55 protein-coding genes, 3 pseudogenes and 1 riboswitch (1 of these 59 cut by a window edge) are annotated in these 55,267 nt (G+C 73.8%); of the genes and pseudogenes, 31 read left to right on the forward strand and 27 right to left on the reverse strand.

The window, feature by feature from the left end; genetic code table 11:
* A pseudogene (locus tag AB0M46_RS25145) lies at nt 1–250 on the reverse strand (Hsp70 family protein); the annotation flags it as partial.
* A 298-nt stretch (nt 251–548) separates the two neighbouring features.
* Between AB0M46_RS25145 and AB0M46_RS25150 the strand changes: the two are divergent.
* The 4 genes from AB0M46_RS25150 to AB0M46_RS25165 are packed head-to-tail and all read left to right on the forward strand — an operon-like array spanning nt 549 to nt 3,106.
* On the forward strand, nt 549–1,112 hold the full coding sequence (locus AB0M46_RS25150) for a hypothetical protein (protein WP_363339537.1): 564 nt from the start codon (nt 549–551) through the stop codon (nt 1,110–1,112).
* A 36-nt stretch (nt 1,113–1,148) separates the two neighbouring features.
* On the forward strand, nt 1,149–1,541 hold the full coding sequence (locus AB0M46_RS25155) for a hypothetical protein (RefSeq protein ID WP_363339539.1): 393 nt from the start codon (nt 1,149–1,151) through the stop codon (nt 1,539–1,541).
* Between the two features lie 10 nt (nt 1,542–1,551).
* On the forward strand, nt 1,552–2,436 hold the full coding sequence (locus AB0M46_RS25160; RefSeq protein WP_363339541.1) for a phosphotransferase: 885 nt from the start codon (nt 1,552–1,554) through the stop codon (nt 2,434–2,436).
* 55 nt (nt 2,437–2,491) lie between these two features.
* Nucleotides 2,492–3,106 carry a hypothetical protein gene (locus AB0M46_RS25165; RefSeq protein WP_363339543.1) on the forward strand — a complete coding sequence of 205 codons (615 nt, stop codon included), beginning with the start codon at nt 2,492–2,494 and terminating at the stop codon, nt 3,104–3,106.
* A gap of 10 nt (nt 3,107–3,116) precedes the next feature.
* Here the strand turns inward: AB0M46_RS25165 and AB0M46_RS25170 are convergent, their stop codons facing one another.
* Nucleotides 3,117–3,341 (reverse strand): hypothetical protein, encoded by a 225-nt coding sequence (locus AB0M46_RS25170; protein WP_363339545.1) that lies wholly within the window; start codon nt 3,339–3,341, stop codon nt 3,117–3,119.
* Nucleotides 3,342–3,542: 201 nt separating this feature from the next.
* Here AB0M46_RS25170 and AB0M46_RS25175 point away from each other — a divergent pair, with 201 nt between their 5' ends.
* The 5 genes from AB0M46_RS25175 to AB0M46_RS25195 all read left to right on the forward strand — a co-directional run bounded on the left by AB0M46_RS25175 (nt 3,543) and on the right by AB0M46_RS25195 (nt 6,739).
* Nucleotides 3,543–4,019 (forward strand): hypothetical protein, encoded by a 477-nt coding sequence (locus tag AB0M46_RS25175; RefSeq protein WP_363339547.1) that lies wholly within the window; start codon nt 3,543–3,545, stop codon nt 4,017–4,019.
* Between the two features lie 201 nt (nt 4,020–4,220).
* Nucleotides 4,221–4,730, forward strand: coding sequence for a helix-turn-helix transcriptional regulator (locus AB0M46_RS25180; protein WP_363339549.1), 510 nt, complete (start codon nt 4,221–4,223; stop codon nt 4,728–4,730).
* Between the two features lie 116 nt (nt 4,731–4,846).
* Entirely contained in the window at nt 4,847–5,362 is a 516-nt protein-coding gene (locus AB0M46_RS25185; RefSeq protein WP_363339551.1) for a hypothetical protein, read from the forward strand.
* The gene (locus AB0M46_RS25190) at nt 5,359–6,549 is read left to right on the forward strand and encodes an MAB_1171c family putative transporter (protein ID WP_363339553.1); all 1,191 of its coding nucleotides are present in this window, start codon (nt 5,359–5,361) and stop codon (nt 6,547–6,549) included. Before AB0M46_RS25185 ends, AB0M46_RS25190 begins: the two co-directional genes overlap by 4 nt.
* Nucleotides 6,550–6,595: 46 nt before the next feature.
* A complete protein-coding gene (locus AB0M46_RS25195) occupies nt 6,596–6,739 on the forward strand; it encodes a hypothetical protein (protein WP_363339555.1) in 144 nt (47 codons plus the stop codon).
* 133 nt (nt 6,740–6,872) lie between these two features.
* On the opposite strand, the gene AB0M46_RS25200 is transcribed toward AB0M46_RS25195, so the two are convergent.
* Complete coding sequence (locus tag AB0M46_RS25200; RefSeq protein ID WP_363339557.1) at nt 6,873–9,710, reverse strand: FAD-linked oxidase C-terminal domain-containing protein; 2,838 nt, start codon at nt 9,708–9,710, stop codon at nt 6,873–6,875.
* A 154-nt stretch (nt 9,711–9,864) separates the two neighbouring features.
* Nucleotides 9,865–10,479 (reverse strand): DUF4386 domain-containing protein, encoded by a 615-nt coding sequence (locus tag AB0M46_RS25205; protein ID WP_363339559.1) that lies wholly within the window; start codon nt 10,477–10,479, stop codon nt 9,865–9,867.
* Nucleotides 10,480–10,565: 86 nt separating this feature from the next.
* Here AB0M46_RS25205 and AB0M46_RS25210 point away from each other — a divergent pair, with 86 nt between their 5' ends.
* Nucleotides 10,566–11,240 (forward strand): TetR/AcrR family transcriptional regulator C-terminal domain-containing protein, encoded by a 675-nt coding sequence (locus tag AB0M46_RS25210; protein ID WP_363339561.1) that lies wholly within the window; start codon nt 10,566–10,568, stop codon nt 11,238–11,240.
* Between the two features lie 414 nt (nt 11,241–11,654).
* Nucleotides 11,655–13,040 carry a condensation domain-containing protein gene (locus AB0M46_RS25215; protein ID WP_363339563.1) on the forward strand — a complete coding sequence of 462 codons (1,386 nt, stop codon included), beginning with the start codon at nt 11,655–11,657 and terminating at the stop codon, nt 13,038–13,040.
* A 33-nt stretch (nt 13,041–13,073) separates the two neighbouring features.
* On the opposite strand, the gene AB0M46_RS25220 is transcribed toward AB0M46_RS25215, so the two are convergent.
* A complete protein-coding gene (locus AB0M46_RS25220; protein WP_363339565.1) occupies nt 13,074–13,817 on the reverse strand; it encodes a MerR family DNA-binding transcriptional regulator in 744 nt (247 codons plus the stop codon).
* Nucleotides 13,818–13,876: 59 nt separating this feature from the next.
* Here AB0M46_RS25220 and AB0M46_RS25225 point away from each other — a divergent pair, with 59 nt between their 5' ends.
* Together AB0M46_RS25225 and AB0M46_RS25230 are read left to right on the forward strand one after the other, a co-directional pair.
* Nucleotides 13,877–14,758, forward strand: a complete 882-nt coding sequence (locus tag AB0M46_RS25225) for an alpha/beta hydrolase (protein WP_363339567.1) — start codon at nt 13,877–13,879, stop codon at nt 14,756–14,758.
* A gap of 34 nt (nt 14,759–14,792) precedes the next feature.
* Entirely contained in the window at nt 14,793–15,539 is a 747-nt protein-coding gene (locus tag AB0M46_RS25230; RefSeq protein WP_363339569.1) for an SDR family oxidoreductase, read from the forward strand.
* 12 nt (nt 15,540–15,551) lie between these two features.
* Here the strand turns inward: AB0M46_RS25230 and AB0M46_RS25235 are convergent, their stop codons facing one another.
* A complete protein-coding gene (locus AB0M46_RS25235) occupies nt 15,552–16,394 on the reverse strand; it encodes an alpha/beta hydrolase (protein WP_363339571.1) in 843 nt (280 codons plus the stop codon).
* Nucleotides 16,395–16,490: 96 nt separating this feature from the next.
* On the opposite strand from AB0M46_RS25235, the gene AB0M46_RS25240 reads away from it, so the two are divergent.
* Nucleotides 16,491–18,353 (forward strand): M48 family metallopeptidase, encoded by a 1,863-nt coding sequence (locus AB0M46_RS25240; protein WP_363339573.1) that lies wholly within the window; start codon nt 16,491–16,493, stop codon nt 18,351–18,353.
* A 56-nt stretch (nt 18,354–18,409) separates the two neighbouring features.
* Here AB0M46_RS25240 and AB0M46_RS25245 read toward each other — a convergent pair whose 3' ends face one another.
* The 3 genes from AB0M46_RS25245 to AB0M46_RS25255 are packed head-to-tail and all read right to left on the reverse strand — an operon-like array spanning nt 18,410 to nt 20,921.
* Nucleotides 18,410–19,114, reverse strand: coding sequence for a glycosyltransferase family 2 protein (locus AB0M46_RS25245; RefSeq protein WP_363339575.1), 705 nt, complete (start codon nt 19,112–19,114; stop codon nt 18,410–18,412).
* Nucleotides 19,111–20,484 carry a hypothetical protein gene (locus AB0M46_RS25250; RefSeq protein WP_363339577.1) on the reverse strand — a complete coding sequence of 458 codons (1,374 nt, stop codon included), beginning with the start codon at nt 20,482–20,484 and terminating at the stop codon, nt 19,111–19,113. The genes AB0M46_RS25245 and AB0M46_RS25250 overlap by 4 nt, the downstream gene beginning before the upstream one ends.
* A complete protein-coding gene (locus tag AB0M46_RS25255) occupies nt 20,481–20,921 on the reverse strand; it encodes a hypothetical protein (protein ID WP_363339579.1) in 441 nt (146 codons plus the stop codon). The genes AB0M46_RS25250 and AB0M46_RS25255 overlap by 4 nt, the downstream gene beginning before the upstream one ends.
* 379 nt (nt 20,922–21,300) lie before the next feature.
* Between AB0M46_RS25255 and AB0M46_RS25260 the strand changes: the two genes are divergently transcribed.
* Nucleotides 21,301–21,978, forward strand: coding sequence for a Crp/Fnr family transcriptional regulator (locus AB0M46_RS25260; protein ID WP_363339683.1), 678 nt, complete (start codon nt 21,301–21,303; stop codon nt 21,976–21,978).
* Between the two features lie 202 nt (nt 21,979–22,180).
* Here the strand turns inward: AB0M46_RS25260 and AB0M46_RS25265 are convergent, their stop codons facing one another.
* The gene (locus AB0M46_RS25265) at nt 22,181–23,770 is read right to left on the reverse strand and encodes an ROK family protein (protein WP_363339581.1); all 1,590 of its coding nucleotides are present in this window, start codon (nt 23,768–23,770) and stop codon (nt 22,181–22,183) included.
* Between the two features lie 98 nt (nt 23,771–23,868).
* On the opposite strand from AB0M46_RS25265, the gene AB0M46_RS25270 reads away from it, so the two are divergent.
* Both AB0M46_RS25270 and AB0M46_RS25275 read left to right on the forward strand, forming a co-directional pair.
* Nucleotides 23,869–25,146, forward strand: coding sequence for a YbiU family protein (locus AB0M46_RS25270; protein ID WP_363339583.1), 1,278 nt, complete (start codon nt 23,869–23,871; stop codon nt 25,144–25,146).
* Between the two features lie 102 nt (nt 25,147–25,248).
* Nucleotides 25,249–25,393: riboswitch (cyclic di-AMP (ydaO/yuaA leader) on the forward strand.
* Nucleotides 25,394–25,398: 5 nt separating this feature from the next.
* A complete protein-coding gene (locus tag AB0M46_RS25275; RefSeq protein ID WP_363339585.1) occupies nt 25,399–26,130 on the forward strand; it encodes a C39 family peptidase in 732 nt (243 codons plus the stop codon).
* Between the two features lie 15 nt (nt 26,131–26,145).
* On the opposite strand, the gene AB0M46_RS25280 is transcribed toward AB0M46_RS25275, so the two are convergent.
* On the reverse strand, nt 26,146–27,957 hold the full coding sequence (locus AB0M46_RS25280) for a methyl-accepting chemotaxis protein (RefSeq protein WP_363339587.1): 1,812 nt from the start codon (nt 27,955–27,957) through the stop codon (nt 26,146–26,148).
* Nucleotides 27,958–28,028: 71 nt separating this feature from the next.
* Between AB0M46_RS25280 and AB0M46_RS25285 the strand changes: the two genes are divergently transcribed.
* From AB0M46_RS25285 to AB0M46_RS25310, 6 genes are all read left to right on the forward strand, one after another.
* Complete coding sequence (locus AB0M46_RS25285) at nt 28,029–28,157, forward strand: hypothetical protein (RefSeq protein ID WP_363339589.1); 129 nt, start codon at nt 28,029–28,031, stop codon at nt 28,155–28,157.
* Nucleotides 28,158–28,248: 91 nt separating this feature from the next.
* Nucleotides 28,249–28,551, forward strand: coding sequence for a hypothetical protein (locus AB0M46_RS25290; protein ID WP_363339591.1), 303 nt, complete (start codon nt 28,249–28,251; stop codon nt 28,549–28,551).
* Between the two features lie 76 nt (nt 28,552–28,627).
* Nucleotides 28,628–29,170, forward strand: coding sequence for a TetR/AcrR family transcriptional regulator (locus tag AB0M46_RS25295; RefSeq protein ID WP_363339593.1), 543 nt, complete (start codon nt 28,628–28,630; stop codon nt 29,168–29,170).
* Between the two features lie 57 nt (nt 29,171–29,227).
* Nucleotides 29,228–30,250, forward strand: coding sequence for a medium chain dehydrogenase/reductase family protein (locus AB0M46_RS25300; protein WP_363339595.1), 1,023 nt, complete (start codon nt 29,228–29,230; stop codon nt 30,248–30,250).
* Nucleotides 30,251–30,408: 158 nt separating this feature from the next.
* The gene (locus AB0M46_RS25305; RefSeq protein WP_363339597.1) at nt 30,409–30,579 is read left to right on the forward strand and encodes a hypothetical protein; all 171 of its coding nucleotides are present in this window, start codon (nt 30,409–30,411) and stop codon (nt 30,577–30,579) included.
* Between the two features lie 235 nt (nt 30,580–30,814).
* The gene (locus tag AB0M46_RS25310; protein WP_363339599.1) at nt 30,815–31,555 is read left to right on the forward strand and encodes a polyprenol monophosphomannose synthase; all 741 of its coding nucleotides are present in this window, start codon (nt 30,815–30,817) and stop codon (nt 31,553–31,555) included.
* 4 nt (nt 31,556–31,559) lie between these two features.
* On the opposite strand, the pseudogene AB0M46_RS25315 reads toward AB0M46_RS25310, so the two are convergent.
* A pseudogene (locus AB0M46_RS25315) lies at nt 31,560–31,727 on the reverse strand (LuxR C-terminal-related transcriptional regulator); the annotation flags it as partial.
* A 55-nt stretch (nt 31,728–31,782) separates the two neighbouring features.
* Here AB0M46_RS25315 and AB0M46_RS25320 point away from each other — a divergent pair.
* Nucleotides 31,783–32,244 carry a PPOX class F420-dependent oxidoreductase gene (locus tag AB0M46_RS25320; RefSeq protein ID WP_363339601.1) on the forward strand — a complete coding sequence of 154 codons (462 nt, stop codon included), beginning with the start codon at nt 31,783–31,785 and terminating at the stop codon, nt 32,242–32,244.
* 73 nt (nt 32,245–32,317) lie between these two features.
* Complete coding sequence (locus tag AB0M46_RS25325) at nt 32,318–33,550, forward strand: condensation domain-containing protein (protein ID WP_363339603.1); 1,233 nt, start codon at nt 32,318–32,320, stop codon at nt 33,548–33,550.
* A gap of 13 nt (nt 33,551–33,563) precedes the next feature.
* Here the strand turns inward: AB0M46_RS25325 and AB0M46_RS25330 are convergent, their stop codons facing one another.
* Nucleotides 33,564–34,439, reverse strand: a complete 876-nt coding sequence (locus AB0M46_RS25330) for an ADP-ribosylglycohydrolase family protein (protein WP_363339605.1) — start codon at nt 34,437–34,439, stop codon at nt 33,564–33,566.
* A 132-nt stretch (nt 34,440–34,571) separates the two neighbouring features.
* On the opposite strand from AB0M46_RS25330, the gene AB0M46_RS25335 reads away from it, so the two are divergent.
* Both AB0M46_RS25335 and AB0M46_RS25340 read left to right on the forward strand, forming a co-directional pair.
* The gene (locus tag AB0M46_RS25335; RefSeq protein ID WP_363339607.1) at nt 34,572–35,975 is read left to right on the forward strand and encodes a GAF domain-containing protein; all 1,404 of its coding nucleotides are present in this window, start codon (nt 34,572–34,574) and stop codon (nt 35,973–35,975) included.
* Nucleotides 35,976–36,008: 33 nt separating this feature from the next.
* The gene (locus tag AB0M46_RS25340) at nt 36,009–37,361 is read left to right on the forward strand and encodes an SWIM zinc finger family protein (protein WP_363339609.1); all 1,353 of its coding nucleotides are present in this window, start codon (nt 36,009–36,011) and stop codon (nt 37,359–37,361) included.
* A gap of 220 nt (nt 37,362–37,581) precedes the next feature.
* On the opposite strand, the gene AB0M46_RS25345 is transcribed toward AB0M46_RS25340, so the two are convergent.
* The 4 genes and pseudogenes from AB0M46_RS25345 to AB0M46_RS25360 form a co-directional block, all read right to left on the reverse strand.
* Nucleotides 37,582–37,989 carry a hypothetical protein gene (locus AB0M46_RS25345; RefSeq protein WP_363339611.1) on the reverse strand — a complete coding sequence of 136 codons (408 nt, stop codon included), beginning with the start codon at nt 37,987–37,989 and terminating at the stop codon, nt 37,582–37,584.
* 735 nt (nt 37,990–38,724) lie between these two features.
* On the reverse strand, nt 38,725–39,468 hold the full coding sequence (locus AB0M46_RS25350) for a hypothetical protein (protein WP_363339613.1): 744 nt from the start codon (nt 39,466–39,468) through the stop codon (nt 38,725–38,727).
* A gap of 1 nt (nt 39,469) precedes the next feature.
* Nucleotides 39,470–39,616, reverse strand: a pseudogene (locus AB0M46_RS25355) (sigma factor-like helix-turn-helix DNA-binding protein); the annotation flags it as partial.
* Nucleotides 39,617–39,774: 158 nt separating this feature from the next.
* Nucleotides 39,775–40,659, reverse strand: a complete 885-nt coding sequence (locus AB0M46_RS25360; protein ID WP_363339615.1) for an ABC transporter substrate-binding protein — start codon at nt 40,657–40,659, stop codon at nt 39,775–39,777.
* Nucleotides 40,660–40,870: 211 nt separating this feature from the next.
* On the opposite strand from AB0M46_RS25360, the gene AB0M46_RS25365 reads away from it, so the two are divergent.
* On the forward strand, nt 40,871–41,296 hold the full coding sequence (locus AB0M46_RS25365; RefSeq protein ID WP_363339617.1) for a hypothetical protein: 426 nt from the start codon (nt 40,871–40,873) through the stop codon (nt 41,294–41,296).
* A 49-nt stretch (nt 41,297–41,345) separates the two neighbouring features.
* Here the strand turns inward: AB0M46_RS25365 and AB0M46_RS25370 are convergent, their stop codons facing one another.
* The 7 genes from AB0M46_RS25370 to katG all read right to left on the reverse strand — a co-directional run bounded on the left by AB0M46_RS25370 (nt 41,346) and on the right by katG (nt 47,622).
* Nucleotides 41,346–41,744, reverse strand: a complete 399-nt coding sequence (locus AB0M46_RS25370) for a hypothetical protein (RefSeq protein WP_363339619.1) — start codon at nt 41,742–41,744, stop codon at nt 41,346–41,348.
* 266 nt (nt 41,745–42,010) lie between these two features.
* The gene (locus AB0M46_RS25375) at nt 42,011–42,526 is read right to left on the reverse strand and encodes a GtrA family protein (RefSeq protein ID WP_363339621.1); all 516 of its coding nucleotides are present in this window, start codon (nt 42,524–42,526) and stop codon (nt 42,011–42,013) included.
* Nucleotides 42,527–42,610: 84 nt separating this feature from the next.
* A complete protein-coding gene (locus AB0M46_RS25380) occupies nt 42,611–43,228 on the reverse strand; it encodes a DUF6518 family protein (protein ID WP_363339623.1) in 618 nt (205 codons plus the stop codon).
* A gap of 196 nt (nt 43,229–43,424) precedes the next feature.
* Nucleotides 43,425–44,066 carry an SRPBCC family protein gene (locus AB0M46_RS25385; protein ID WP_363339625.1) on the reverse strand — a complete coding sequence of 214 codons (642 nt, stop codon included), beginning with the start codon at nt 44,064–44,066 and terminating at the stop codon, nt 43,425–43,427.
* Nucleotides 44,063–44,416 (reverse strand): metalloregulator ArsR/SmtB family transcription factor, encoded by a 354-nt coding sequence (locus AB0M46_RS25390; protein ID WP_363339628.1) that lies wholly within the window; start codon nt 44,414–44,416, stop codon nt 44,063–44,065. Before AB0M46_RS25390 ends, AB0M46_RS25385 begins: the two co-directional genes overlap by 4 nt.
* Before the next feature lie 48 nt (nt 44,417–44,464).
* Nucleotides 44,465–45,250, reverse strand: a complete 786-nt coding sequence (locus tag AB0M46_RS25395) for a UbiA prenyltransferase family protein (protein ID WP_363339630.1) — start codon at nt 45,248–45,250, stop codon at nt 44,465–44,467.
* A 218-nt stretch (nt 45,251–45,468) separates the two neighbouring features.
* Nucleotides 45,469–47,622, reverse strand: a complete 2,154-nt coding sequence (gene katG, locus AB0M46_RS25400; RefSeq protein WP_363339633.1) for a catalase/peroxidase HPI — start codon at nt 47,620–47,622, stop codon at nt 45,469–45,471.
* 356 nt (nt 47,623–47,978) lie between these two features.
* Between katG and AB0M46_RS25405 the strand changes: the two genes are divergently transcribed.
* The gene (locus tag AB0M46_RS25405; protein ID WP_363339635.1) at nt 47,979–49,286 is read left to right on the forward strand and encodes an MFS transporter; all 1,308 of its coding nucleotides are present in this window, start codon (nt 47,979–47,981) and stop codon (nt 49,284–49,286) included.
* Here the strand turns inward: AB0M46_RS25405 and AB0M46_RS25410 are convergent.
* Nucleotides 49,201–50,310, reverse strand: coding sequence for a hypothetical protein (locus tag AB0M46_RS25410; RefSeq protein WP_363339637.1), 1,110 nt, complete (start codon nt 50,308–50,310; stop codon nt 49,201–49,203). The genes AB0M46_RS25405 and AB0M46_RS25410 overlap by 86 nt on opposite strands.
* A gap of 550 nt (nt 50,311–50,860) precedes the next feature.
* Nucleotides 50,861–52,519, reverse strand: a complete 1,659-nt coding sequence (locus tag AB0M46_RS25415; RefSeq protein WP_363339639.1) for a glycoside hydrolase family 71/99-like protein — start codon at nt 52,517–52,519, stop codon at nt 50,861–50,863.
* Between the two features lie 315 nt (nt 52,520–52,834).
* On the opposite strand from AB0M46_RS25415, the gene AB0M46_RS25420 reads away from it, so the two are divergent.
* Nucleotides 52,835–53,293: a potassium channel family protein gene (locus AB0M46_RS25420; protein ID WP_363339641.1), complete on the forward strand. Its 459-nt coding sequence runs from the start codon at nt 52,835–52,837 to the stop codon at nt 53,291–53,293.
* Between the two features lie 33 nt (nt 53,294–53,326).
* Here the strand turns inward: AB0M46_RS25420 and AB0M46_RS25425 are convergent, their stop codons facing one another.
* Entirely contained in the window at nt 53,327–53,569 is a 243-nt protein-coding gene (locus AB0M46_RS25425) for a DUF6158 family protein (protein ID WP_363339685.1), read from the reverse strand.
* A 303-nt stretch (nt 53,570–53,872) separates the two neighbouring features.
* Between AB0M46_RS25425 and AB0M46_RS25430 the strand changes: the two genes are divergently transcribed.
* Nucleotides 53,873–55,267, forward strand: partial view of a hypothetical protein gene (locus AB0M46_RS25430; RefSeq protein ID WP_363339643.1) — the 5' portion only. It continues 33 nt past the right edge of the window; only the first 1,395 of its 1,428 coding nucleotides appear in the window; its start codon is at nt 53,873–53,875; its stop codon lies off the right edge, out of view.

Below are 55,267 nucleotides of genomic sequence, written 5' to 3' on the forward strand. Positions count from 1 at the left end.
GCACCTCCCGGCCGCCGAGCAGCAGCGCGCCCTCGTCGATGCGCCGCTTCGGGTGCGGCTCGAACGCGGACGGGTCCAGCCGGGCGCTGCGCTCGGCGTCGCGGCCGGTGAGCAGGGCGCCGGAGCGGTCGGCGTACACCGCGGAGGGCAGCAGCGGCGACGAGTCGAACAGCAGCGCGTCGACCCGAGCGCCGGGCCGGGCCAGCACCGCGACCGTGTGGGATGTGCCGAGATCGACCCCAAGCCTCATGGCCCGCACGGTACGGGGCCGGGTTCCGGATCAGCAGCGGCCGTTCGTCCCTGATGCGATCTGCCGATCAACCGACCCGTCCGGTTCCGGGCGGTTCGGCCGTGCCCGCGCGGGGTGAGGGCGCCCTCCCGCGGGCCGGACTAGCGTTCCGGACATGTCCGAGCGGTTCGGCCGTGCCCGCGCGGGGTGAGGGCGCCCTCCCGCGGGCCGGCCTAGCGTTCCAGACATGTCCGAGCGGTTCGGCCGTGCCCGCGCGGGGTGAGGGCGCCCTCCCGCGGGCCGGGCTAGCGTTCCAGACATGTCCGACGGAACCTGGCTCGCCGTCATCGTGCTGGCCCTGATCGTCATCGCGTTCGCCATGATGGCTGTCGGTCGGTACCGTCGCTCCCGCGCGCTGCGGGAGCGCTTCGGCCCGGAGTACGACCGGGCGATCGCCGAGCAGCCCAGCCGGCGCGCGGCGGAGCGCGACCTGCGGGCCCGGGAGCGCCGCCACGCCGGGCTGGAGCTGCACGAGCTCGAGCCGCACAAGCGGGAGTGGTACGCCGAGCAGTGGGCACGCACCCAGGCGCACTTCGTCGAGGAGCCCGAGGTGGCCACCCGCGAGGCCGACCACCTCGTGACCGAGGTGATGACCGAGAAGGGCTACCCGATGGGCGACTTCGGCTCGCGGGCCGAGGACCTGAGCGTGGAGCACGCGCAGACCCTCGGCCACTACCGCGACGCCCACGAGATCAACCAGGTGAACGAGCGCGGCCAGGCCTCGACCGAGCAGCTGCGCCAGGCCCTGATGCACTACCGCGTCCTCTTCGCCGACCTGCTCGGCGAGCAGCGCGGCGGCGGCCCGGCACCGCGGCCCGGATGACCCCCTGGCAACCATCGTCCGGAAGGCGGGATCGCCATGCGCGAGGACCCCATCGAGACCACGGCGGCCGGCGGCGCGGGGGCGCAGCCGCGGCCGTACACTCCGCCCGAGCCCACCCCGTCGGCCCCCACCGGGTCGGCGTCGCCCACGACGACGCCCGCCGAGGCGCCCCTCTGGACCGACGTGCGGGCCGACGGGTTCCGGCGGCGGTGGCACGAGCTGCAGACCCAGTTCGTCGAGGATCCGAAGGCCACCGTGGCCGAGGCCCGGCAGATCATCGACGACGCCGTGCAGGCCTTGGCGGACAGCGTCCACGACCGCGAGGAGGAGCTCGCCCGGGCCGGCGCCCGCACCTCCGACAGCACCGAGGGCATGCGCGGCACCGTGCTGCAGTACCACAAGCTCCTCGACCGCGTGCTGTCCGTGTAGCCTGCGGTGAATGCCACCAACGCCACCGGCGACCGGGACCCGCCGCATCGCGTGGGAGGCTTTGCCGGCCCACGTGCGCTCCGCCTTGGAGGCGCAGCTCGGCGCCCCGGTCGCCGAAGCCACGAGCCTGCCCGGCGGCTTCTCCGAGGGCGTGGCCGCCCGCCTGCGCCTGGCCACCGGCCGCGATGTGTTCCTCAAGGCGGTCAGCGCCGCCACCGCCCCGGCCGTCGCCGGCTTCCACCGCCGCGAGCAGGCCGTCACGAGCCGCCTCCCGGCCGCCGCCCCGGTCCCGCGGCTGCTCGGCGCGTACGACGACGGCACCTGGGTCGCCCTGCTGTTCGAGCACGTCACCGGCGCCCTGCCGGCCCAGCCCTGGCGCCCGGCGGATCTCGGCCTGGTCCTGGCCACGGCGACCGGCCTGGCCACGACCCTCACGCCGTCGCCGGTCCCCCGGGCCGAGACCGCCCGCCCGCGCCTCGGCGGCTGGTCGGACCTGACGGGCGCGCCCGGCCTGGCCCGCGTGTCCCCGTGGGCCGCCGAGCACCTGGACGAGCTGGTCGCCCTCGAGGCGGCGGCCGCGGAGACGCTGGCCGGCGACACCCTGCTGCACGGCGACCTGTACCCGTTCAACGTCCTGCTCGACCCCGACCGGCCGGGCCCCGGCGGTGTGCACGTCGTCGACTGGCCGCACGCCTGGGTCGGCGCCGCCCACGCCGACGTGCTCACCCTGATGGCGAACGCCGTGCTCAGCGGCCTGGACCCCGAGCCCTGCGCCGGGCCAACCCGCTCACGGCGGACCTGCCGGCCGAGACCGTCGACGCGTTCCTGGCCGCCCACGCCGGCTTCCTGGTCCGGCTCGCCGTCACCGCCGGGCCGGGGGCGGACCCCAACCTGATCGCCATGGCGACCGGGCTGGGCCGCGCGTCCCTCGAGTGGCTGGCGGCGCGGCGATGACGATGCCGGGCCTGGACGCCTGGGCCGCGTGGCCGCCGCAGACGCTCGCCGCGCGGCTGGCCGGCGTCGACACCCCGTGGTACGTGGCCGGCGGCTGGGCCATCGACCTCTTCCTGGGCACCACGACCCGCTCGCACGAGGACCTGGAGATCGCCGTGCCCGCCGCCCGCTTCGACGCCGTGGCGGCCCGCTTCCCCGACTGCGACTTCTACGTCGCCCACGACGGCGGCCTGCAGGAGCCGACCCCGCAGGCCATGCGGACCGGCCACCAGACCTGGGCCTGCGAGCGCTCGGCGATGCTCTGGCGCTTCGACGTGTTCCGCGAGCCGCACGACGGCGACACCTGGATCAGCCGCCGCGACCCGCGCATCCACCTGCCCTACCGCGAGATCATCGAGCACTCCGCCGACGGGGTGCCGTATCTCGCCCCTCAGGTCGCCCTGCTGTTCAAGGCCAAGGCCGTGCGCCCCAAGGACGAGGCCGACTTCACCGCGGCCCTGCCCCACCTGAGCCCGGCCCGCCGCCGATGGCTGGCCGGGACCCTGGCGATGGTCCACCCCGACCACCCGTGGCAGCCCCGCCTCGCCGCGGGGCCGCCGCCCGCCGGCTGAACCGGCTGGATCAGACCGCCGGGGCTCGGTTCGGCTCCGCGGCCGGGCCGACCGGCGCGGTCGGTTGCTGCGGCGCGTTCGCGACCTCCCGGACGGTGCGCTGCACCTGCTCCAGGCTCGGGTTGGCCCGCACCTGCCGCATGCCGTCCACGATCTGCTCGTATTTCGCCCGCCCGGCCCGCGTGCCGAGCACATATCCCACGGCCACGCCGGCCGCCAGGGTCATCAATCGCATGCGGGTGGTGATGCCCGGCCCGAGGCGGCCCGAAACCCTCCGGCCGGGCGGCCGTTGCCCCGCCCCTGGGGACTTCTGGTCGTGCGATGGCGACACGGCGGCCGGTTCCCGGGGTTGGCGGCCCGCGCCGGTCCGTGAACCGTCGATCTCCCTGTCCGATCGACGACGGCGGCGGACGGTCGCGTCCATCATGATCTGGGCGTGACGCAGCGCCTCTACGACCGGACCAGCCGGAGCATCTCCTACGACGACCTCGACCCGGCCCTGCGCGCCGCCATCGAGCAGCACGCCGACGAGCGGTTGCTCGGCCCGGTGCGGCCGGTCGCGGCGGTGGACACGCACTCGGTGAACCTGAAGCGCAAGGGCGGGCTGTTCGGGCGGCTGGCCGGGCGCTCGGAGAAGGAGCACCGCACCGTGGCGCTGCTGCTGCCGCAGGCCCTCGTCGTGGTCACCACCGGGGCCGAGCGCGGGGTCGTGGTGATGTCGACGCGGCTGGCCGACATCTCGCGGATCGGCGCCGACGACCCGCGGCTGGTCGTCGACAGCGGCATGCGGGTCGAGTCGCGCTGGAACGTCGGCAATGACGTCGCGTCGTACTACGTCGGCCTCGGCGACGACCCGGCCGGCCACGAGTTCCGCGAGAGGCTCCGCGCCGCCGTGGTGGCCGCCCGCCAGTAGGGCGAGATGTGAACGCCGGACGCGCGCGGACGCGCCCGGCATTCCCCCGTTGCCCGCCTCGGGCGGTAACTGCAGTTGCCACCCCGGTGCGGAATGACAAGCGGCCCGACTATATGTGACCGGTCGGCCGCGCTGTCAACCGCTTGAGCCGGTCGACATCGACGTGCGAAGCTGCATGCCACGCCGTTTGGAGGATGCCGCATGTCGACTGGCGAGGACCGCGCCGCGCAGCCGGGGCGGACCCTGGCGAGCCGGCTGGACTACCTGTTTCGCACGATCCGCAACGGCGACGAGGAGTTCACGCACCGGGCTGTGGCCCGGGCGATCACCGAGCGTGGCGACACGTCGATCTCGCACACCGCGATCGCCAACATCCGCAACGGCACGGAGACCAACCCGAAGCTCGGCACCCTCACCGCGCTGGCCCGGTTCTTCGGCGTCGACGTGGCGTACCTCACGCGCGACGCGGCCGCCGAGGACGTGGCGGCCGAGGTCGAACTGGCCGCGGCGCTGGCCCGCATCCGCGAGAGCGACGAGGCCCGCACGCTCGTGGTGCGCACCCGCGGCCTGTCCGACAACGGCCTGCGCTCGGTGCTGCAGATCGTGAACACGATCCTGGAGATGGAGCAGTCCGGCCGGGCCGCGCAGCGTGGCACCTCCGGCCAGGCGCAGCGCGGCGGTCCCGCCGGGCCGGACCTCGGCGAGCCATGAAGCGGACCGCGCCGACCCCCGCGGCAGGCCAACCGTAAGCAGCGGCAGGCCGGCCGCGAGCATCGGCATCGAGCAGTGGCAGCGAACCCCCGCCGGACCCGAAGGACGCCCCCGACGTGACCCTCCGAAGCCTGCGCGGCCGGCTCGAGCGCACGCTCGACGCGATGGCGCTGCCCGAGCCACTCACCGTCGAACGCCTCTGCGCGTCGCTCAGCACGACCAGGCAACGCCCCCTGACCATGCTGGCCATGCCGCTGCCGTCCGGCGGCCCGTGCGGGCTGTGGGTGGCCACCGGCACCGCCGACTACATCGTCTACGAGGCGACCACCTCGCCGACCCACCGCACCCACATCGTGCTGCACGAGCTGGCCCACGTGCTGCTCGAGCACTCCTCGACCAAGGTGCTGACCGACGACGCGACCAGCGCGCTCATGCCGCACCTGGAGCCGGCCACGGTACAGCGGCTGATGGCCCGCACCTGGTTCGACGAGGACGCCGAGCGCGAGGCCGAGGTCGCCGCCGACATCCTCTCCAAGCGCATCCAGCGCCCGCTGCGCGGCGCCGGGCAGGCGCCCCCGTCCGAGGTCGCCGACGTCGTCGACCGCCTGCGCCGCTCGCTCGAGCGCCGATGATCGCGTTCTTCAACGTCGCGTACTCGCTGTGCGCGCTCGCGGGCTACGCCACGGCCGTCTACAAGGTGCGCGACCTGCGCCGCGACCCGGCCAACCCGGCGCTCATCGCGCTCACCGTGGCCCGCCTCTTCCCCGCGCTGTCGTTCACCTTCGCCATCCCGGCGGTCTACCTGGCCTTCGACCGGCTCACGGGCGTCGACAATCTCGCGAGCCTCATGGTGTACGTCCTGATGGTCGCCAACAGCGTCACCGCCCAGGTGCTGTTGCTGCTGTGGTCCCGCCCCGCCGCGACGGCCCGCGCCGCGGTCCGGTGGCGCCTGACCGGGTTCGGCGTCGTGATGGCCGCGACGGTCGCCCTGTTCCTCGCCGCCTCCCACCAGGGCGAGCACGCCATCGACTTCGACGTGACCTTCGCGCGGCAGTGGAGCACCGCCGCGTTCCTGGTCCTCTACCTGACCGCGTTCGCCGTCGGCCTGGCCCTGTCGGCCCGGATGACGTGGCGGTTCTCCCGGGTCGTGACGCAACGCTGGCTGCGCCGCGGCCTGGTCCTCAACGCCGTCGGCGCCGGCCTCGGCCTCGCCTACGCGGCCGGCAAGATGGTCTCGATCGTGGCCCGCTGGCTGGGCAGCGACGCGCTGGACCTGGTCAACATCCTGTGGGCGCCGGCGATCGCCTGCGTGGGCGCGATCCTCATCGCGGTGAGCTCCAGCCTGCCCGCCTGGGCGCCGGACGTCGAGGCGGCGGTGGTCCGGTGGCGCCGGTACCGCCGCCTGGAGCCGCTGTGGCGGGCGGTCCGCGACGCCAAGCCCGCGGTCGTGCTGGACCCGCGGACCGGCCGCCTCGACCGCTGGGACCCGCGGCGGCTGGACGAGCGGCTGTATCGCCGGGTCATCGAGATCCGCGACGGCCTGCTGGCCGCCCGCCCCGGGTTCAGCGAGCCCGCCGCCGCGCGGGCCCGCGCCCGGGCCGCGGCCGCCGGCCTGCCGCCCGAGGAACTGGCCGCCGTCGCCGAGGCCGCCCGCATCGCCCCCGCCCTGCACCTCGCTCCACGGTGGACAGCCGAGCCCGACGGGGCGGACCCCTCGGCGCAGGCGCCCGAGCCGCCGGTGGCCGACGACGCCGACGCCGAGGCGGAGTGGCTGTGCCGGGTGGCGTACGCCCTGGACCGTTCCCCGTACGTCGGCTGAGCCGGTCCGGCTCGCCGGTCCGGCCACGATCCACGCCGGGCAGACCGTGCCGTACTCGCTGCGCGACTTCCCGTTCGGCCACGGCCCGCACCGCTGCCCCGGCGAGCCGGTCGACGCCTCCGGCGTGCGCTGGACCACCGGGCTGCGCACCGACGGCCCCCGTCACCTGCCCGGCCGGATCCCCGCGTAGCGGCCAGCCCCGTCCGCCGCAGGATGTCGGAAATCAGCCCTGGCGCAAACCCGCGCCGAGCCACTATCGTTACGTGCGAGACCGGCATCTTCCCCCGTGGATGCCGGTCTCCATACGTTCCGGGGAGTGCCGGTCAGGCGCGCTCGGCGCGCAGGGCCTCGGCGAGCACCTGGACCAGGTGACGGCCGTCCACCTGGGCGAGGTCGGCCGCCTGGGTGCGGCACGAGAACCCGTCGGCCAGGAACACGTCCCCCTCCTGCGCGCCCCGCAGCGCCGGCAGCAGCTGCTGCTCGGCCACCTGCACCGACACCTCGTAGTGCCCGCGCTCGACGCCGAAGTTGCCGGCCAGCCCGCAGCAGCCGCCGAGGCGCTGCACGGTGGCGCCGGCCGCCTTCAGCAGCTTCGCGTCGGCCTCCCAGCCCATGACGGCGTGGTGGTGGCAGTGCGGCTGGGCGACCACCTTCACCCCTTCGAGGGACGGCGGGGACCAGTCCGGGGTCCGCGCGAGCAGCTCGGCGACGGTGACGGTGGCCCGGCTGACCGCCCGGGCGTCGTCGGAGTCGAGCAGCTCGAGCAGGTCGCTGCGCAGCACGCCGGTGCAGGACGGCTCCAGGCCCACGATCGGCACCCCGCGGGCGGCGGCGTCGCGCAGCCGCTCGACCGTGGTGGCGAGGATGCGCTTGGCGGCGTCCAGCTGGCCGGTGCTGATCCAGGTGAGGCCGCAGCAGACCGGGTCGCTGGTGACCTCCACCGCGTAGCCGGCCGCGGCGAGCACCTCGACGGCCGCCTTGGCGACGTCGGGCGCGAAATGGTCCGTGAAGCTGTCGACGAAGAGCATGACGGGCTTGCCGGAGGTCTTCGCGGTACCGCGGAACCACCGCCGGAACGTCTGCGGCGCGAACGCGGGGACGGCCCGGCGGGCGTCGACCCCGGCGAACCAGAGCGCGACCCGGCGCATCCCCGGCGCGGCGGTGAGCCGGTTGGCCAGCCGCGGCAGCCGGGAGGCCAGCCGGGACCAGCGGGGCAGCCAGCCCAGCGAGTAGTGCGAGCGGGGCCGCAGCCGGCGGCGGTAGCTCTGGTGCAGCACCTCGGACTTGTAGGCGGCCATGTCGATGCCGGTCGGGCAGTCCGACGCGCAGCCCTTGCAGGACAGGCACAGGTCGAGGGCGTCGTGCACGGCCGGGGCCCGCCAGTCGGGGGCGAGGTCGCCGTCGAGCATCTCCTGCAGCACCCGGGCCCGGCCCCGGGTGGAGTCCTTCTCGGCCCGGGTGGCCAGGAACGACGGGCACATGACGCCGCCGAGGACCCTGGTGTCGGCGCGGCACTTGCCCACGCCCGTGCAGCGGTGCACCGCCTGGTTGAAGTCGCCGTGGTCGGAGTGGTAGGCCAGCGCCAGCTTCGCCTTCACCGGGCGGGCGGCGGCGACCCGGATGGACGCGTCGACCGGGTCGGGGTCGACGAGCACGCCCGGGTTGAGCAGGTTGGCGGGGTCGAAGGCGTGCTTGATCCCGCGGAACAGCTCGATCGCCTCCGGGGAGTACATCCGCGCCAGCAGCTCGCTGCGGGCCCGCCCGTCGCCGTGCTCCCCCGACAGCGACCCGCCGTAGCTGACCACCAGGTCGGCGGCGTCCTCGAGGAACGCCCGGAACTTCCCGGTGCCGCCCGGCTTGTCCAGCGGGAAGTCGAGGCGGACGTGCACGCAGCCGTCGCCCAGGTGGCCGTACGGCATGTTGCTCAGCCCGTGCTGCTCGCACAGGGCGTCGAAGTCGCGCAGGTAGTCGCCGATGCGCGCGGGCGGGACGGCGGCGTCCTCCCAGCCGCCGTGCGCGGGCAGCCCCGAGGGGGCGCGGCCGGCCAGCCCGGCGCCGTCCTCGCGGATGCGCCACAGCGGCGCCGCCTTCGCCGGGTCCTCGACGATCAGGGAGTCGATCGCGCCGGCCGCGGCGGCGAGGCGCTCGGCCCGCTCCCGGGCGGCGCCGAGGTCGTCGTCGGCGATCTCGACGAACAGCCACGAGCGGCCGCCGGGCAGCGGGGGCACGGCGTCGGGGCCGCGCCGGGAGCGCACGACGTCGACGATGCGCGAGTCGATGCCCTCGCAGGCGGTCGGGGCGAAGGTGAGGATGGTGGGCACGGCGTCGCCCGCGGTACCGAAGTCGGGATAGCCCAGCACCACCAGCAGCCGGTGCGCCGGGTCGACGACGAGCCGGACGGTGGCCTCGGTCACCACGGCGAGGGTGCCCTCGCTGCCGACGAGCAGGCCGGTGAGGTCGAAGCCGCGCTCGGGCAGCAGGTGCTCGACCGCGTAGCCGGAGACCTGCCGCGGGAAGGTGGCGAACTCGGTCCGGGCGACGGCCAGGCCGGCCCCCACGAGGCCCTGCAGGGCGTCGGCGATGCCCTTGGCGCCCTCCAGGGTGGGGCGGTCCCGCTCGTCCCGGCCGGTGGACAGCCGCTCGCCGCCGATGGTGAGCGCGTCGACGCCGACGACGTTGTCCGAGGTGCGGCCGTAGCCGAGGGTCCGCGACCCGCACGAGTTGTTGCCGATCATCCCGCCGATCGTGCAGCGGGTGTGGGTCGACGGGTCGGGGCCGAAGCGCAGCCCGTGCGGCCGGGCGGCGGCCTGCAGGGTGGCGTGCACGGTGCCGGCCTGCACCCGGGCGGTGCGGCTCGCCGGGTCGACGTCGAGGACCTTGTCCAGGTGCCGGCTGAAGTCGAGGATCACGCCGGGGCCGATGGCGTTGCCGGCCACGGAGGTGCCCGCCCCGCGGGCGGTGATCGGCACCCCGAGCGTCCGGCACACCTCGAGCGTGGCCGCCACGTCGTCCTCGGAGCGGGGCCGCACCACGGCCCGGGGCACCACCCGGTAGAGCGAGGCGTCGCTGCCGTAGGCGGCGCGGTGGGCCGCATCGGTGAGCACATCGCTCACGCCGGCGTGGCTCAAGCGGGCAACGAGATCGTCACGAACGTGTGGCACCGCTGCCATGTTAGTCGTCCCATCAGGCGGACCACACGGGCAGCCGCACCTCGTGGCTGTCGTACGCCCGGCCGGCCGGCAACAGGGGTTTGTCGATGGTGCCCTCGACCTGCCCGAACAGCCGCCCGCGCCCGGCGGCGGACTTGCCGGCCGCTCAGGCGTACGCCGCGGCGACCCCGGCCCGGCCCGGTGCGGCCGCGCGGAACCCGCGCGCCAGCAGCAGCACGCCCAGCGTCACCTCGAACAGGCCACCGGGGACGCTGAAGGCGACGCCCAGGTGCCGGCCGAAGAGCTCGCAGACGGCGCCGGCCTGCAGCAGCGGATAGCCGGCCAGGCCCCACCCGGCGAGCCAGCGCGGGACGAGGCCGGTGCGCAGCAGCGCGCGGCAGAACACGATGCCGGCCGAGCCCGCCGCGAGCATGCCGATCTGGTACGCGGAGTCGTTGCCGGCCCGCAGCAGTTCGCGCACCTCGGGCGCGGCCGTCGCCGACTGGGTCAGCAGCAGCGCCACGCCCACGGCGCACAGGGCCGACTCGACCGTGCGGCCGGCGAGGTAGCCGGCGGCGGCGCCCTCGCCGCGCGGGCGCAGCAGCGGGAACACGAGGACGGCGGTGGCCACGACGATGACCGAGTTGAGCAGCATCAGGACCGCGCCGGCGGACAGCCGCGGCCCGTGGGCGTCGATGGCGAGCGCGCCTCCCCCGCCGTACGCCAGGAAGGCCAGCAGGTAGAGCGCGCCGACGATGCGGCCGGTCGTCTTCGGTGACATGGTGTCGTCCCTCCCCAGGGCAACCGTACTTAGTACGGCCGGAGCGTACCGTACTAAGTACGGCCGATGGTATGGTCGTCCCCGATATGGACGAACAGACGATTCGGCCGGGCCGCCGTGCGCCCCTGGACCGCGAGCGGGTGCTGCGCGCCGCCATGGCCGTCGCCGACGGCGGGGGCCTCGCCGACCTGACCATCCGGTCCCTGGCCGCCTCGCTCGGGGTCAAGCCGATGTCCGTGTACCACCACGTCGCCGGCAAGGACGAGATCCTGGACGGCATCGTCGACCTCGTGTTCGCCGAGATCGACCTGCCGGAGCCCGGCCGCGAGTGGCGCGGCGAGATGGTCCGGCGGGCGCGCTCCGCCCGGGCGGTGCTCGTGCGCCACCCCTGGGCGGTGGCCCTGCTCGAGTCGCGGACCAGTCCGGGTCCGGCGACCCTGCGCCACCACGACGCGACGATCGGCACGCTGCGCGCGGGCGGCTTCCCGGTGCCGCTGACCGCGCACGCCTTCGCGCTGCTCGACAGCTTCATCTACGGCTTCGTCATCCAGGAGGCGGCCCAGCCGCTGCGGGCGCCGGAGGAGACCACCGCGGCGACCGAGGCCATCATGGCGGGCTTCGCCGCGGGCGAGTACCCGCACCTGGTCGAGATGGCGACCGAGCACATCCTGCGGCCCGGCTACGCGTTCGGCGACGAGTTCGAGTACGGCCTCACGGCGGTGCTCGACGCCCTGGCCGCGGCCCTCGCCGGATCCCGCTGAGGGGCGAGGGCGGCCGCAAGGTCAGCCGCACGCGGTCGCCGGCCACCCGTAACGGCCGGCGACTCGCGGCAAACCGGACCAGTACGAAATGTCTCGCGAACCGGCGGGGCGGACATTCTCAACCGGCCCGCCCCCTCGTTCGGACCCTAACCCCGACCCTTCATTACCAATGGGTCACCATAAATACTTCGGACATTCCCATCAATTGACCTCTTTCGAAGGGCGAAGGGTATTGCGCCGGGCTCGGACATCGATAGTGTTCGCATGAAGACCTACCCGCACCCGGGGAAGGAGGCCGCCATGAAGTCCGTGCGCACGCTCTGAGTGAGCAGAGGTCACCTCGATGCTGTGCCGGCGGCTCGTCCGAACGCCGCCGGCGCACACCCTCCCCCCGTACTGCGAAAAGGACCACGCATGTCGCTGATCGATCGCGTCACGGTGCCATTCAAGGGCGACGGAGAGGGCACCGAGGAGCTGACCTGGGGCCAGTTCGCGGCCTGGCGCTCAATGCAGGTCGTCGAGGCCACGGAATGGGCGGGCGGCACCATGGCGCTCGCCGAGGGGACCACCGTGCGGTACATCGCGACGATGCTGGGCTTCATCATGGGCCGGCACCAGTCGCTGCGCACCCGGCTGGTCCCGGACGGCGACGGCCCGCCGCGGCAGTGCCTCGCCCCGGCCGGCGAGGTCACGCTCGAGGTCTACGCCGCCGGCGACTCGCCCGAGGAGATCCGCGAGCGCTACGAGAAGGCCCCGTGGGACCCGTGGGCCGACTGGCCGGTACGGATGGCGGTCGTCGCCGACGGCGAGCGGGCCCTGCACCTCGTCGCGCTCTACTGCCACATGGTCATCGACGGGTACGGCTTCGAGGCCCTCGTCGCCGACCTGGCCAACCTCGACCCGGACACCGGCGCCGCGCTCGCCCCGGTGGAGGGCATCCAGCCCCTGGACCTGACCCGCGCCCAGCGGGGGCGGCCGGCCCGGCGGGCGCACGAGGCGTCGCTGCGCTACTGGGAGCGGCACCTGCGCGCCATCGCCCCCCGCCGCTTCCCCCGCCGCCTGGAGCCGGCCGGCGAGCGCTGGCACGAGGCGACCCTGACCACCCCGGCGACCGACCTGGCCCTGGCCGCCGTCGCCGGCCGCACGAAGGTCCACTCCGGCACGGTGCTGCTCGCCGCCTACGCGTCGATGCTGGCCAGCCTCTCCGGCCAGCCCGTCGGCGCGTTCCGGATCGTGGTCAGCAACCGCTTCCGCCCCGGCTTCGCCGCCTCGGTGAGCAACCTCGCCCAGGCCGGCCTGGCCGTCATCGACACGTCTCCGGCCTCCCTCAACGATTCTCCCGCCTCCCTCAACGAGGCTGCCGCCCCCTTCGACGAGGTCGTCGCCCGTGCCTGGAGCGCCCAGCTGGCCGCCGGCATGCACGCCTACTACCACCCGAAGGACCTGTGGGCGCTGGTCGAGCGGGTCGGCCAGGAGCGCGGCGAGGAGCTGGACACCCTCTGCTACTTCAACGACCGCCGCCGCTCGGCCGCCCGGGGCGGCGCCGACGGGCCGCCGCCGTCCCCGCGCGAGATCAGCGCCGCGCTGCCGGCCTCGCGGCTGCGCTGGGGCCCCCGCTCGGACGAGTTCAACGCGACCTCGTTCCTGCACGTCGACGCGGCGGAGGAGGGTCTCGAGCTGACGTGGCGGGTCGACACCACGGCCGTCTCCCCGCCGATGCTGGAGGCCGGCCTGCGCCAGATCGAGTCCCTGATCGTGGCCGCCGCCCAGGCCGGTGACCTGGCCGGACACCCGGCGTAGCCGCGGACGGCGAGCGGCCGATACCCGTCGCGGTCACCCGCCGGCGGGCGCCCCGCCCGGACCGAGCACGCGGAGATACTCCTCGAGGCGGGCGGCCGCGGTGAGCATCGCGCGGCCCCTCGCGGCGTGGCGGGCCCGCCAGGTGTGCAGCAGGTCGGCGAGGTGCTCGGTGCCGCCGGCCGTGCGGACCTGCTCGACCACGGCGGCGATGGGGCGCAGCAGGTAGCCGCCCCGGCGCAGCAGGTGGGCCAGCTCGGCGTCGCGCACGTCCTCGGCCCGGTAGGCCCGCTGCCGGGTCGAGGAGTCGCGGACCGGGCGCAGGATGCCGGCCCGCTCCCACTTGCGCAGGGTCGCCGGGCGCACGCCGAGCCGGTGGGCCAGCGCGCCGATCGGCAGCTGCGGACCGGACGCCGGCGGGGACGGCGGCGACCCGGCCAGCAGGTGCGCGGCGGCCTCCACGCCGTCCAGCGTCTCGCGGTCGCGCAGCAGCTGGGCGTGGCTGCCGTCGATGGCGCGCAGCGCGGCGTCGGGCTCGCCGGCGGCGATGGCCCGCATGACGTCGCCGGCGGTCGCGTAGCCGTGGGCGGGCACCAGCGCCAGGTAGGCCCGCAGCGCGCAAGCGTGGACCGCCGTATACCTGCGGTAGCCGCTGGCGGTGCGCTCGGCCGGCGGGATGACGCCGTCGCGCTCGTAGTTGCGCACGGTCTGCGGCGAGATGCCGTGCTCCCGCGCGAGGTCGACCGGGCGGTGTACCACCGTTTGAGGCTTCAGGCCCACTCCTCCAGCACAGCGCGGGTACGACCTTCACTACCAGGTTCAACGATACAGTAGAGGTCATGGCTATCGCGGAACAGGTACGACTGCACGACGGCAGCACGATCGGCGTGGAGGTGCACGGCGCCGGGCCCGCCGTGCTGCTGCCCGTCAACCCCGTCCCGATCGAGGGTGCGGGGGCCGAGGAACTGCGCCGGTGGGGCGCCGACCCGGCGCTCGGCCGCACCCTCATCGACGGGCTGGCCGACGCCTTCACCGTCGTGGCGTTCGACTACGAGGGGCACGTGCTCGCCGTACCGAAGCCGGACACCCTCACGCCCGCGAACGTCGCCGCCGACGTCACCGCCGTGGCCGACGCCGCCGGGGTGGACCGGTTCGCCTACTACGGATACTCGTGGCTGGCCCTGGCCGGGCTGCACCTCGCCCTGCGGACCGAGCGGGTCGCCGCCCTGGCGATGGGCGGCTACCCGCCGCTGGGCGGCCCGCAGGCCGAGATGCTGAAGGTGACCACCGCGACCCATGCGAGGGCCGTGTCGAACGCGACCGGGCAGCCGAGGGACCGCAAGCCCGCGGCGGCCGACGCGGACTGGTCCACGGCCGAGGTGACGCTGTCGGAGGGGCAGACCCGGCAGTTCGTGACGCTGTACGAGGCCCTGCAGGGCTTCGACGAGCGGGCCGCCCTGCAACGGCTGCGCTGCCCGCGGCTGGTCTTCGCCGGGTCGGCCGACGAGATCGACTACGACGAGCGGTGGGGCGGCGTCCACGTGAGCATGGCCCGCCCGCTGATCGACGGGCGGGCCGACCTCGAGGCGCTCGGCTGGCAGGTCCGGGTCCTCGACGGGCTCGATCACATGGGGGCGATGCAGGCGGGAGCGGTCCTGCCCATCCTGCGATCGTTCCTGGCGCAGCCGGCGCAGCCGGCGCAGCCGGCGCAGCGCGCTTGACTTCGAGCGCGCTCGAATCCTTAGCGTCGGCCGCATGAGCGTCCCACGGGTGCTGATCACCGGCGCGACCGGCGGCCTCGGCCTGGCCATGGCCACAGCGCTGGCCGCCGCCGGCGCCCGGGTCGCCCTCACCGGCCGCGACGGCGGGCGGGCGAGGGCGGCCGCCGCCCCGCTGCCCGGCGCCGTCGGCCTCGCGCTCGACGTGCGCGACGAGCGCTCCGTGGCCCGCGCGGTCGACGCGGCCTGGACCCGCCTGGGCGGCCTGGACATGCTCGTCAACAACGCGGGGCTGGGCATGCGCAGCGTCAACCCGCGCTTCATGACCGAACCGCGGCCGTTCTGGCAGGTCGACCCGGCCGGCTTCCGGGCCGTGCTGGACACCAACCTGACGGGCTACTTCCTGATGGCCCGTGAGGTGACCCCGCGGCTGCTGTCGCGCGGCGGCGGGCGCATCGTCAACGTCGCGGTGAGCGAGTCGACGATGACCCGCGCCGGCTTCGTCCCGTACGGCCCGTCCCGCGCCGCCAGCGAGTCCCTGTCCCGCATCATGGCCGCGGAGCTGCGCGACTCGGGCGTGACGGTCAACCTGCTGCTGCCCGGCGGCCCGACGGCGACCGGGATGCTGCCGCCCGACGCGTTCGCGACCGGCCGCACGTTCCTGGACCCGTCGGTGATGGGTCCGCCCATCGTCTGGCTGGCGTCGGACGCCGCGGCGGGGGTCCACGACGAGCGCATCGACGCCTCGAAGTTCGGCGAGTGGCTCGCCGCCCGCTCGGCGTAGCGGCCGGGGGCCTCACGGGTGGGCGGCGAGCCACTCCAGGGCCTCGGCGGCGTGGCGCATGACGGTGATGTGGCCGGCATCGGGGACGATCCGCAGCTCGGCCGCGGGCAGCCGGCCGGCCAGCCACTCGCTGTGGGTGCTGGGCACCATGCGGTCGGCGGCGCCGTGCAGCAGCAGTGCCGGCTGGGCGACCGCGGCCGGGTCGAAGCCCCACGCCCCGGACCCGGCCAGCTCGTCGTCGATGAGCCCAGCCGGGCCCATCACGAGCGCGGCGGGCACGATCCGGTCGAACCAGGCCCAGTCGCTCTGCAGCGCGTCCCAGTCGGCCGGCAGGAACCCGATGTCCTCCTCGCCGGTCGCGCCCTTCAGGTGCTGCTCGTAGGCGGCCCGGCCCTCGCGCGCCGCGCGCAGGGTGCTCAGCGAGCCGTCGGCCATCCCGGCGTACCAGTCGAAGCCGGACGCCGTCGAGGGCTCGAACGGCGCCAGTCCCGAGATGCTCACCACCGCCCCGACCCGGTCGGGCAGCAGCGCGGCGCAGGCCAGCGCGTGCGGCCCGCCGCCGGAGTGCCCCATGACCGCGAACCGCCGCACCCCGAGCGCGTCGGCCACGGCCGCGGCGTCCGCGGCGACGGAGGCGACGCTGCGGCCCGGCGCGGGGGCCGACGCGCCGTAGCCGGGCCGCGAGTGCGCGATCCACCGGATGCCGAGCCGGTCCGAGGCGGCGAACAGCGGCTCGGGCGGCTCGCCGATGTTGGGCGTGCCGTGGTGCCAGTACACGACCGGGCCGTCCCCGCCGGTGTCGTACACGTGCAACAGCCGCCCGTCGCCGAGCTCCACCCCGATCTCCGTGATCATCCGCCGAGACTACCGCGGCAGCGTATCGGTGCTGACAACTCGCTCAGCGGTGCGCATACTGTCTTCCTCACGCACACCGCCGGGGGAAGCTCAACCATGAAGACCACGGTCCGCGCGGCCATCTCCGTCGCCCTGCTCGCCGGGTTCTACCTGCTCGCCATCGCCATCATCGCGGCCCTCGGGGCCATCACGGTGTGGCTGTACAGCGTGCACACCGGCGCCATCGCCGGCAAGTTCGCCTACGTCACCCTCGCCGTCGCGGGCGGCCTGCTGGTCGCCTTCTGGCGCATCCTGCGGGCCAAGCCGGGCGAGCCCGAGGGGCTGCCGCTCACCCCGCAGGAGGCCCGCGGGCTGTGGGACACCGCGCACGACCTCGCGCACCGGGTCGGCACCCGCGCCCCCGACGAGATCCGGCTCATCCCGGACGTCAACGCCGCCGTCATGGAGCACACGCGGCTGCTCGGCCTGGTCGGCGGGCGGCGCATCATGTACGTCGGGATGCCGCTGCTGCAGGCGTTCAACGTCGGCCAGCTGCGCTCCGTGCTCGCCCACGAGCTGGGCCACTACTCCGGCAGCCACACCAAGCTCGGGGCCCTCGCCCACCGGGGGCGGATGGCGATCGTGCAGACCATCGTGCAGATCGGTTCGTCGTCGTTCGTGGGGTACATCTTCCGCGGTTACGCCCGCCTCTACGTGCTGGTCGAGCAGGCGGTCAGCCGGCGCATGGAGTACGAGGCCGACGAGTTCTCGGTGCGGGTCGCCGGGCGCGCCACGGCCGTCTCCGCGATGCGCGACCTGCCCGTCCTCGACGCCGCCTGGAACTTCTTCGTCAACCGGTACGTCACCATCGGCTGGGAGGCCAAGCTCGCCCCCCGCGACGTCTTCGGCGGCTTCGGCCAGCTGCTGCAGGGCCGCTCCGGCGAGATCGCCGAGCTGCGCTCCAGCGCCCCGCCGGCCGAGAAGTCGCGGTGGGACTCGCACCCGCCGATCGCCGACCGCATCCGCGCGATGCAGGCCATGCCGGACTCCGGCGTCGCCCCCGACGAGCGGCCCGCCGCCGTGCTGCTCGCCGACCCGGCCCGGCTCGCCCAGCAACTGCAGCAGCACGCCCTGAACATCGAGGACAAGACGCTGCTGTCCTGGGAGGAGCTCACCGACGCCGGCATCGCGGCCGGCGCCCAGCGCGGCGTCGACGCCCTCTTCCGGGCCGCGGCCCGCATCGGCGGCGCCCCGCAGGGCGACCTCGGACTGGTGCTGGCGGTCACCGAGCAGGGCAGGACCGCGGAGCTGGCCCGGTCGGTCGAGCCGCACGCCGACCCCGACGACCAGCGCCGGGCGCTGAGCGGCATCATCGGCGCCGCGATCGCCATCGCCGCCCGCGCCCAGGGCCTGGGCCGCTGGCAGCACTCGTGGACCGCCGGCGCGAAGTTCGTGCGGACCGACGGCACCGACATGGGCGTCGGCGAGATCGGCACGCTGGCGCTGGACCCGGCGACGGTGCCGCAGGCCCGCGCGCGCCTGGCCGAGCTGGGCATCGACTTCGCCGCGGTCCGCCAGCAGTCGGCCAAGGCCAGCGCGGACGGCGCCGAGCTCCTCGGCGGCATCGCCAACATGACCGCGCCCGGCAAGGAGCACTACGACGTGCTCATCCTGGACAACGGCCTGATCCTGGTGCCCTGCCCGAAGTCCACCGACAAGGGCAAGCAGCGGCTGGTCATGATCCTGCGCTCGGCCCCGCTGGAGAAGCTGGCCCTGCGGTACCGGTTCGTGCCCTACGAGGACGTGCGGTCGGCCACGATCCTCAAGAAGCTCCCCATCAAGTTCTCGGTCACGCTGCACAGCGGCGAGACCGTCGAGCTGGCCGAGACCTGGACCGGCGAGTCCCTGGACAGCAGCGACCGCGACTACATCACCGGCGCCCTGGCCCCATTCCTGACGCAGCCGCAGCCGTCGTCCTGAGGCCGACAAGCAGGAAGGGCCCGCCGTGGGCGGGCCCTTCCTGCTGTCCGAGGCGCTCAGGCGGCCTTGACGCGCGGGGGCTTGCGGAGGCGCTCGCGGGTGATGATCCACAGCGCCTCGACGCCGTCGCGCCAGGTGATCTTCTTGCCCTCCTCGCGGGTGCGGGCGCGGTAGGCGATCGGCACCTCGTAGGGGCGGATGCCGCGGCGCAGCAGCTTGCCGGTCGCCTCCGCCTCCATGCCGAAGCCCTTCGACTTGATGTTGAGCGAGCGGTACAGCTCCACCGGCATCAGCTTGAAGCAGGTCTCCAGGTCGCTGATGTAGCAGTTGAACATGATGTTCGCGAACGTGGTGACGGCCCGGTTGCCCATCACGTACCAGAACGAGAACGCGGCGTGGCTACCGAACGTGCGATTGCCGTAGACCACGTCGACGCCGCCGTCGAGGACCGGGCGCATCAGCTTCGGGATGTCCTCGGGGTCGTACTCCAGGTCCGCGTCCAGAATGACCATGTACTTCCCGGTGGCGTTCTGCACCGCGGTCTTGATCGCCGCGCCCTTGCCCTGGTTCACCGGGTGGTGGATCGGGCGGAGCCGGGGGTCGGTGGCCGCCGCCAGGATCTCGGCGGTGCGGTCCTTGCTCCCGTCGTTGACCACGACCATTTCGATCTCGCAGGGGTACTGCACGTTCAGCGCCTGCTTGAGGGCCTCCTCGAGGCGGGCTTCCTCGTTGTAGACCGGCATGAGGATGGACAGTTTCACCGTTGACTCCCGGAGGCAGCGTGATTGTCGGCCGTCGAGGGGTCGACGGCCGGCGGGTCGGTCGCGGCAGGCTGATACCAGGCCACCGCGGCCCAACATGCGGCGCTGGCGCAAGCTAGCACCACGGCACAGATCACGACCCGGTCGACGGAGGTGCCGAGGTGCCACTTGAGGTCGTTCGGCGTGATCATATAGATGAACGTGAGCGCGCCCCAGTACAGTGCGACGACCGCCCACAGCCACAGGTCGTGCGCCAGCCCGAACTCCCGCCGGCGCCGGCGCAGGAACAGCAACCCCAGCACCACGACGGCCAGGGCGAACACGAGGACCTGGTCGACCCGGTGGTACATGGTCGAGAAGACCGTGTCGAACCGTCCGGTCGTGTCCGGGTCGCCGTGCAGCAGCTTGCCGAACCGGCCGCCCGTGAGCACATCGGTCTGGGCGCCCAGGAGCCGGACGGTGACGGACCAGACCCCCGAGACCGCGACCGGCAGCCAGACCCACCCGAGATGGCGGATGTTGCGGCGGTACTTCACCGAGCCCACCAGCGCCAGCGCGATGACCATGCTCTGGCCCTCGTTCTTCATGAGGCCGGCCGCGCACAGCAGGAGCAGGGTCAGCGGCAGGGTCCGCCGGCTGAACGGGTCGGACCCGAACAGCAGCAGCACCGCGCCGGCGGCGAACGCGGACGCGCACATGGCGTCGCTGAAGCCGGCCGTCGGCACGATCCACAGCGGGCTGAACGCCGAGAGGCCGACCGCGATCGCCGCCGGCCATGACACGAGCGCGGGCGCCTTGGCCGTCACCGTGCGCACGGCGTAGACGACCGCGGCGCCGGTCGCCATCGTCACGACACCCGTGACGATCGAGGCCGGGTAGTAGTCGCGCGTGCCGAGCGCCTTCCAGACCAGCGCCACGGCGGCGGAGCTCATCGGCGGGTAGTCCTGATGGCCGAAGCCGATCGACAGGTTGCCCGTCGCGAAGCGGGTGAACTCGCCGCCCTCGGCGAAGTAGCCGGCGTGCATCCACCAGATCATGTGGGCGTCCCAGCCCATCGGTTCCTGGGCGAGCATGAGGTACGGCGGGATCAGCGGCACGAACAACAGCAGCGCGTCGCCCCATCGCCCGTGGGCCAGCGGGGCGAGCCGCCGCAGGCGCCAGGCCAGCCAGACGGTGAACAGGAAGACCGGCGCCACCCACAGCAGCAGCGGCCCGGTGCACCAGGTCATGAGCAGCACGCCGGCGGCCGCCACCGCCGCCCCGGTCAGCGGGGAGAACACGAGCGCGAGCGGCCAGGACCGGGTCAGCGCGAAGCCGAGCGGCAGCCCGGCGGCGGCCAGCAGCAGGACGCCGAGCGCACTGGTGATCACGAGGTCACCGGCTTGCGGGTCATGAGGCGGACGCCGTACGGCGCGGCGGGGTCGGACTCCCGCCAGATCTCCAGCTGGACGCCCGAGCCGACCACGGGGGTCCGCGCGACGGTGTCGCCGACCACGACCATGCCCTGGTTGGTCGCCGCGGCGGCCAGCCGGAGCCGCCAGTTGAGGTCCTCGTCCACGACGGCGACCCGGGTGCCGGCCGGGATCTGCTCATGGATGTCCCGGCCGAGCTGCTCCTCCATGTGCCGCGGCGCCGCCTGCTCGTTGCTGCGGTTGCGGATAGAGTCGACGCCCTGGCGCGTGGAGTACACGGCCGGGCGCATCGCCTGCAGTAGTGTCACCGCGCACAGCACCACGACGAGCAGCCGCACGCCGAAGCGCATCAGCCCCTCGCCGCTGTCCGGCCTGGGCAGCAATCGTCGCAACACGCCAGTTCCTCCCCCGTCAAACAGTCGCCCGCCAGCGACGCGACTACCCTAGACGGTCACCGTCCGGTGCGTGACCGTAGACCGTCCAGGTTTCGTCGCCGCGACGCAGAGGTGACCGGATTCGATGCGGTTTGCCCCGGTTCGATCGACCACCGACGGTGAGGGTTGCCGCCGTGTCGCTGATTTTGCCGTCCGGAGAGTCGGGAACCGGACAGCGCGCTCGGGGCGGCGCATGGCGGTTCGGCCGACGCGCGGTAGCGAAACGCCAGCACGGGCATCGCGTCGCCGCCGCCCGGCAGGGATCGGTGCCCGTCGGTGCCGGTCCGGTCGCGCGACGCACGCGGTATGGTCGATGCCTCGACAACTGGAGGACGGTGGCGTGGACGAGGTGCTCGCCCGCAGCGGCATCATGCAAGGCATCGATCCCGAGGCCGCCGAGGAGCTCGCCGCCGGCCTCGACCACGTCGACCTGCACCGCGGCGAGGTCCTCTTCACCGAGGGCGAGCTGGGCGACAGCCTCTACATCGTCATCAGCGGCAAGCTCAAGCTGGGCCGCGGCTCGACCGCCGGCCGGCAGAACCTCATCGCCATCATGGGCCCCAGCGACATGGTCGGCGAGCTGGCCCTCTTCGACCCGGGCCCGCGCACCGCGACCGCCACGGCCGTGGTCGAGTCGCGGCTGGCCCGGCTGACCAAGCCGGCCCTGCGCCCCTGGCTGACCCGCCGCCCCGAGATCAGCGAGCAGCTGCTGCGGGTCCTCGCCCGCCGGCTGCGCCGCACCAACGACGCCCTGGCCGACATGATCTTCACCGACGTGCCGGGCCGCGTGGCCAAGAAGCTGCTGCAGCTGGCCGGCCCTTTCGGCACCCGCGACGGCGGCGCGCTGCGGGTCAACCACGACCTGACCCAGGAGGAGCTCGCCCAGCTCATCGGCGCCTCACGGGAGACGGTGAACAAGGCCCTGGCCGACTTCGTCTCCCGCGGCTGGCTGCGCCTGGACGGCAAGAGCGTCCTTATCGTCGACGCCGAGCGCCTGGCCCGCCGCGCCCGCGCCTGATATCGGCCCACCCGCGCCTGCAGCGGGACGGATGACTGCTGGCCAGCACGTGCCGGGCGCCCATGGATGCGGGGACGCCGGCCGCCGCGACCGTGCCGGCGTTGCTCGACACCGGGCAGTTTCGGCCGCCGCGGCCGCACGTCGCCGCGCCGCTCGCCACGGCAGTGCCGGCCTTCCCCGACGCCCTACCCGAGCGCCGGGCTCACGCGGGTGTGGCGGGTCCGGCCGCCGCGTCGGCGACGATGGCCGCGCGCAGCCGTTCGAGGGCGTCGCGGCGCGCACCGGCCAGCGCGGGCTCCTGCGTCACGGCGGCGGTCTGCAGCGGTACCGCACGGGCATGCTCCCCCACCCCGGCCCGGATCGCATCGATGAGCGCGGGCCCCCACGTGCCCCCCACGACCACCCGCCCGGGATCGGCCAGCGCCACGACCGCGGCGATCACCCCGGCCACCGCCACGCCCACCGCCCGCCGGTTGGCCGCGGCCAGCGGGGCGGGCGCCGCGGTCGCGGCCAGCAGGGCGTCGGCGTCGATCGCGGTCGAACCCGGCAGCCGCACGCCGAGCGGCCCGAAGACCTCGATGAGCGGCACCGCCCGGCCGTGCGGCCCGACGGTCAGCAGGTGCGCGATCTCCCCCGCCAGCCCGTGGCGCCCCCGGGCCACTTCGCCGTCGCCGACCACCGCGCACCCGAGCCCCTCGCCGAGATAGAGGTACGCGAAGTCGTCCCCGGCGTGCTCGCGCTCGGCCCGCGCCGCCCAGTTGACGTCGTTGTCCACGACGACCGGCCCCGCCACGTGCGGCCCGAGCACCGCCACCGGGTCCAGCTCCCCGATGAGGAACGGCGAGTCGGGCAGCTGCACCAGCCGCCCGCTCTCCCGGTCCACCGGATCCGCCGCCGCCACCACGGCCAGCCGCACTCTTCCGCCGGGCCCGCCCTCACCCGCCGCCGTGCCCGACTTTCCGGATATGCCGCCCTCCAGTGAGGCCGCACCCCCGAGCGCCGCACCCCCGAGCGCCGCATCACCGAGCGCCGCATCACCGAGCGCCGCATCCCGAAGCGCCGTGCCGCCGAGCGCCGTATCCTGAAGCGCCGTGCCGCCGAGCGTCGCATCCTGAAGCGCCGCACCCCCGAACGTCGAGCTTCGAAGGTCCACACCCTCAAGCGTCGCACTCCCGAGCGTCACATCTCTGCATGCCGCACTCCCAAGCACCGCACCCTCGGGCGCCCGATCCCCGAGCGCCGGATCCCGAAGGTCCGCGCCCCCAAGCGCCGCGCCACCGAGCGCCGGATTCCGAAGGTCCGCGCCTCCGGGTTCCGGAGCCATGAGGCCCGCGCCCCCGGGCTCCGGGCCGCGAAAACCCACCGGCGATGCGGCCACGGCGGCCAGTTCGGCGGCGACCTCGGCCAGGGCCGCGCCCACGTTTTCGGAGACCGCCGGGCGCCCCAGCGTGCGGTGGGCGCGGGCGATCACGTCGCCGTAGGCGTCCAGCAGTTCGCCCGTGACGCCGCTCGGCGCGATCGACACGGCCAGCGCGGCGCCGGCCGCCGGGGTCAAGGCGTAGTAGGAGCCGACCCGCCCCCGCCCCCGGCCGCCCGGCGTGCGCTCGCCGGTGTCGGTGACCAGGCCGCGCTCGGCCAGGCGGCGCACGCTCTCCCCCGCCGTCGGCTTCGACAGCCCCGTCTGCGCGGCCAGCTCCGCCCGGGTCAGGCGGCGGTGGCGCATCAGCGCGCGCAGCACGTGCTCGTCGGTCAGCGAGCGGACCAGCTCCAGTGAGGGCCTGGCAACGTCCACATACGGATTCTAGTCAGGAGTCTTGCCTAGAAGTGGGGCGGGTGCGTACCGTCGAGATACAAATAAGGAGTCCTGACTAGAACGAGAGGGGGGCGGCCGTGTCTGCACCAGCCCTGCCGCACTGGGAGGAGACGCCGGCGGACCTGCCCGGCGCGATCCGCGAGGTCAAGGCCGCGATCCGGGCCCGCATCGCGGCGTCCGGGCGCACCGTCGAGGAGGTCTTCGCCGCGGTCGAGCGGCGCGTCGAGGCCGAGGTCGAGCAGATCGAGGCGGCGCGGGCCCGCGGCGAGCAGGTCTGGCCGGTCATCGACTACGCCGACATCGCCGCCGGCACCGTCCCGGCCGGGCAGGCCGAGCTGCTACACCGGCGCGGCTGCGTGGTCGTGCGCGGGCACTTCGACCGCGACGAGGCGCTGGGCTGGGACCGCAACATCGTCGAGTACGTCGAGGGCAACCGCTTCTTCGAGCAGTACCGAGGCCCCGGCGACGACTTCTTCGGCACCGTCGGCTCGCGGCCCGAGATCTACCCGATCTACTGGTCCCCGGCCCAGATGCAGGCCCGCACGAGCGACCGCATGGCGCGCGTGCAGGCGTTCCTGAACCGGCAGTGGAAGTACGACTCGGAAGGGGTCCGGTGGTTCGACCCGGACCGCGACTCGCTCTACCCGGACCGCATCCGCCGCCGGCCCGAGGGCGCCGACTCGGCCGGCCTCAACCCGCATCTGGACCCGGGGACGCTCGACCTGTGGATGACCGAGTCCTACCAGCGGGCGTTCCGGCACCTGTTCGACGGCTCGGTGGAGGCCTACGACCCCTGGGACGCGGCCTACCGCACCGACGGGCCGCAGTACCCGGGCACGACCATGTGCTCGGCCTTCCGCACCTTCCAGGGCTGGACCGCACTGTCGGACATGGACCACGACCAGGGCGTCCTGCACACCGTCCCCATCCCGGCGGCGATGGCGTACCTGATGCTGCGCCCCCTGCTGTCCGACGTGCCCGAGGACGACATGTGCGGCGTGACGGTGAACCAGGTCTTCCCGGCCAACGAGCGCTGGCACCCGCTGCTCGTGCGGGCGCTGGCCGGCATCCCCGACGTGCGCGCCGGCGACTCCGTGTGGTGGCACAGCGACATGATCCACAGCGTCGCGCCGGTGCGGCGGCAGCGCGGCTGGGGCAACGTCATGTACATCCCGGCCGCCCCGTGGTGCCCGCGCAACGAGCGCTACGCGGCGGACGTCCGGGCGGCCTTCGAGACCGGCTCGAGCCCGTCGGACTTCCCGGAGGAGCACTACGAGCGTGCCTGGCCGGATCGTTTCCAGCTGGCCGACCTCAACCCGACCGGCCGCCGCGGCATGGATCTCGCCGTCGCCTGACCGCCAGGTCGCAGCATTTCGGACCCCCGTTCCCGGCCCGGATACCGATCAGTAATGTCGCGGCGTCCGGGCCGGACCCTCTGCCCCCGAACGGGTGGCGCCGGCCCCGATCCGCCGAGTCGCGTAGGCGAGCCGGGGACCCATCGCAGTCCCGGGGTGAATCCACCGGCCCTCACGGTCCGGTGGTAGGGCGATCTTTCCCGCCCGAACCCGTCAGCTAACCCGGTAGGCGGCACCGGAAGGAGTTCCGCTGTGCGCTACCCAGATCTCGGCACGCTGACCCGGCGGCCGGTCCCCGCGCTGATCGGCTCGGCCGCCATGCTCGCCGCCACGGTGACGACGGCCGCCGTGCTCCACCAGACGTCCGAACCCGCCGACGCCCACACCGCCAAGGCGGCCGCGCCCGCGCTGGCCACCGCCGCGCCCGGCAAACCGGCCGACCCGCCGGCCCCCGACCCGCTGCTGACCTCGCCGGAGGCGCACTCCGTCGACTATGACTTCCAGTTCCAACCAAACTACTACTACTGCGGCCCGGCCTCGACCCGCATGGCGCTGACCTCCTCGGGCGTCGCGTTGTCACAGGGCGACCTCGCCGCCCGCCTGGGCACCACGGTCAACGGCACGAACTCGGCGGCCGACGTGACCCGGGCGATGAACGGGGTGCTGGGCAAGGACGAGTACCGCACCCGCTGGATCCCGGGCCAGCAGGCCACCGGCGCCCAGGCCGAGCAGTTGCAGCGCGACGCCGTCGCGGCGATGAGCAGCGGGCGGGCCGTGGTGGCCAACATCGTCGGCGGCGCCACCGACGAGAGCGGCGTCTACCACGAGTTCTCCGGCGGCCACTACATCACGCTGGTCGGCTACCGCGACCGCGGCCGGGCGGTGCAGGTCGCCGACCCGTCGGGCATGTTCGGCTCGCGCACCTACTGGATGTCGACCTGGAACATGGCCAACTGGATCGCCGCCCGCGGCTACTCGGCGTAGCGCTCGCGGCAACACTCACCCGGTGAGCATCTCCTGGGCCTGCTCCGGGCGCAGGAGATGCCCCAGGAACGTGTCGATACGGGCCTGGGCGGCCGGGTCGAGCTGCTGGAACTCGATACCGGCCTCCTCGCCGTACTCGCCGTCGATGAGGCGCACGACGCGGCCGCGGGCCGTGATGCGGTCGGTGCCGAACTCGAGGGTCAGCTCGACCGGGCCGCCGACGCTCGCGTGCCACTGCGGCACGACCGCGCAGCGTACGCCGCTGATGCTCAGATCGAGCAGCTCCACGTCGTGGCTGCGCTCGCCGACGCGGATCGTCATCCGGCCCTCGACGGCGGCCCGGCTGTGCCGGCGCCGTTCGAGGCGGTCGGTCACCTGGTTGAGCGCCTCGACCCGGCCGACCGCCTCGCGGACGCTCTGCACCAGCCGGTGCACGGCGTCGCGCTGGCGCACCGAGACGTCGTTGAGCTCGGCGGTGACGCCGCCGACGGAGACCACGCCGTCGCTCATGTCGGCGATGACCGAGGCCATCGCGGCGGCGTCGGCGCCGAGGGCCTCCACCGTGGTGGCGATCTCGTCGGTGGAGTCCTTGGTCTTCGAGGCCAGGGCCTTCACCTCGCCGGCCACGACGCTGAAGCCGCGCCCGGCCGCGCCCGCCCGGGCCGCCTCGATGGTCGCGTTGAGCGCGAGGAGGTTGGTCTGCCCGGCGATGCCGGCGATGAGCGTGGCGATCCCGTCGACCCGTCCCAGGCTCGCGTTGACCGCGCCGACGACGGTGTCCACAGTGGACGCCCGGCCGACGACGGTACGGGTGACCTCGTAGGCCGACGACGCCTGCCGCTCGATCGAGTCGGCCGCGCCGAGCACCGCGTCGGCCTGGGCCATGACGTTGCGCAGCTCGGTGAGCACCGCCCCGCTGGTCCGTTCGAGGATCTCCCCGGCCCGCCGGCGGGTGCTCTGCTCGGCCAGTTGCTGGCGCACCGTGTTGCGCACCAGCTGGGCCTCCTTGGCCGCCCGCTCGCGCTGCAGGTGCTCCTCCTGCTCCTGCATCGCCTCGAACATCCGGTCCAGCTGCCGGCCCAGGTCGCCGATCTCGCTGGCGTCGGGGTTCGCGCCGATGCGCCGGGTGCGGTCCCCGGCGTGCAGCACGCCGCTGATGCGCCGGGCCGAGGCCAGCACCGAGCGGGTCAGCAGCAGCGCGGCGGCGACCGCGAGGCCCAGCCCGAGCAGGATGATGCCGGTGACGAGCAACCGGACCCGCGTGTAGCCGCGGTTGGAGGCATCGACGCGGGCCCTGGCGGCGGAGACCTCGGCGGTGAACAGCTTGTCGAGCGGGCCGGCCATGGCCTCGTTCGCGTCCGCGAGGGCCCCGCCGGCGGCGGCGTACGCCGCGTCGGGCCGCCCGGCGTCGGCGGCGGCCAGAACCTGCTGGTCGCGCACCGCGCGCCAGGCGTGCAGCTTCCCGGCGAAGTCGCCCATGAGCCGCTCGCGATCGGCGCCGGCCCCGGCGTGCGTGGCGAGGTAGTCGGCGATGTCGGCGTCGGCGCTGCGGTCGGTCCGGGCGATGTCGGCCCGCATGGCCTGCCGGTCGGCCGGGGCGGCGGCGAGGTACTCCCACACCTGCACCCGGGTGTCGCCCTCCATGTCGCGCAGGTCGCCGAGCGCGGCCAGCGGCCGCACCGACCGCGCGTCGAGGTCGACCACGCTGTCGTGGGTCTGGCCGAGCCCGACGGCACTGCCGATCACGGCCGGCACCGCGCACACGGCGACCACCAGGTACACCCGGGCGCGCAGCGAGCGCCCCTTGCGCTGTTGCGTTTCCTGCATGCCGACACCCCTCCACCCGGCCATCGGCACGCCCGGCACCGCCTTTACGGTTTGCCGCAATCGTGCCCGGTATGCCGCTGGCGCCCGATCCGCAGGACCTGCCGGCCGGCCCGCGGTGCCGGGCGGTGACGGCCGAGGTCGGCGGGGGCCACCCAACGGTGATCTGCGGCCCGCTCACCCGGCGCATACCCGTGCGCTGATCGGGAAATCACCGCCGGGGCGGGCACGAACCGCCTACTCTCGTCGATGGAGTCGCACCGCGCCGCAACGCGAGCGAGGGAGAGGACGAACGTGAGCCCGGAAGTGGCCGCCCTGTGCGTCGCCGCGCTGGCCATATGCGGGTACCTCGCCCTGGTCGTCATGCACCTGATCGCGTTGCGGGCCCGCGGTGCCGCCGACGACCGCTACCGCCCCCGGCTGGCCCTGTGGCTGGCCCGCACCGCCCAGCGCCGCCGCGACCGGTTCGAGCGCGACGCGGTCCGGCTGCTGCTCGCCGGCCGGATCGACCGGGCCCGCTACCACACCGCCATGGCCGCGATGGCCGCCCAGGACCGGGCCGAGCAGCCGCCCGGCCTCCCCCGCCCCCAGCGCTGACCGTCCGGGACGCTCCGCCACGCAACCCCCGGGCCGCGGGTTGACACCGGAAGTTTGTAAGTGTGTACTGACTTACATGCGTAGTACCGCCGAGGCCCGCCGGGCCACCGTTCTCGACCGCGCCGTGTCCGTGTTCGCCCGCAACGGCTACCACGCGACCCCGGTGACGGCCGTGGCCGCGGCGGCCGGGATCTCGGAGGCCTACGCCCTGCGGCTGTTCTCGGGCAAGCAGGGCCTGTTCGTGGCGGCCGTCGAGGCCTGCTACGACCGGATCATGGCCACGCTGGAGGCGGCCGCCGAGCGGGCCGGCACCGACGAGCCGGCGAAGCTGCTCGAGGCCATCGGGGACGCCTACGCCGACCTCATCGCCGACCGCGACCTGCTGCTGTTGCAGGTCCACGCGCAGAGCGTCAGCGACGTGCCAGAGGTCGGCGCGGCGGTGCGGGCCGGCTACAAGCGGCTCGTGCACTTCCTGCGCGCCGCGGGGGCCACGGACCGCCAGATCCAGGAGTTCGTCGCCTACGGGCAGCTGTGCCACCTCATCGTCACCGCCGGGCTGGACGGCGTCGACGAGTCGTGGGCCCGCGCCCTGACCGAGGGGATGCGCCACGTGCCGTGACCCCGGCGCCGTCTTCGTGGCGCAAGTGCACACATACAAACTGAGGAGGGCTACCCCATGCACACCGCCACCGAGATCGTCCTTCCCGGCATCGTCGAGCCCGCGGGCCTGCTCGTGCGCGACCGCGACCTCGCCGCCCCGGCCGCCGGCCAGGCCCTCGTCCGGGTCGAGGCCACCGGCGTGTCCTTCGCGGAGCAGCAGATGCGCCGCGGCAAGTACTACGACCAGCCGCCCTTCCCGTTCACCCCGGGCTACGACCTCGTCGGCCGGGTCGAGGCGACCGGTCCCGGCGTCGACCCGGCCCTGCTCGGCGCCCGGGTCGCGGCGGTCACCAAGACCGGCGGCTGGTCCACCGCGGTTCTGCTCGACGCCGCCACGCTGGTCCCCGTGCCCGACGGGGTCGACCCGGCGGCCGCCGAGACCGTCGTGGTCAACGGCATCACGGCGTGGCAGATGCTGTACCGCGTCGCGAGGGTCCGCCCGGGCGGCACCATCCTCGTGCACGGCGCCAACGGCGGCGTCGGCTCCACCCTCACCCAGCTGGCCCGGCACGACGGCATCCGGGTCGTCGGCACCGCGTCGCCGCGCCACCACGACACGGTGCGCGCGCTGGGCGCCGAGCCCCTCGACTACCGCGCCCCCGGCCTGGCCGCGCGGGCCCGGGTGCTGTCCCCCGGCGGCTACGACGCCGTGTTCGACCACGTCGGCGGCCCCGGCATCGCGGACTCGTGGCGCCTCGTCGCCCGCGGCGGATCCCTGGTCTCATACGGCACGGCGGCCACCCGCGACGACGCCGGCAACGCCCGCCTGCCCGTGCTGGCCCTGCTCGCCCGCCTGCTGTGGTGGAACGCGCTGCCCAACGGCCGCCGCGCGTCCTTCTACAGCCTGTGGAGTGGCAAGTGGCGCCCGGCGGCGTTCCAGGCCCGGATGCGCGAGGACCTCACCCGCGTCTTCGCCCGCCTCGCCGACGGCACGCTGAGCGCCCAGGTCGCGGCCCGCATCCCGCTGCGCGACGCCGCCGAGGCAATGCGGCTGGCCGAGTCCGGCACGGTCACCGGCAAAGTCATCCTCGTCCCCTGAGCCCCCTTGACGCCGGCGAGCCGATGCGGCTGCCCGAGTCCGGCACCACCCTCGCCCCCTGAGCCGGAATATGTCGCCGCAACCCCGAACCGACTGTCTCAACTCCGACAGCCACGTCTCGCTCGCCCGACTCGGCGCGGCCTGAGCGCGATGGCCCTTTGGGCTCAACTTCCGGCCTGGGCCGCCGGGACGACGGACGACAGCGCTGTGGCTCCTCGGGCCGGGGCAACCAGATCAACAGCAGCGTGACGAGCGTCGCGGCGGTCGCCGCCGGGACCGACGGCGTCGCCGAGGACCTTCGGCGGACCGTGGTGGTGTCGCGGTATTGACGCCTTCCCCGCGGTACGAGCGATGGTTTCTGGGTAATGGCAGTGACCGATGCGTAACCGGATCGCGGACGGGCATGCGGCGATGTGGTGGCGTGAGCTGGCCAACGCCATTAGCCTGCCGTCGTGACGGCCCCGTGGGGCCGGTCCGATATCGTGCAACGTACGAACGGATCCGCCCAAATAGTCATGGACCAGCGAGCCTTCGATCGGCGCCCGGTGCGCTAGGGGATTATCAGTGCCAGACGAGTTGCAGAAGATCACGGTTGTCGTGCCGACCTACAACGAAAGGGAGAACCTACCGGAGCTCGTCGCCGAGCTCACCGCGCTGCAATTGCCGGGACTGCACGTGCTCGTCGTGGACGACAACTCGCCCGACGGCACCGGCGAAGTGGCCGACAAGCTGGCCGTGGAGGCCGCGGTCCCGGTCGGCGTGCTGCACCGCACCGTCAAGGACGGGCTGGGCCGGGCCTACGTGGCCGGCATGCAGCGCGCGCTCGACGAGGGCGCCGACATCGTGGTCCAGATGGACGCCGACCTGTCACACCCGACGTCGGCGATTCCGGCGATGATCGAGGCGCTGCGCCACGAGGGCGTCGCCGTCGTGCTCGGCTCGCGGTACGTGCCGGGCGGGTCCGTGGCCGACGACTGGTCGTGGCACCGCAAGGCGCTCTCGGCCTGGGCGAACTTCTACGTCGACACGCTGCTGCGGATGAAGGTCCGCGACGCCACCGCCGGGTTCAAGGCGTGGAAGGCCTCGGCGCTGCGGCGCATCGACATCGGTTCGATCCGCAGCAACGGGTACTCGTTCCAGGTCGAGATGAACTACCGCACGGTCCGCGCGGGCGGGCGCATCGCCGAGGTGCCGATCCGGTTCACCGACCGCACCCACGGCGCGTCCAAGATGAGCCTGAAGGTGCAGCTGGAGTCGGCGCTCATGCCGTGGAAGCTGATCTTCGGCCGCCGCCCGTCCCAGTAGCCGTTCAGCTCGCCGGCCGGACCAGGCCGGACTCGGAGGCCGACACCACCGCCTGGACGCGGTCGCGCAGGTTCAGCTCGGACAGCAGGTTGGAGACGTGCGTCTTCACCGTGTGCTCGGTGACGAACAGCGCGGCCGCGATCCCGGCGTTGGACCGGCCGCGGGCGACCTCACGCACCCCCGCAGCGTCCTCCCTCCTGAGAACCAGATCCGGGTACGGTCGACCCATGGCACGAAAGATCGCGACCAACGACCGGGTCGACCGCGCGGCACTGCTGGAGTTCCTGGGCCGGCGCCATCACGGCATCGTCATCACCAACCGCGCCGACGGGCGGCCGCAGGCCTCCCCGGTCTCGTGCGGGGTGGACGGCGAGGGCCGGATCGTGGTGTCGACCTACCCGGAGCGGGCCAAGGTGCACAACCTGCGCCGCGACCCGCGGGTCTCGGTGCTGGTCCTGTCCGACGAGTGGAACGACGCCTGGGTCCAGGTCGACGGCGTGGCCGAGGTGCTCGACCTGCCCGAGGCGCTCGAGCCGCTGGTCGAGTACTACCGCAGCATCGCCGGCGAGCACCCGGACTGGGACGAGTACCGCGAGGCGATGCGGGCCCAGGGCAAGTCGCTGCTGCGGATCACCATCGAGCAGTGGGGCCCGTTGGCCACCGGCGGCTTCCCGGCCCGGCTGGCGTGAGCGCGGGACGAACCCGATCCCGGCCGAAATATCAAGTCTTGCGGGCCGCGCGATCGGTGCCGATCCTGGGCCGATGGACGTCACCCACGTCGATGTCCCGTTCGCCGGCACGGGATCCGGACAGGCCGAGCTGACCTGGGGTCAGCGCGCGATGTACCAGGCCATGCTCCGGGAGCACTCCTGGATGCCGATGGGCGGGCACCGCGCCGTGGCCGGGGGCACCACGGTCGCCGCGGTCGCCGCCGAGCTGCGCTACACCATGGAGCGCTACCAGGCCTTCCGCACCCGGCTGCGGCCGCGCGGCGAGGGGCCGCCCGCGCAGGTGGTCGCCGACGCCGGCGTGGCCCGCCTCGACGTCGTGGAGGCGGGCGGGGCCGACCCGGCCGAGGTCGCCGTGGCGGTGGAGCGCTCCTACCGCGAGGCCGAGCCGGACCTGGCCCGGGACTGGCCGGTGCGGATGGCCGTGATCTGCCGCGGCGGCGTGCCGGCCTGGCTCGTCGCCATCATGCCGCACCTGGTCACCGACGGCCTGGGCGCGGCCGTCATGGTCGACGAGGTCACCCGCCGGGTGGCCGGCCCGGTCGCCGGGCTGACCCCGCTGGAGATCGTCGACTGGCAGGCGTCGCCGGCCGGGGTGCGCCAGCACGCGGGCGCGCTGCGCCACTGGGAGCGGCACGCGGCCGGCCTGGACGCGCATGGCCCACGGGTCGTGGACGGGCCGCGGTACCGCAAGTGCGTCCTCGAGTCGCCCCGGCTCGCCGCCCGGCTGCCCCACGCGGCCGCGCGCACCGGCGTCGACGAGTCCACCGTGCTGCTGGCCGCCTACCTGACGGCGATCGGCCGGGTCGCCGGGCGCGGCACGGTCGCGGCCCGGCAGGTGGTGTCCAACCGGTTCCGCAGTGGACTGTCCGGCGTGGTCAGCCCGATCACCCAGCTCGGGCTGTGCGCCGCCGACGTCTCCGGCGGGTTCGACGCGGCGGTGGCGGCGGTGGCCCGGGCCGCGCTGCCGGCCCGCAAGCACGCCTACTACGACCCGTTCGCCCTCGACGCCCCGCCGACGCCCTGCTTCAACGACCGGCGCTCGACCGCCGCGACCGCGTTCGGCGACGCCTTCGGCACGGGCCGGCCCGGCACGGTGGCCTGGTCCGACCCGCCGCCCGGGCCGACCGAACCGTTGTTCCTGCACGTGGACCACGTGCAGGAACAACGGTTCAGGGCGGTACGGCTGATGCTCGACGCGGACACCGCGTGCTTCGCCCCGGACGAGGTCGAGGCGATCGCCCGCACGATCGAGGACCTGGTGTAGGCCGGCGGCGGGTTCAGGGCAGCGGCTCGCGCTGCTCCAGCCACAGCGGCGGGATGCCGGCCCGGCCGGTGTGCGCGGCCACGATCCCGCCGGCGATGGCCGCCGTGGTGTCCATGTCCCCGCCCGCCTCGATGCAGGCGAGCACCGCGGCCGGATAGTCGGTCAGGTGGTTGGCGGCGACCCACAGCGCGAACGGCACCGTGTCCTGGGCCAGCACCCGGGAGCCGTTGCCGAGCTCGTACGCGGCCTCGCCGGCGCTCGCCCCGAGCAGCCGCCGGGCCCGCCGCACGCCGTCGCGGACCTGCCCGTCGACGAGGTAGCCGAGGACCGCGTCGAGCAGCTCGGCGGGGGTGGGCCGGTTGCGCACCAGGCGGGCCCAGCCGGCCTCGGCGGCGGCGACCGCCACGGCGACTGCGCCCAGGATGCCCTCCGCGTGCGCGTGGGTCACCTCGGCCGAGCGCATCGCCTCCAGGGCAGCGGTCTTGCTGTCGCCGGCGTGCAGGGCGCCCAGCGGGGCGACCCGCATCGCGGCGCCGTTGCCCATCGAGCCCACGCCGTCGAAGGCGTCGCGGGCGACGCTGCGCCAGGGCTCGCCGTCGCGGACGCGGCGCAGGGTCACCACCGCGCCGCCGCCGTAGCCGCGATACGGGTCGAACCGGTCGGCGAAGGCCCGGACCAGCCGGTCCGGGTCCAGCGGGCCGGGGTGGCGCAGCTCGGCCACGAGCACGGTGGCCATTTCGGTGTCGTCGGTCCACGGCCAGGAGCCTGCGGGTGCGGTACCGTCGAAAAGGTCCGACAATTTGGTGCCGGGAACGAAGAACTGGGCGCCCAGCGCGTCCCCAACGCTGAGGCCGTCAAGGCTGTCGGTGCAGAGCGAGAAGTCGGTCATGTCGGCCGTTCATCTTATGCCTTTGCACACAATTGGCACAGGCCCGTCCGTGTGGCCGATACCAGCACAAACACTCCGCGCGGTACACCGGAGAGGTACGGCGGGCACGATGCCCGAGAAGCCGGAGGTGCCATGATCGATGTGCTGGGCACCGAGGCGGCCGTGCGCGATCCGGCACGGTTACGCGCCGTAGCGGCGACCGGACTGCCGGCGGCACCGCACCCCTGGTTCGATCACCTCGTCGCGCGGGCCGGACGGGCGCTCGGGGTGCCGGTCGTGCTGCTGGTGCTGATCGAGCGGTACCGCGAGATCCTCCCCGGCGCCGTCGGCCTGCCCGAGCTGTGGCAGCAGCGGCGGGAGACCCCGCTGGCCAGGTCCATCTGCCAGTACGTCATCGGCGCCCGCGCCCGGCTGGCCATCAGCGACGTGCGCCGCGACCCAGTCCTGCACTCCAGCGACGCGGTGCGCGACCTGGCCGCCGCCGCGTACGCCGGCATCCCCGTGCACGGGCGCGACGGTCACGTGGTGGGGGCGCTGGGCGCGATCGACGTGCGGCCCCGGGCCTGGAGCATCGATGAGCTGGACCTTCTCGACGGCTTCGCCGCCCGGTGCGCCCGGCGGCTGCAGCTGATGAGCGCGAGCGCGCCGCCCGACCCGCCCCCGGCGACTCCTCCCCCGGCGGCGGAGCCGGAGCCCCCGCCGGTGCCCGACCGGACACTGTGGACACCCCGGCTACCGCCCGGCCTCGTCCTCGACCCGCGCCCGCGCCCCGGCGGCCCCGACATCACGCTGGCCGGCCGGTGGCACGGCGAGCCGGTCACGGTCGTGATCCGCGCCGCCGACGACCCCGCGGCCGTGCGCCGCTTCGACCGGCGGGTGGCCGTCGCCCAGGCGTTCCGGCGCGATCCGCCGCTGGTGCGCGCCGACGAGTACCGCTGGCACGACGAACGCACCCTCGTGGTGGCCCGCGCGGCCGGCGAGCCCCTGCGGCCGGACCCCGACCCGGCGCAGTCGTCGGCCGTCATCCGGCTCGCCGCGCTGCTGTCGACGTGGCGCCCCGACCCGCCCGACGCCGCCGCGTGGACGGTCGACTACCCGGCGTGGATCGCCCGCCACGAGCGCACCGGCCAGCTCACCGCCGACGACGCCCGGCGCCTGCGCGTCCTGCTGGGCCGCTGCGGCGAGGACCGCACCTTCGCGCACGGCAACCTGACGCCGGGCAGCATCGTGCGGCTGGCGTCCGGGCGGCTGGCGCTCACCGACTTCGCCGCCGCCGGCATGTACCTCGCCGGCTTCGACCTCGCCACCCTGGCCCTCGCCGCCCCGGACACGCCGAGCCGGCCGGACATCGACGACCGGGTGAGCGACGCCGACATCGCCGAGCCCTTCGCCGTCAACCTGATGCTGCACGCCGCCGAGACGGGCGCGACCCCGTCGGGGGCGACGACGCCGGCCCGGCTGGCCCGGCGCCACGCCGCCATCCGCGGTGCCCGCCGCCGCGCCCAGCTGATGATGGCCCACCTGGGCGTTGCCTGAAAACTGTCGTACCCCCCAACTACCTTGGCTCCCATGAGCGCCGTCCAGGAGTACCGCTACCTCGCCCCGTCCACCGCCGGCACGGCAGGCGTCGCCCTGCAGACCTGCGGCGGCCCGGCGGCCAACCCGCGGTTCTTCTCCGGTTTCCTGACCACGCCCCCGGCCGCCGCCGCGGGCCTGCTCGCGGTGGCCGACGTCGCCCGCACCCGCTACTTCCAGCCCCGCCCGACCGCCTTCCTCGACCCGGTCGTCACCGGCGGCGCCGACCGGCTGCGCTTCGAGTCCTTCTCCGCCTGCTGCGGCGTCTACGCCCGCCTCGACGCCCTCCCCGCCGGCCTCGACGGCGAGATCCTCGGCCACGGCACCACCAACGTCGACATCAACCCGCCCCTGCGCGAGTCCCTCGCCCGCATCGCCGGCCTCGACCCGCTGCACCTGTCCGTCGGCCCCGACGACCTCACCGCCTCCACCCTCGACGGCACGGTCGTGGAGAAGAAGGTGCCCCTCCCGGCCCGCTGGCTGCGCGGCTTCGCCGAGGTCCACGTCCTGTCCGCCGCCTTCGACCTGCGCGCCGAGCTCAACCCCGCAGAGGCCGCCGCCTTCCTGCGCCGCCTGCCCGGCGCCGGCGACCGCTCCGTCCTGTGGGCCGTCCCCGCCGGCCGCACGCTCCGCCTGACCTCCCGGGCCGTCCCGGGCGCCGTCTGCCTGGCCGGGGCGGGCCGCCTGGCCGCCCTGAAGAGCCTGCTGCGGCACGGCACGGCCCTGCGTGTGTATGGCCCGCCCGTCCGCTCGGGCTCGTCCGCCGTGGCCAGCGCCTGGGAGCTGGACACGGGCGCCCTTCGCCTGACCCTGACCCTCTCCCCCGAGCCGCACCGCGGCTTCTCCGGCGAGGGCGCCGCCCTGACCTCCCTGGCCGCTGACGAGGTCACCGACGACGCCGACGCGATCGGCACGCTGCTGTCCTGGGACCCCACCATCGACGTCGCCGACCTGTCCGCCTCGGCCGCCCTCCCGCCGGACCGGGTCCGCGCCGCCCTGGCCCAGCTCGGCACCGCCGGCCGGGTGGGCTACGACGTCGCCGAGGCCGGGTACTTCCACCGGGTCCTGCCCTACGACGCCACCCGCGCCGAGCGCGACAACCCGCGCCTGGTCGGCGCCCGCGCCCTGGCCGAGTCCGGCGCCGTCACCTTCGACCCGCCCGGCGACGCCCCGCCGGTGGTCGCCGCGACGGTGCGCAGCGGGGATCAGACGTACCGGGTCCGCCGCCTCCCGGACGGCTCCATGACCTGCACCTGCCCGTGGTGGGCCAAGCACCGCGGCGACCGTGGCCCCTGCAAGCACGCCCTGGCCGTCACCATCCTGGCCACGTCCCCGGCCCCTGCCTGACCCGCCCCGGCCCACTCCCCGGACACGAGCGCAACACCGTCGTGCTGGCCCTGGTGCGCGCGCGGCGGCGTCATGGCCGGCCCGGGTGCGCGCCCGGCGGCGTCGTGCTGGCCCTCACGCGAGCGCGGCGGCGTCGTGCTGGTCCTCGTGCGCGCGGGCAGGGCGTCGGGCACCTCGCCGGCGGAGCCCTCGCGGACCGCGGCGATCCTCCCCTGAACCGTTACCGGCCCGGCCCGACCGGTGCCCGGCGTCGCCTGTCGCGGACGAGCCGGCCGATCGTGAGGGCGAGCAACGTGCCGCCGATCGCCGTCATGGGGATCGACCCGGCGAGGGCGCGCACGCTCTGCGACGTGCGGAACGCCTGGTCCGGCATCCACGGGTACATCCTGGCGCGAACGGTCACGCCGCCCTCGTCCACGTCGTCGATGTGCACCGCCCGCGCCGTCCCGCCACCGTCGGGCGTGAACTCACCCCAGCAGGTCGGGCCGTGCTTGGGCAGCGTCCCGCAGTCCGTGGTCGTAACCCGCCCGGGCGTGCCCACCCCCGGCACGAGGGCTACCAGCCCCAGCACCCCGAGGCCCGTGATGAGCAGGCCGAGCACGAGACCAACGACAACGCGCTTGCCCATGGCCTCACGATAGGCCACCACTCGATCTACGGCTGTCCCCCGCCGCTCGGGCACCTTTGGCTGCGCGGCGAGCGGGGCGGGGCCGCCAGGCCGGCGGCCTGCAGCAGGCGCATCCGGGGCCCAGGTATCGGCACGCACACCAGGTCGAACAGGTCACGCCATCCTCCGCGCCGCGTCGGCGGCCTGCCGGCGGGGCGGCGGCTCCGGGCGCACGCGGTCACGCGACTCTCCGCACGGTCCCGGGCGCCGCTGCAGCCCTCCGACACGTCGATCACGCAATCCTCTGCGCGGCACCAACGGCAGGCTAGTACTCCCACGTCACTTCAGCCGTCGCGTGTGAGTTGGAGCAAGGTGACCGCCTCAGATTGCCGTGACAGCTTCGCTGACCACCGAACGTCGAGGACGAGCGCACAGATCGGGCAGCGCCGCGACGTGCAGGGCCACATGTTCGTCTGCACGGGCACAGTGGAGGAGCGGGTCGTCCGCCCGCGCAACGGCGGGCGCCCCTTGGCCGCCGGGCTGCCGCAGCCTACGTCAGTCAAGCGTGAACGTGCCGTAGTAGCGCATGGCCAGCAGCCGGCGGCGCCGCCGTGGGAACCGGCAGACGTGTCGACGCGGCGAGCCACGCGTCGGCAATACGGCGCAGCACCGACCTGACGCAGTCGTGTCGAGCTCGGCGAACACGCCTGACCTGGCGGCGGACAACTCCCGGTGCAACGTTTCATACGTCGTATATCACCGGAGGTGGAGGAGCTGCTCCACGGTGGTCAGGGGCAGTGCGGTGAAGCCAGCCTCGGCGGCGCGTTCGTAGGTGCCGCTGCCGGGGATCTCCGTCAGCGGGCCGTGGAACGGCGTGCCGCCGGCCGGCCGGACGTCCCAGCAACCGCCGGAGATGCCGAAGATCACCTGGTGGTCCACGACCGGCGACTGGATAACCGTCACTCCGAGAGGAGAGTTCACCACCGCCTGCGGAAACACGAACCCGAACAGGGCGCCGTCCGGCCCCCAGAGCGGCCCCGGATTGCCCCGCGCGATATTGTCGCCCTTCAGCGGCGGCAGCTGCGGTGTGTCGATCCACACCGTGGTGCCATCTGGGATGTTCGGTCCGGCGAGGGTACGCACGGCGGTCAGCGTCATTTCGCTGTAAAACGGGCCATCGGGGCCGATCCGCCCGGTCAACCTGCCGTTGGCCACGACGACCGACGCCCCGAGCTCGAGCACCTGCCGCATCCGCTCGCCCAGCGGCATGGGGACGCACGCCTCTGCGGCGGCCATCGGCGCATTGTCGTGCGGCGAACGGGGTTTCTCGCGCGTGGCGAACCAGCCGATCGGCACCAGCAGGACGGCCACGATCAGCGCGGCCGAGACGGCAATGCGCCGCCAGCTGCGGGTGCGGCGCTTCGTGCGCAGCAGCCTGAGGACCGCGTCCGGGTCGGCGTCATGCTGCGCGAGTGTTTCCCGCAGCTGAGATTCTTCCATGTCAGGCCCTCTTCTCCTCGGCTGTCGCCAGCCGCAGCGCCGACCGCGCGTGCGACAGATGAGAGCGGACCGTGGCGGTGGAGCAGTCGAGCGCTGCGGCGATCTCGTCGTCCGTCTGGTCGCACAGGTAGCGCAGCACGATTGCGGCCATCGCGGGATTCTCGGTTGTCTTCACAAACCATCGATGATCACCGCAGTGGCCGTCTTCATCCCCACGCCACGCCGCTACCAGCCACGAAGTGACGTTGGAGTACTAGGCGACGGGTCCGGGCTCCGGGCGCTGGCGGGACGCCTCCGGCAGGGCGGTCACGCGATCTGTCGCACGGCGCCAGGGGCAGGCGGGGCGGCGGGCTCGGGGTGGATGACGGCGGCGAGGGCCTCCACGCCGTCGACCAGACGCGGGCCGGGCCGCACGACCAGGCCGTCGGCATCGATGGCCCAGACCTGGCGGCCGGGGAAGTGCCGCGCGACGGTCTCGGCCTGGGCGGCGGCGCCGTCGAGGTGGTAGCCGCACGGGGACACCACGACCAGGTCCGGCTCGGCGGCGGCCAGCTCGGCCCACTCCGCCTGCACCGAGGGGGCGCCCGGCCGGGCCGCGACCGGGGTGCCGCCCGCCGCCGTGACGAGGTCCGGCACCCAGTGCCCGGCCCGGAACGGCGGGTCCACCCACTCCACGACGAGAACCCGCGGGCGGGGCCGGCCGGCGACCCGGGCGGCGACGGCGGCGAGCCGGGCGCGCAACGCCGCGACGACCGTGGCCGCCCGGTCGGGCACGTCGGCCCGCTCGCCCACCGCGACGATCGTGGCCAGCACCTCGTCGAGCGTGTGCGGGTCGAGGGAGAGCACGCCGGCCCGGCAGCCGAGGTGCTCGAGGGCCTCCTCGACGTGGCCGGACGGCAGCGCGCACACGCGGCACAGGTCCTGGGTCAGGATGAGGTCCGGCGCGAGCGCGGCGAGGGCCCCGGCGTGCAGCGTGTACAGGTCGGCCCCGGCCGCGAACTGCGACCGCACGTACTCGTCGATCTCCCCCGGCGCCATGCCCTTCGTGTCGCGGCCCCCGACCACCACGGTCTTCTCCGAGCGGGCGGCCGGCGGCTCGTCGCACTCGAACGTCACCCCGACGAGACGGTCCCCCAGCCCGAGCGCGTACACGATCTCCGTGGCCGACGGCAGCAGCGACACCACACGCATGCGCCGACCGTACCCTCCGGGCGGGCGGTCGGGCGCCCGTCGAGGCCACCTTGGCGCTGGGCCACGTCGCCGCGGCGGGCCGGGACCCCGCAGGCGCAACGCGGCCGTGCGGCGGCGGGTGGCACGATTCCGGGATTTGCGCGGCTCCGCGGACGCCTAACGTTTTCCTCAACAGCGAGGACGCAGACCTTCCGGATAAAGGGGAACCACGATGAGCGACATCGACGCGGGCTACGACGGCGGCCACGGCGACGTGGACTACGGTCAGTACTCGGAGGGCCAGGAGCACGGTGCGCTGGACCAGCTGCACCAGGCCCACGGCTCCGAGGCCGACTACAACAACCAGTTCGGCGTGTACGAGGCCGACCACCACGCGAACGAGTCGACCGCCTTCCAGCACGGCACGCACGTCGCGTTCGACCAGGGGCCGGCGGTGCACTACGAGGCCGACGAGTACACCAACTACAGCCACGACGCCAACGTCGACGACCACGTCTTCGCCGCCGAGGGCAGCGAGAACGCGCACCAGGCCGAGTTCGGTCAGCTCGACGCCCTCTCGCAGCGCTTCGACACCGCGTTCGCGCAGGGCACCGAGTTCCACGGCGGCTCCGCCGGGCTGGGCATCGCCTCCAGCTGAACAAGCGCGCTGCGAACGGCCGGTCACCCGCAGGGTGGCCGGCCGTCGGCTATTGCGCCGGCAACCGGCGGCGCAGGATGAGCAGGGCGGCGATGCCGGCGATGGAGGCCAGGGTGACGACGACCCCGGTGGCGGTCGCGGCGGGGTTCACCTCGTTGACCGTGGTGCCGTTCAGGGTGGCCGGGACCTGGGCGCCCGGGTCCTCGGCGTAGGTCTCGACGAATGCGACCGCGTCGCGCCGTACCGCATGATCGGCAGTCTCGAAGGTGCCGGTGCACTCGTAACGGGGCTTGCGGGCCGCGTTGTCCTGGGTGCAGGCCTGGACCGTGATCGTGCCGCGCCTGCCCGTCGCGTAGTGGACCAGGTCGGTGACGACCGAGGCGCCCGCGCACAGCGCCAGGAGGGCCAGCAGGCCGGCCGTGACCAGCAGTGCGCGGCGCCGGGTCATCTGGCCGGGCCGGCGAGGGTCTCGGGGAGGCTGTTCCTGACGGCGGTGATGATGGCGTCCTCCCCGAGGCCGGGCACGGGGCTGTCAGGGCCGGCCAGCTTGGTGGTGTCGATGTCCCTGTGGTGCCGGGTGGCAGCGACTGAGGCATCATTGTATGCGAATGCCTGGAGCGGGATGGTACCCGTCTGCGAGGTCGGCTTGTTCGCGTCGTGAGGCGCACAAACGTCCACGAAGCGCTGCTGATGCACGGCTGCGCGCCGCGGGCGTCAGGAGACGGCCCGGCCGACCGCCTCGCGCTCCTCGGCGGCGGGTGCCGGGGCGGCGGGGCGGTCCCGGAACACCCACCAGCGCGACGCCGTGTACGTAAACACGGCCACGAACGCCGAGGCGAGGACCCGCGCGAGGCGGTAGTCCAGCCCCAGCGCGGCCAGGCCGGTGGTGACGCCGACCGTGATGAGGTAGTCACCGACGGTCACGACGACGTACCGGGCGACCTGGCCGCCGACGGGCGCGTGCGAGCGGAAGTTGACGGTCCGGTTGAGCGTGAAGTTCAGGGCGAACGCCCCGATGTAGGCGATCGACACCGCGACCGGCATCGGCAGGTGCGTCCAGTGCCGCAGCATCGCCAGCACCGCGAGGTCGATGCCGAACGTGAACGCGCCGAGCAGCGCGAAGCCGACCAGCTCCCGCGGCAGGATGCGGCGCAGGCGCGGGGGCAGCCGGTCGACCCAGGCCGTGAGGAGGTCCCCGAGGCGTTCGGCGCGCGTGCGCTCCAGCGTCATAGGCCCATCATTCCCGAGCCGTCCGGCGCCCTGCGCCCGCCGTCGGATATCGGCCCGTTGCGTCGGCTTCCATTCGTCTGCGGTTCACCCGCTGCCGTGCCGCGTGAAGGCGACGTCCATGACGAGGTCCAGGACGAGGTAGCCGCCGAGCCCGAGCGCGGCGGCCGGGGCGAGCGCGAGCGCGCCGCAAAGCCGGTCGCGGGCGTCCCGGCCCATGGCGAGCGGAACCAGCACCCCGATGACGGCCACGATCACCGCCTCGCCGACCGGCCGGTGGCTCACCAGCAGGTACGCCCCCTCGGCCAGGAAGACCCCGCCCAGCAGGCAGAGCCCCAGGACCCGGCGCTGCCGCCGCTCGTCGCGCCACCACGCCCCCGCGGTCGCGAAGACCGGACCGCCGAGGAGCCCCACCGCGGACCACTGCACCGGCCCGTGCAGGTGCGCCCGGTCGACCGCGTGATGCGCGAACCCGACCAGGGCGCCGTAATACCCGAGCACCGCGCCGACCAGCACGGCGGTGCCGGCGAGCCAGGCCCGCCAGCGGCCGTCGCGGCACACGGCGCCGGCCGCGAACGCGCCGACCGCCCAGACCGCGCCCGAGTTGGCCAGCCGGCTCGAGCCGGCCGGCAGCACGTCGCCGAGCAGCAGCGTCACCACGCCGAGGAGCAACCCGGCCAGACCTGCCCGCCACGCAATCGCCACGGCGCGAATCATTCCACGCACTTGTGGAGATTCGGTGCACAAGAATCAATGTGGCTCCGGTCCGTGCAACCAGGGGCCGTTGCTTCCGTCAGCGCCTGGTCTGGGTCGATCAGAGCGAAGCCGTATCGAGCCGGACTGGGCGAAACGGGAGGCCCTGGGGCTCCCTGCCAGGTTCGTCGCGGCAAGGGCAGGCGGGTCAGGCTTCGCCCCCGAAATGCTGGGTGGCGAAGGCGACGGCGGCGGCGAGGTCCTCGTCTGACGTGCCCCAGGCGGCCTGGACGACGGCGCCCCAGGCGGCGCAGCTGCGGGCGGCGAACTCGCGCACCTCCGGGGCGTCCTGCCAGGCCTCGGCGGCGAAGGTGGCGTCGTGCAGGAACAGGTCCAGCCCGAGCAGCGCGAGGTCCCAGCCGCCGCCGATGCCGATGGTGCCGCCCGGGCCGTAGGCCTTGACCATCTCGTCGACGGTCGCGGCCGGTGCGGCGTGCTCGAGCTCCAGGAGCGTGCCGCCGTCGCCGTGCGGGGCCAGGCGCAGCTCGACCTCGCTCGGCATGCCCTCGCCCATCCCCCACGTCACCTTGAGCAGCTGCGGCGGCTCGCAGCGCAGGATCTGCCCGCCCGCGTTGCCCTTGAGCTGGAAGGTGCCGCCGAGGCGCAGGTCGCCCTCGACCGGGGCGAGCCAGCGCCCGATCCGGTCCGCCTCGGTGCAGGCGCTCCACACGTCCGGCACCGGGGCGTCGTAGGTGCGCCGCAGCAGCAGCGAGCGCCCCGCGCCGCCGGTGACGGCCGCGTCGCCGAGCTCGCGATGGACGACGTTGACCTGGTTGACAATGTCGATCACGGGTCCTCCTCGGGAGTGGAATGATCGGACCGCTTGCGGCGGCCGCGGGCGAGCTCGGTGGCCAGGGCGTCGAGGCGCTGGGTCCAGAAGCCGCGGAAGCGCTCCAGCCAGGCGTCGACCTCCTGCAGCGGCGCCGCGTCGACGGCGTAGAGCCGCCGCGCGCCGTCGGCGCGAACCGCGGCGAAGCCGGCCTCCCGCAGCACCTTGAGGTGCTGCGACACCGCGGGTTGGGAGATCCCGAACTCAGCCCGGACGACCTCGCTGATCGCGCCCGCGGGCTGCTCGCCGTCGGCGAGCAGCTCCAGGATGCGACGCCGCACCGGGTCCCCGAGCACGTCGAAGGCGTGCACGGGTCGAGAATGTCACCACGCGCTTATATAAGTCAAGCCTAAAATAGGTCAGCCGACGTAGGCGAGGGCGAAGCCGATCGTCGGGATCCCGAACAGCAGCGAGACGACGGCCATCTTCGCGATGGTCGGCCGGAGGGTCAGCACCGCGTAGCCGGCCAGCAGCACCGGCGCCATCACCAGCTGCGGGCCGAGCGTGGCACGGGGCACCAGCACGCCCCGCCACGCGCACAGCATCGAGAAGGCCAGCGCCGCGGCCCACAGCGCCACGCCGAGGCGGTGGGCGAACCGCGGCCCGAAGCGCACGGCGAGCGTGGTGTCACCGGCGCCGCGGTCGGCGGCCAGGTCGGTGACGGTCGTCGGCACGTAGAGTGCGGCCGCGAACAGCAGCCCGATCAGCCCGAACGGCCACGGGAACTCCCACGGCGGCCGGGTGATGGCCCAGCCCGCCGCCGGCGACACCACCCCGACGACCACCGCGTTCACGGTGACGTCCCAGCCGGGCCGGGTCTTCAGCCGCAGCGGCGGCACGCTGTAGGCCCAGCCGAGCGCGAGCACCCCGAGCACGCCGAGCACGAACAGCGGGCCGACGAACACCGCGGCGCCGACGGCGGCGAGGGAGATCCCCCGGTACCACCGCCGCAGCCTCGTCGCCGAGACCGCCCCGGTGACGAGGGGCGCGTCCGCCTTGCGCGGGTTGGCGCGGTCGCTCGGCAGGTCGTGCAGGTCGTTCTGGGCCAGCACGGCGCCCCAGATCAGCGGGCCGAGCGCGAGCAGCGCCACCACGGCCCGCGGCACGGTGGCGGCGTCGGGCCACCACGCGTGTCCCGCAAGCACGGTGCCGAGATACGCCGGCCGGCACCCAGGAGACCGGCCAGAACCAGGGCCGGGACACCGCGACCATGAGCGCGGCGGGACGTTCCAACACCCCCGTCATGCTTCGCATCATCGTCCTGGATGACTGTGGCGGCACTGAGAGTCCTGTCACGACCCCGCAGCCGCCGAGGCGGCAGGCGCCCCGCAGATTCCTGCGGGACGCCTGCCGCCGTCGGGGCTCAACGCACGTCGAAGCGGTCCAGGTCCGTGACCTTGGTCCAGGCCGCGACGAAGTCGGCCACGAACTTCTCCTGGGCGTCGTCGCTCGCGTAGACCTCGGCGAGCGCGCGCAGGACCGAGTTGGAGCCGAAGATGAGGTCCGCCCGGGTGGCGGTCCACTTCAGCTCGCCGGTGACGGCGTCGCGGCCCTCGAACAGTTCCTCGTCCTCGCCGATCGGCGACCACACGGTGCCGCCGAAGTCGACGAGGTTGACGAAGAAGTCGTTGGTCAGCTCGCCCACCCGGCCGGTGAAGACGCCGTGCTGCGACTGGCCCGCGTTGGCGCCGAGCACGCGCAGGCCGCCGGTGAGGACGGTCAGCTCGGGGGCGCTCAGCGTGAGCAGCTGGGCCTTGTCGATGAACAGCTGCTCGGTCGGGCGGGTCTGGCCCTTGCCGACGTAGTTGCGGAAACCGTCCGCGGTCGGCTCCAGCACCGCGAACGACTCGACGTCGGTCTGCTCCTGGCCGGCGTCGGCGCGGCCCGGCGTGAACGGCACCGTCACGTCGTGGCCGGCCGCCTTGGCCGCCTGCTCGATCGCCGCGGCGCCGCCGAGGACGATGAGGTCGGCGAGGGAGACCTGCTTGGCCCCGGCCGAGGCGTTGAACTCCTGCTGGATGCGCTCCAGGGTGCCCAGCACGCGGCGCAGCTGCGGCGGGTCGTTGACCTCCCACTCGGCCTGCGGGGCGAGGCGGATGCGGGCGCCGTTGGCCCCGCCGCGCTTGTCGGTGCCGCGGAACGTCGAGGCCGACGCCCACGCGGTGGCGACCAGCTCGCCGACGCTCAGGCCCGACGCGAGGATGCTCGCCTTGAGGGCGGCCACGTCGTCGGCCCCGACGAGCTCGTGGTCGACGGCCGGGATCGGGTCCTGCCAGATCTGCGGCTCGGCCGGGACGAGCGGGCCGAGGTACCGCGCGACCGGTCCCATGTCGCGGTGGGTGAGCTTGAACCAGGCCTTGGCGAAGGCGAGGGCGAACTCGTCCGGGTTCTCGTAGAAGCGGCGCGAGATCTCCTCGTAGGCCGGGTCGACGCGCAGCGCGAGGTCGGTCGTGAGCATCATCGGGGCGTGCCGCTTGGCCGGGTCGTGCGCGTCGGGCACCAGGTCGGCCGCCGCCGGGTCGGTCGGGGTCCACTGGGTCGCCCCGGCCGGGCTCTTGGTCTGCTGCCACTCGAAGCTGAACAGCGTCTCGAAGAAGGTGTTGTCCCACGTGGTGGGGGTGGGGGTCCAGGCGCCCTCGAGGCCGCTGGTGATGGTGTCGAAGCCCTTGCCGGTGCCGTGGGCGTTCTTCCAGCCCAGGCCCTGCTGCTGGATCGGGGCGCCCTCGGGCTCCGCGCCGACCTTGGCGGCCGGGCCATTGCCGTGGGCCTTGCCGAAGGTGTGGCCGCCGGCGATGAGCGCGACGGTCTCCTCGTCGTTCATCGCCATGCGGCGGAACGTCTCGCGGATGTCGCGGGCCGCGGCGAGCGCGTCCGGGTTGCCGTTCGGGCCCTCGGGGTTGACGTAGATGAGGCCCATCTGGACCGCGGCGAGCGGGTTGGCGAGCTTGCGGTCGCCGCTGTAGCGGGTGTCGCCCAGCCAGGTCCCCTCGCCGCCCCAGTTGACCTCCTCCGGCGCCCAGACGTCCTCGCGGCCGCCGGCGAAGCCGAAGGTCTGGAAGCCCATGTCCTCCAGCGCGACGTTGCCGGCGAGGATCAGCAGGTCGGCCCAGGACAGCTGGCGGCCGTACTTCTTCTTGACCGGCCACAGGACCCGGCGCGCCTTGTCGAGGTTGCCGTTGTCCGGCCAGCTGTTGAGCGGGGCGAAGCGCTGCTGGCCCGCGCCGGCGCCGCCACGGCCGTCGGTGATGCGGTAGGTGCCCGCGCTGTGCCACGCCATGCGGATGAACAACGGGCCGTAGTGGCCGTAGTCGGCCGGCCAGAAGTCCTGCGACGTCGTCATGACGGCCGTGATGTCGGCCTTGACCGCGTCGAGGTCGAGCGACTGGAACGCCTCGGCGTAGTTGAAGCCGGCGCCCTGCGGGTCGCCGCTCGGCGGGTTCTGGTGCAGGACGGAGACGTCCAGCTGGTTCGGCCACCAGTCCCGGTTGGACCGGACGGACGCGTTCTCAGATGCCACGTTGCTCTCCTCGGGCTGAATCGTTCCTTGATTGGGTGCAACAAGCGGGGTTAAGGCCCCGGTGGACGGTCAGGCAGGGGGTGGCCGGCGGCGCAGCCGACGTCGGCGGTGCGGGCGCGCTGGTGGACCGCCGGCAGCACGGCGACCGGGGCCGGCCCGCTGGGCGGCCCCGCGCAGCAAGAGCTCGGCGTCGAACATCGCGCGCACGGGAGAGAGTCTGGACCACTTTTCTGGACTGAGTCAAGATAATGTTCTGGAGTCAGTCCAGAGAATTATCACCATTTCGCTCGGGCGCCGGCCCTCTCCCGCGGCGCGGCCATCGCCATACATCGACGCTTACGCATAGGCTGGCCACCATGGTGGCGACGAGCCGCACCGTGCGGCGCACGTACCTCACCCTGGTCCTGCTCAACGCGCTCGCGGTCTCGTTCATCTGGGGCATCAACTCGCTGCTGCTGTTCCAGGCGGGCCTGTCCAACACCGAGGCCCTGGCCGCCAACGCGTGCTTCACGCTCGGCTACGCGCTGTTCGAGGTGCCGACCGGGACCATCGCCGACACGTGGGGGCGGCGGACCTCCTACCTGCTCGGCGGGTTGATGCTGTTCGCGACCACGCTGCTGTACTGGCTGGCCTGGCGGGTGCACGCCGGGGTCGCGGTGTGGGCGGGGGTCTCGATCCTGCTGGCCGCCGGCTTCACGTGCTTCTCCGGCGCGACCGACGCGTGGCTGGTCGACGCGCTGCACTTCCTGCGCTGGCCCGGGCGGCTGGAGACGGTGTTCGCCCGGGCCCAGGTGTACGGCGGCGTCGGCACCCTCGCCGGCTCGCTGGCCGGGGCCTGGCTGGCCCAGCTGACCGACGTCGGCATGCCCTTCCTGGTCCGGGCCGGGCTGCTGCTCGCGCTGACCGTCGTGGCCTGGCGGCTCATGCACGACATCGGCTTCACCCCACGGCCGGCCGGGTCGCCGCTGCGGGCGATGCGCCGGGTCCTGGACGCCTCGATCCGCAGCGGCTGGCGCCGGCCCGCCCTGCGCTGGGTCATGCTGGGCGCGTTCGTCGCGGCCGGCATCGGCTACTTCGTCGCGTTCGTCCAGAAGCCGTACCTGCTGCAGCTCGCCGGCGACCAGCAGGCGTACGGCCTGCTCGGCGTCTCGGCCGCGCTCACCTCCGCCGCGCAGATGCTCGGCGGGCTGCTGGCCGGCCGTTTCCGGTCGCTGTTCCGGTGGCGGGTCTCGGTCCTGCTCACCGGCGTGCTGCTCAACGCCGCGCTGCTGACCGGCCTCGGCCTGGTCGGGCGGCTGCCGGTCGCGATGGCGATGCTGGCCGGCAACAGCCTGGTCTCCGCCGGCGTGCTGCCCTCGCGCCAGGCGTACCTCAACGAGCTGATCCCGGCCGGCGAGCGGGCCACGGTGCTGTCGTTCGACTCGATGGTCGGCTCCTGCGGCGGCGTCGTGACGCAGCCGCTGCTGGGCCGGGCGGCCGACATGTGGGACTACCCGGCGGCGTTCGTCCTCGCCGGGCTGCTGCAGCTCGTGGCGGTGCCGCTGCTGCTGCGGGCCCGGTGGTACGAGAACGGCCGCCTCACGGCCGGGCCACCACCCGGGACACGAACGCGCCGAACTCCCCGACCGAGTTGCCCACCCACACCATCCCGTGCTCGCGAATGATGAACCAGTCGGTGCCCCTGCGGCGCAGCTCGCCGAAGAACAGCCGCCCCGCGGCGAACTGCCCGCCCTCGATGGTCGTGTCGGTGACCAGGTCCCGATACCGCGGCCCGCGGGTCAGCTCCCGGTGGTGGAAGTGCACGATGAGCCGCGGCCGCCGCCCGTGCATGCTCATGAGGCTGCTGAGCATGAGGAACTCGGGCGAGTCGGAGCTGGGCAGCCGCGGCCCCGCGTAGGTGATGCCGCGCAGCCCCTCGTCGAACGACGTGATGAGGTCGTAGTCGTCCGACGTCATGCGCGTCTTGTCGGTCATGGTCTGCGACACGAACCAGTAGCCGTCGTGCGGGAACATGATCGAGCCGTCGGTGTAGGGCTTGCGCTGCCACAGATGGAACTCGCGGTGCAGCCGGGCCAGCTCGGCCACGTCGGCGGCGTGCTCGCGCCGCAGCCGCCCCCGCACCTGCGCGTCGTCGGACTCGAGGCTCTCGGTCGGCCGGTACTTGACCCGGATCGTCTCGCCGATGGCGTTGATGTACACGTCCTGCCACGTGTTGGTCCGGATACCCCGGACCCGGTCGATCTCGTCCGGGTAGAGGGCGTTGATGCCGAGCTCGTCGCACAGCGCCGGCACCACCGTGCGGGCGGCCTCGTAGCCGGGCCGGTCCGCGCCGGACGGCGTCAGCGCATAGGCGGAGATGACGTTCGTGCGGATGCCCTCGGCGGCCAGCGCGGCCAGGTACTCCCGCTCGGCGGAGGACATCTCGAGCGGATCGGTCGGGCCGTACACGAGATAGGTGACGGCGTCCGGCCGCACCGGCGGCACGTCGCCGAACTCCAGCCGCACGGCGGCGATCCCGTAGTCGGCCAGCAGCGCGCGGAATGCGGGCCGCAGCACCGCCTCCAGGGCCCACTCGCCGTGCGGCGACGACGGATGCACGACGTAGTAGCAATGAACGTCGGCCGCACTGGGCTTGTGCGTGTAGTCGCACGACCGCGCTTTCCCCGCAGAAACTAACGCTGTGGCCACCCGCGTCATCCTACATTGACCAAAGCGAACAATTGCACCATGGAAAATTCGCTGATTTACGTGTAGAAACAAACGTTTTGGCTCGGCGCGGCGGGCGGCGCGGCCGGCCAGCCGGGCAAACACGAGCATTGCCGGGACCGCGGGCGCGACCTCCACCCACAAAAAACGCGCGTCCCACACGTCAAAACCCCAGAATTGCCGTGCCGGCATGCGCAATTTCCGGCGGCGGCGCAGGACCCCACCGGCGGCGAGCCAGGCCAATCGGGCGAGAGCCGGGCCGCCCTTGAACGCCCGGTGGGCCACGTCGGGGTTCGCGTATTGCTCGCATAGTTCGCGCATTTGACGATTCGCGCGTTCGCGTGTGGTTTGCGCGATTTACGGCCGGCGCACTCCAGCAATGGCGAGCGCGTTCACCAGGTCGCGCACCCACCGCGGAAGCGGTCCGCACGATGCAGTGGTTGCGGCCCTGGGCGGCCCGCGCCGGGGCCGGGCACCCCGCGTGGGGGTGCCCGGCGAGGCTTCCGGACATCCTGCCGGAAGCCGGCGATCGTCACAGGTTGACCAGGTCGAACTTCTCCCAGGCGCCGCCGATGGCGGCGCGGTTGGCGATGAGCGGGGCGGCGCCGGCGTTGTCCGCGCAGACGTACTGGTTGTTGACCGTCGCCAGCAGGCTGACCGTGCCGTCGGAGTTGGTGACGAGGCGGAACGTCTCCCACGCCCCGACGGCGGTGCGGTTGGCGATGAGCGCGGCGGCGCCCGCGTTCTCGGCGCACACGTAGCGGCCGTTGATCCGGGCCCGCAGCGCGATGTTGCCGCCGCCGAGGTCGATCCGGTCGAACTGCTCCCAGGCCTGCGCCGTGGCGCCGGTCGCCTGCAGGGAGGAGTTGCCGGCGTCCCGGGCGGTGACGAACAGGTTGTTGGCCCGCGAGCGCAGCGCGACCGCCCCCGTCGGCGGCGGGGTGGTGGTGGTCCCGCCCGTCGGCTGGGTCGGGCGGGTCGCGGTCAGCGCGATCTGGCCCTTGAACATCTTGCCGCCGTCGGCGGTGATGCGCAGGTAGTAGTCCGACGAGCACGCCACGCCGTCGGCGTCCAGCGCCGGGTGACCGAAGTCGGTCGGCTGCATCGAGGCGTTCTCGGCCGTCTTGGCGATCTGGTTGCCCTCGTTGAACTCGTCGAACATCGACACGTAGAGAGCCTGGGCGCCCAGCCGGGTCATGTTGTAGATGTGGTGCCAATAGAAGTCGCCGTGTGAGCGGGCGCCGGCCGACAGGTCGCCGGGCATCACGCAGGGCTGGTAGTCGATGCCGCGGGCGTTGCAGTCGGCCTGGTCGCCGACGTTGACGTTGTTGTAGTACGAGTCCAGGCCGGCGATGTCGCCGGTCCGGCCGACCATCCACGGCGAGATCATGTTGAACGCGTGGTACACGTCGAGGAAGCCGGCCCGGGAGTCGTTGACGCCGGTGCGCCACCAGGTCGGCACGCCGCCGATGACGTAGCAGCCCTGCGCCTTGAACCAGTTGATGACGTCGAGGCAGGGGCCGGGGGCGAACGGGCGGCCCGCGTCGTTGAAGCCGAACCCCCAGATGCAGACCACCGGCTTGCCGTTCTGCCGGGCGTAGGCGGACGAGGAGGTGTACGCCGACATCTTGCTGGTCCAGTCGGTCTTGATCTCCGACTGCATGTTGGTCCAGCTGGTGACGTCGTACATGATGTAGAACTTGCGCCCGTAGGTCTCGGCGGCCGAGCGCACCTTGGCGGCCATCGCGTCGCGGGTCGGCCCCTCGCCCCCGACCGGGTTGAACCGCTGCAGCGCGGCGGTGTCGATGCCGTAGTCGCGCATCCACTTGAAGTGGGTGTCGACGGTCTGCTGGTCGTAGGAGGAGAACAGCTTGGCCGGCTGGCCGTTGCCGAGGTTGGCGTAGGCGGTGGTGTAGCTCTTCGTGAACTCACGCATGTCGGGCCAGGACACGATGGTGGTGTTGCCCGCCGAGGGCGGCTGGCCGCCGTTGCGGCTCCAGTGCCACCACTGGTTGATCGGCGCGCCGTCGCCCGGGCAGGCGAACCAGCCCTGGTAGCCGACGGTGATCTTGCCGACCACGTCACCGGGCGCGCTGGCCGCCTCTGCGGTGCCGGTGGTGAGGTACCCGACGGCCCCGAGGCCCGTGGCGGCGAGCCCGGAGGCGAGCACCTGTCGTCGTGTGAGACTCATGGGGTTCCTTTCGGCGGCGGACAGGAGCGCGCCGATCGCACCTGCATGTGTGTGCCCTCAGAATTTCGTCGACATCGATGCGTTTGTCAAGAAATTCCATCCGATGGTTCGGTACCGAACCAAGAAATAATGGCCGCTTAAGGCGATTTGGCGGCGAGCAGAGATCCGATGTCCGCAGCGGGTCCCGGTCGAGGCGTCGGGCAGCGCGAGCGCCCGCTCGGGCACATCGCCGGGAGGAGAGCGGGGGGAACCCCGAGTCCCCCTACCTCCCGGGAGTGAGGCCGGGCCACTCCGGCGGACGCTAGCGTCGGGCGCGTGCTGCTGCCGGTTCTGGTCGACGCCGGCCTACTGGCGCTGTACCTCACCGCCCCGCTGGAGCGGCCGCTGTCCCCCGGCGGGCTGCTCGCCACCGCCGCCGCGATCGCGCTGGTGCTCTCGCTGGTGGCCCGGGAGCTGCGCGCGATACCCCGGGCCGAACATCCGCGGCTGCGAGCGCTGGGCATCCTGGCCGGCTCGTTCCCGATGCTGATCGTGCCGTTCGCGTCGGTCTACGTGTGGCTGTCCCACCACGGCCATTTCGGGGCGCCGCTGTCGCACGTCGCCGGCCTGTACTTCGCCATGACCGTGTTCACCACGACCGGCTTCGGTGACATCGTTCCCCGGACGGATGCGGCGCAGCTTGCGGTGCTCGTGCAGATGGTGCTCGACCTGGTGTACGTGGGCCTGTTCGCCCGCCTGCTGGCCGGCGCCGCACGCCGCCGCCCGCGGCCCTGAGCCCCCGGACCGGGACCACCCGGCCGGCAAGCGTCACGCGGGTGACTGCGCTCCTTCGGACGGGCGCAGCCGGCGGGGGTCGACCTCGCGCTCGGGGTGCCGGCGCAGGTACTCGGCCTCGAGCTCCGCCGTGCGGTCGTCGTGGTTGGCCAGCGCCCGCTCCGGGGCGTGGCGCAGCGCCTCCTCGCGGGTGTCGTGGAGGTGCCGCAGCTCGCGGGTGAGATCCGCCTCCGACAGCGCGGCCCCCGGCACGCCGATCGGGGTGGCTGGCTCGATCTCGAGCGCCTCGAGGGCCTCCTCCTGGGCGTAGTCGCCCTCGGGCAGCGCCTCCAGCGCGGTGGCCGCTCCGGCGGGCAGGTCGAGCGCGACCGCGCGGCGGTAGATCTCGCTGCGGCTGATGCGCTCCTGCCCGGCGTACAGCTCGTCCAGCAGCTCCTCGATGTCGCGCATGCCTGGCTCGTTACCCCGTCGGCGCCCGCCGACACCCGCCACCGCCAAAACGCCGGTCGTCCCGATTCGCCTCATTCGCACGATTCGACCGGGACCGCGCCGGGCATCGATGCTGGTATAGATCAACCCATGTGGAATCGTGCCGAGCGGGCCCTGCGCGCCGCGTTCCGGGCCGGGGTACCGCTCGATCTGCACGGCACCGGCGTGGTCCGGGCCGAGGTGATCGCCGAGCTGCTGCTGGCCGGCCCGCCGCCCCGCCCCGGCCGCACCGCCCGGGTCGACCTGGCCGGCGCGCGGATCACCGGCCGCCTCGACCTCACCGGGGCCCGCGTCGACCCGCCGCTGCGGCTGCGCGGCTGCGTGTTCGAGGAGCCGCTGGTGCTCGACCACGCCGAGCTCGGCTCGGTCAACCTCGACGAGTGCGAGCTGCCCGGCATCGACGCCGAGTCGCTGCGCGTGCGCCGGTTCTTCGGCATGCGCGGGGCCACCGTGCACGGCGCGGGATGGTTCCATCATGCCCGCGTGGGCGGGGCGTTCGACCTGACCGGCACGCGCTTCGGCGGGGCGGTCGACCTGCAGCGGGCCGTCGTCGAGGGGGACGCGAAGGTCGGGCACGGCGCCGCGTACGCCGCCGGGCTCAGGCTGAACGGCGCCCGCATCGCCGGCGACCTCAACGTGGCGCAGGCGACCTTTCGCGCGCCGGAGCGGGGCGGGCCGGCCCTGTCGGCCAGCGGTGTCACCGTGGGCGGCGGCGTGTGGGGCCACGAGCTGGAGGCCGACGGCATGGTGATGATGATCGGGCTGCGGGCGACGGCCGCGATCGTCCTGCAGCGCGCGGTCCTGCGCCACCCCGGCGACTACGCGCTGCTGCTCATCGAGGCCCAGACCGCGATGCTCACGCTGCGCCTGGCGCCCTCGTCGGCCGGCATCGTCTCGCTGCGCGACGCGCGCGCCGGGCGCCTGGTCGACGATCCGGCCGGGTGGCCGCAGGAGTGCCGCGTGGAGCTGGCCGGGCTGGCGTACGACCGGATCAGCCGCCGCTCCGGGGACACCGTGGAGTGGACGGCCCGGCAGCGGCTGGACTGGATGGCCCGCCACGACACCGTCTTCTCCCCCGGGCCGTACGACCAGCTGGCCGCGGCGCTGCGCCGGGACGGGCGGGAGGAGGAGTCCCGCGAGGTGCTGCGCGTGCGCGAGCGGCTGCGCCACCGGGCGATGGGGCGGCTGGGCGCGGTCTGGGGCGCGGTGCAGGACGTCACCATCGGCTTCGGGTACCGCCCGGCCCGCGCCCTGCTCTGGCTGGTCGCCGTGCTGGGCGCCGGAACGGCCTGGTTCGGCTGGAGCGGGCCGCTGCACCCGGTGAAGCCGGGCGAGGCGCCGACGTGGGATCCGCTGCTGTACACCCTGGACCTGCTCGTGCCGCTGGTGGACCTCGGCCACGAGCGGGCCTGGGACCCGGTCGGCCCGGACAAGGTGGTCGCGGTGCTCATCATGGCCCTGGGCTGGATCCTGGCCACGACGGTG

It is taken from the genome of Dactylosporangium sp. NPDC051485, from assembly GCF_040682015.1.
Taxonomy (GTDB): Bacteria; Actinomycetota; Actinomycetes; order Mycobacteriales; family Micromonosporaceae; genus Dactylosporangium.

Coding starts and splice junctions, on each gene's coding strand:
- AB0M46_RS25160 (WP_363339541.1), top strand. CDS start 1,552: ATGCCACCAACGCCACCGGCGACCGGGACCCGCCGCATCGCGTGGGAG.
- AB0M46_RS25150 (WP_363339537.1), top strand. CDS start 549: ATGTCCGACGGAACCTGGCTCGCCGTCATCGTGCTGGCCCTGATCGTC.
- AB0M46_RS25370 (WP_363339619.1), bottom strand. CDS start 41,744: ATGACCCGGCGCCGCGCACTGCTGGTCACGGCCGGCCTGCTGGCCCTC.
- AB0M46_RS25230 (WP_363339569.1), top strand. CDS start 14,793: ATGAGCGTCCCACGGGTGCTGATCACCGGCGCGACCGGCGGCCTCGGC.
- AB0M46_RS25225 (WP_363339567.1), top strand. CDS start 13,877: ATGGCTATCGCGGAACAGGTACGACTGCACGACGGCAGCACGATCGGC.
- AB0M46_RS25170 (WP_363339545.1), bottom strand. CDS start 3,341: ATGCGATTGATGACCCTGGCGGCCGGCGTGGCCGTGGGATATGTGCTC.
- AB0M46_RS25155 (WP_363339539.1), top strand. CDS start 1,149: ATGCGCGAGGACCCCATCGAGACCACGGCGGCCGGCGGCGCGGGGGCG.
- AB0M46_RS25360 (WP_363339615.1), bottom strand. CDS start 40,659: ATGCGTGTGGTGTCGCTGCTGCCGTCGGCCACGGAGATCGTGTACGCG.
- AB0M46_RS25320 (WP_363339601.1), top strand. CDS start 31,783: ATGGCACGAAAGATCGCGACCAACGACCGGGTCGACCGCGCGGCACTG.
- AB0M46_RS25215 (WP_363339563.1), top strand. CDS start 11,655: ATGTCGCTGATCGATCGCGTCACGGTGCCATTCAAGGGCGACGGAGAG.
- AB0M46_RS25345 (WP_363339611.1), bottom strand. CDS start 37,989: ATGGGCAAGCGCGTTGTCGTTGGTCTCGTGCTCGGCCTGCTCATCACG.
- AB0M46_RS25375 (WP_363339621.1), bottom strand. CDS start 42,526: ATGACGCTGGAGCGCACGCGCGCCGAACGCCTCGGGGACCTCCTCACG.
- AB0M46_RS25285 (WP_363339589.1), top strand. CDS start 28,029: ATGCCGCTGGCGCCCGATCCGCAGGACCTGCCGGCCGGCCCGCGGTGC.
- AB0M46_RS25280 (WP_363339587.1), bottom strand. CDS start 27,957: ATGCAGGAAACGCAACAGCGCAAGGGGCGCTCGCTGCGCGCCCGGGTG.
- AB0M46_RS25240 (WP_363339573.1), top strand. CDS start 16,491: ATGAAGACCACGGTCCGCGCGGCCATCTCCGTCGCCCTGCTCGCCGGG.
- AB0M46_RS25365 (WP_363339617.1), top strand. CDS start 40,871: ATGAGCGACATCGACGCGGGCTACGACGGCGGCCACGGCGACGTGGAC.
- AB0M46_RS25330 (WP_363339605.1), bottom strand. CDS start 34,439: ATGACCGACTTCTCGCTCTGCACCGACAGCCTTGACGGCCTCAGCGTT.
- AB0M46_RS25165 (WP_363339543.1), top strand. CDS start 2,492: ATGACGATGCCGGGCCTGGACGCCTGGGCCGCGTGGCCGCCGCAGACG.
- AB0M46_RS25340 (WP_363339609.1), top strand. CDS start 36,009: ATGAGCGCCGTCCAGGAGTACCGCTACCTCGCCCCGTCCACCGCCGGC.
- AB0M46_RS25335 (WP_363339607.1), top strand. CDS start 34,572: ATGATCGATGTGCTGGGCACCGAGGCGGCCGTGCGCGATCCGGCACGG.
- AB0M46_RS25295 (WP_363339593.1), top strand. CDS start 28,628: ATGCGTAGTACCGCCGAGGCCCGCCGGGCCACCGTTCTCGACCGCGCC.
- AB0M46_RS25190 (WP_363339553.1), top strand. CDS start 5,359: ATGATCGCGTTCTTCAACGTCGCGTACTCGCTGTGCGCGCTCGCGGGC.
- AB0M46_RS25300 (WP_363339595.1), top strand. CDS start 29,228: ATGCACACCGCCACCGAGATCGTCCTTCCCGGCATCGTCGAGCCCGCG.
- AB0M46_RS25350 (WP_363339613.1), bottom strand. CDS start 39,468: ATGGAAGAATCTCAGCTGCGGGAAACACTCGCGCAGCATGACGCCGAC.
- AB0M46_RS25325 (WP_363339603.1), top strand. CDS start 32,318: ATGGACGTCACCCACGTCGATGTCCCGTTCGCCGGCACGGGATCCGGA.
- AB0M46_RS25210 (WP_363339561.1), top strand. CDS start 10,566: ATGGACGAACAGACGATTCGGCCGGGCCGCCGTGCGCCCCTGGACCGC.
- AB0M46_RS25415 (WP_363339639.1), bottom strand. CDS start 52,519: ATGAGTCTCACACGACGACAGGTGCTCGCCTCCGGGCTCGCCGCCACG.
- AB0M46_RS25405 (WP_363339635.1), top strand. CDS start 47,979: ATGGTGGCGACGAGCCGCACCGTGCGGCGCACGTACCTCACCCTGGTC.
- AB0M46_RS25205 (WP_363339559.1), bottom strand. CDS start 10,479: ATGTCACCGAAGACGACCGGCCGCATCGTCGGCGCGCTCTACCTGCTG.
- AB0M46_RS25180 (WP_363339549.1), top strand. CDS start 4,221: ATGTCGACTGGCGAGGACCGCGCCGCGCAGCCGGGGCGGACCCTGGCG.
- AB0M46_RS25235 (WP_363339571.1), bottom strand. CDS start 16,394: ATGATCACGGAGATCGGGGTGGAGCTCGGCGACGGGCGGCTGTTGCAC.